Annotated in this window: 55 protein-coding genes (1 of these 55 running past the window's edge); 25 read left to right on the top strand and 30 right to left on the bottom strand. The window is 69.4% G+C overall.

The genetic code is table 11. The features are described 5' to 3' along the window. From ACWDOP_RS06795 to ACWDOP_RS06755, 9 genes are all read left to right on the top strand, one after another. Positions 1-553: the end of a Rieske 2Fe-2S domain-containing protein gene (locus ACWDOP_RS06795; protein ID WP_456344272.1), read on the top strand. It extends 665 nt beyond the left edge of the window; 553 of the gene's 1,218 nt are visible here — the last part of the coding sequence; its start codon lies beyond the left edge, outside the window; its stop codon occupies positions 551-553. Positions 554-1,158: 605 nt separating this feature from the next. Further along, positions 1,159-2,058: an alpha/beta fold hydrolase gene (locus tag ACWDOP_RS06790; RefSeq protein WP_456344271.1), complete on the top strand. Its 900-nt coding sequence runs from the start codon at positions 1,159-1,161 to the stop codon at positions 2,056-2,058. A 252-nt stretch (positions 2,059-2,310) separates the two neighbouring features. After that, the gene (locus ACWDOP_RS06785; protein ID WP_456344270.1) at positions 2,311-4,635 is read left to right on the top strand and encodes a sensor histidine kinase; all 2,325 of its coding nucleotides are present in this window, start codon (positions 2,311-2,313) and stop codon (positions 4,633-4,635) included. Further along, positions 4,613-5,017 carry a roadblock/LC7 domain-containing protein gene (locus ACWDOP_RS06780; protein ID WP_454208441.1) on the top strand — a complete coding sequence of 135 codons (405 nt, stop codon included), beginning with the start codon at positions 4,613-4,615 and terminating at the stop codon, positions 5,015-5,017. Before ACWDOP_RS06785 ends, ACWDOP_RS06780 begins: the two co-directional genes overlap by 23 nt. Positions 5,018-5,022: 5 nt before the next feature. Then, a complete protein-coding gene (locus ACWDOP_RS06775; protein WP_456344269.1) occupies positions 5,023-5,616 on the top strand; it encodes a GTP-binding protein in 594 nt (197 codons plus the stop codon). A 100-nt stretch (positions 5,617-5,716) separates the two neighbouring features. Then, complete coding sequence (locus ACWDOP_RS06770; RefSeq protein WP_456344268.1) at positions 5,717-8,185, top strand: nitrate- and nitrite sensing domain-containing protein; 2,469 nt, start codon at positions 5,717-5,719, stop codon at positions 8,183-8,185. Continuing rightward, on the top strand, positions 8,163-8,588 hold the full coding sequence (locus ACWDOP_RS06765; protein WP_354988472.1) for a roadblock/LC7 domain-containing protein: 426 nt from the start codon (positions 8,163-8,165) through the stop codon (positions 8,586-8,588). Before ACWDOP_RS06770 ends, ACWDOP_RS06765 begins: the two co-directional genes overlap by 23 nt. After that, positions 8,588-8,962 (top strand): DUF742 domain-containing protein, encoded by a 375-nt coding sequence (locus ACWDOP_RS06760; RefSeq protein ID WP_454208445.1) that lies wholly within the window; start codon positions 8,588-8,590, stop codon positions 8,960-8,962. Before ACWDOP_RS06765 ends, ACWDOP_RS06760 begins: the two co-directional genes overlap by 1 nt. Continuing rightward, positions 8,943-9,548: a GTP-binding protein gene (locus ACWDOP_RS06755; RefSeq protein WP_454208446.1), complete on the top strand. Its 606-nt coding sequence runs from the start codon at positions 8,943-8,945 to the stop codon at positions 9,546-9,548. The genes ACWDOP_RS06760 and ACWDOP_RS06755 overlap by 20 nt, the downstream gene beginning before the upstream one ends. A 112-nt stretch (positions 9,549-9,660) precedes the next feature. On the opposite strand, the gene mtnC is transcribed toward ACWDOP_RS06755, so the two are convergent. From mtnC to mtnA, 3 genes are read right to left on the bottom strand one after another with little or no spacing between them, the layout of a single operon-like run. Further along, positions 9,661-10,359: an acireductone synthase gene (gene mtnC, locus ACWDOP_RS06750; protein ID WP_456344267.1), complete on the bottom strand. Its 699-nt coding sequence runs from the start codon at positions 10,357-10,359 to the stop codon at positions 9,661-9,663. Further along, the gene (locus ACWDOP_RS06745; protein WP_454208448.1) at positions 10,356-10,928 is read right to left on the bottom strand and encodes a 1,2-dihydroxy-3-keto-5-methylthiopentene dioxygenase; all 573 of its coding nucleotides are present in this window, start codon (positions 10,926-10,928) and stop codon (positions 10,356-10,358) included. Before ACWDOP_RS06745 ends, mtnC begins: the two co-directional genes overlap by 4 nt. Before the next feature lie 18 nt (positions 10,929-10,946). After that, positions 10,947-12,755, bottom strand: coding sequence for an S-methyl-5-thioribose-1-phosphate isomerase (gene mtnA, locus ACWDOP_RS06740; protein WP_456344266.1), 1,809 nt, complete (start codon positions 12,753-12,755; stop codon positions 10,947-10,949). A gap of 234 nt (positions 12,756-12,989) precedes the next feature. Between mtnA and ACWDOP_RS06735 the strand changes: the two genes are divergently transcribed. Further along, positions 12,990-13,271 (top strand): hypothetical protein, encoded by a 282-nt coding sequence (locus tag ACWDOP_RS06735; protein WP_454208450.1) that lies wholly within the window; start codon positions 12,990-12,992, stop codon positions 13,269-13,271. Next, on the top strand, positions 13,268-13,681 hold the full coding sequence (locus ACWDOP_RS06730) for a hypothetical protein (RefSeq protein ID WP_354988466.1): 414 nt from the start codon (positions 13,268-13,270) through the stop codon (positions 13,679-13,681). Before ACWDOP_RS06735 ends, ACWDOP_RS06730 begins: the two co-directional genes overlap by 4 nt. 54 nt (positions 13,682-13,735) lie before the next feature. Here ACWDOP_RS06730 and ACWDOP_RS06725 read toward each other — a convergent pair whose 3' ends face one another. After that, a complete protein-coding gene (locus tag ACWDOP_RS06725) occupies positions 13,736-15,412 on the bottom strand; it encodes a cation:proton antiporter (RefSeq protein ID WP_456344265.1) in 1,677 nt (558 codons plus the stop codon). A gap of 701 nt (positions 15,413-16,113) precedes the next feature. Between ACWDOP_RS06725 and ACWDOP_RS06720 the strand changes: the two genes are divergently transcribed. After that, the gene (locus ACWDOP_RS06720; RefSeq protein ID WP_456344264.1) at positions 16,114-17,625 is read left to right on the top strand and encodes an MFS transporter; all 1,512 of its coding nucleotides are present in this window, start codon (positions 16,114-16,116) and stop codon (positions 17,623-17,625) included. 38 nt (positions 17,626-17,663) lie between these two features. Here ACWDOP_RS06720 and ACWDOP_RS06715 read toward each other — a convergent pair whose 3' ends face one another. Continuing rightward, the gene (locus ACWDOP_RS06715; protein ID WP_456344263.1) at positions 17,664-18,251 is read right to left on the bottom strand and encodes a helix-turn-helix domain-containing protein; all 588 of its coding nucleotides are present in this window, start codon (positions 18,249-18,251) and stop codon (positions 17,664-17,666) included. Positions 18,252-18,329: 78 nt separating this feature from the next. Between ACWDOP_RS06715 and ACWDOP_RS06710 the strand changes: the two genes are divergently transcribed. Next, positions 18,330-19,310 carry an NAD(P)/FAD-dependent oxidoreductase gene (locus tag ACWDOP_RS06710; RefSeq protein WP_456344262.1) on the top strand — a complete coding sequence of 327 codons (981 nt, stop codon included), beginning with the start codon at positions 18,330-18,332 and terminating at the stop codon, positions 19,308-19,310. A gap of 142 nt (positions 19,311-19,452) precedes the next feature. On the opposite strand, the gene ACWDOP_RS06705 is transcribed toward ACWDOP_RS06710, so the two are convergent. Continuing rightward, positions 19,453-20,694: a KasA/KasB family beta-ketoacyl-ACP synthase gene (locus ACWDOP_RS06705; protein ID WP_456344261.1), complete on the bottom strand. Its 1,242-nt coding sequence runs from the start codon at positions 20,692-20,694 to the stop codon at positions 19,453-19,455. A 39-nt stretch (positions 20,695-20,733) separates the two neighbouring features. Between ACWDOP_RS06705 and ACWDOP_RS06700 the strand changes: the two genes are divergently transcribed. After that, a complete protein-coding gene (locus ACWDOP_RS06700) occupies positions 20,734-21,300 on the top strand; it encodes a TetR family transcriptional regulator (protein WP_454208461.1) in 567 nt (188 codons plus the stop codon). A 28-nt stretch (positions 21,301-21,328) separates the two neighbouring features. Here the strand turns inward: ACWDOP_RS06700 and ACWDOP_RS06695 are convergent, their stop codons facing one another. Continuing rightward, positions 21,329-21,859: an NUDIX hydrolase gene (locus ACWDOP_RS06695; protein ID WP_456344260.1), complete on the bottom strand. Its 531-nt coding sequence runs from the start codon at positions 21,857-21,859 to the stop codon at positions 21,329-21,331. A gap of 75 nt (positions 21,860-21,934) precedes the next feature. Between ACWDOP_RS06695 and ACWDOP_RS06690 the strand changes: the two genes are divergently transcribed. Further along, positions 21,935-22,387, top strand: coding sequence for an SRPBCC family protein (locus tag ACWDOP_RS06690; RefSeq protein ID WP_454208463.1), 453 nt, complete (start codon positions 21,935-21,937; stop codon positions 22,385-22,387). A 117-nt stretch (positions 22,388-22,504) separates the two neighbouring features. On the opposite strand, the gene ACWDOP_RS06685 is transcribed toward ACWDOP_RS06690, so the two are convergent. Together ACWDOP_RS06685 and ACWDOP_RS06680 are read right to left on the bottom strand one after the other, a co-directional pair. After that, positions 22,505-22,729 carry a hypothetical protein gene (locus ACWDOP_RS06685; RefSeq protein WP_454208464.1) on the bottom strand — a complete coding sequence of 75 codons (225 nt, stop codon included), beginning with the start codon at positions 22,727-22,729 and terminating at the stop codon, positions 22,505-22,507. A 35-nt stretch (positions 22,730-22,764) separates the two neighbouring features. Further along, positions 22,765-23,529, bottom strand: a complete 765-nt coding sequence (locus ACWDOP_RS06680; RefSeq protein ID WP_456344259.1) for an HNH endonuclease family protein — start codon at positions 23,527-23,529, stop codon at positions 22,765-22,767. Positions 23,530-23,857: 328 nt separating this feature from the next. On the opposite strand from ACWDOP_RS06680, the gene ACWDOP_RS06675 reads away from it, so the two are divergent. Next, positions 23,858-24,079 (top strand): hypothetical protein, encoded by a 222-nt coding sequence (locus tag ACWDOP_RS06675; protein ID WP_456344258.1) that lies wholly within the window; start codon positions 23,858-23,860, stop codon positions 24,077-24,079. A 72-nt stretch (positions 24,080-24,151) separates the two neighbouring features. Here the strand turns inward: ACWDOP_RS06675 and ACWDOP_RS06670 are convergent, their stop codons facing one another. From ACWDOP_RS06670 to ACWDOP_RS06650, 5 genes are all read right to left on the bottom strand, one after another. Continuing rightward, the gene (locus ACWDOP_RS06670) at positions 24,152-25,273 is read right to left on the bottom strand and encodes an NAD(P)H-dependent flavin oxidoreductase (RefSeq protein WP_454208197.1); all 1,122 of its coding nucleotides are present in this window, start codon (positions 25,271-25,273) and stop codon (positions 24,152-24,154) included. Between the two features lie 158 nt (positions 25,274-25,431). After that, positions 25,432-25,839 carry an NUDIX hydrolase gene (locus ACWDOP_RS06665; RefSeq protein ID WP_454208198.1) on the bottom strand — a complete coding sequence of 136 codons (408 nt, stop codon included), beginning with the start codon at positions 25,837-25,839 and terminating at the stop codon, positions 25,432-25,434. Positions 25,840-25,898: 59 nt separating this feature from the next. Continuing rightward, positions 25,899-27,113 carry an FAD-dependent oxidoreductase gene (locus tag ACWDOP_RS06660; protein WP_456344257.1) on the bottom strand — a complete coding sequence of 405 codons (1,215 nt, stop codon included), beginning with the start codon at positions 27,111-27,113 and terminating at the stop codon, positions 25,899-25,901. 61 nt (positions 27,114-27,174) lie between these two features. Then, positions 27,175-28,314, bottom strand: coding sequence for a serine hydrolase domain-containing protein (locus ACWDOP_RS06655; protein ID WP_456344256.1), 1,140 nt, complete (start codon positions 28,312-28,314; stop codon positions 27,175-27,177). Between the two features lie 154 nt (positions 28,315-28,468). Continuing rightward, positions 28,469-29,899, bottom strand: a complete 1,431-nt coding sequence (locus ACWDOP_RS06650; RefSeq protein WP_456344255.1) for an MFS transporter — start codon at positions 29,897-29,899, stop codon at positions 28,469-28,471. Between the two features lie 103 nt (positions 29,900-30,002). On the opposite strand from ACWDOP_RS06650, the gene ACWDOP_RS06645 reads away from it, so the two are divergent. Continuing rightward, positions 30,003-30,482: a winged helix-turn-helix transcriptional regulator gene (locus ACWDOP_RS06645; protein WP_456344254.1), complete on the top strand. Its 480-nt coding sequence runs from the start codon at positions 30,003-30,005 to the stop codon at positions 30,480-30,482. An 18-nt stretch (positions 30,483-30,500) separates the two neighbouring features. Here the strand turns inward: ACWDOP_RS06645 and ACWDOP_RS06640 are convergent, their stop codons facing one another. From ACWDOP_RS06640 to ACWDOP_RS06620, 5 genes are all read right to left on the bottom strand, one after another. Next, entirely contained in the window at positions 30,501-31,043 is a 543-nt protein-coding gene (locus ACWDOP_RS06640; protein ID WP_456344253.1) for a DUF5946 family protein, read from the bottom strand. Between the two features lie 58 nt (positions 31,044-31,101). Beyond that, positions 31,102-31,989, bottom strand: coding sequence for an NAD(P)-dependent oxidoreductase (locus ACWDOP_RS06635; RefSeq protein ID WP_456344252.1), 888 nt, complete (start codon positions 31,987-31,989; stop codon positions 31,102-31,104). A gap of 119 nt (positions 31,990-32,108) precedes the next feature. Further along, positions 32,109-33,524, bottom strand: coding sequence for an FAD-dependent oxidoreductase (locus tag ACWDOP_RS06630; protein WP_456344251.1), 1,416 nt, complete (start codon positions 33,522-33,524; stop codon positions 32,109-32,111). A gap of 61 nt (positions 33,525-33,585) precedes the next feature. Then, on the bottom strand, positions 33,586-34,698 hold the full coding sequence (locus tag ACWDOP_RS06625) for a winged helix DNA-binding domain-containing protein (protein WP_456344250.1): 1,113 nt from the start codon (positions 34,696-34,698) through the stop codon (positions 33,586-33,588). 162 nt (positions 34,699-34,860) lie between these two features. Then, the gene (locus tag ACWDOP_RS06620; protein ID WP_456344249.1) at positions 34,861-36,027 is read right to left on the bottom strand and encodes a thiolase family protein; all 1,167 of its coding nucleotides are present in this window, start codon (positions 36,025-36,027) and stop codon (positions 34,861-34,863) included. Positions 36,028-36,165: 138 nt separating this feature from the next. Here ACWDOP_RS06620 and ACWDOP_RS06615 point away from each other — a divergent pair, with 138 nt between their 5' ends. Together ACWDOP_RS06615 and ACWDOP_RS06610 are read left to right on the top strand one after the other, a co-directional pair. Next, a complete protein-coding gene (locus ACWDOP_RS06615) occupies positions 36,166-36,885 on the top strand; it encodes a YoaK family protein (protein ID WP_456344248.1) in 720 nt (239 codons plus the stop codon). A gap of 73 nt (positions 36,886-36,958) precedes the next feature. Continuing rightward, positions 36,959-37,561, top strand: coding sequence for an HdeD family acid-resistance protein (locus tag ACWDOP_RS06610; RefSeq protein WP_354989058.1), 603 nt, complete (start codon positions 36,959-36,961; stop codon positions 37,559-37,561). Between the two features lie 57 nt (positions 37,562-37,618). Here ACWDOP_RS06610 and ACWDOP_RS06605 read toward each other — a convergent pair whose 3' ends face one another. Genes ACWDOP_RS06605 through ACWDOP_RS06585 form a run of 5 tightly spaced genes read right to left on the bottom strand, consistent with a single transcriptional unit; the run spans position 37,619 to position 42,612 of the window. Further along, a complete protein-coding gene (locus ACWDOP_RS06605) occupies positions 37,619-38,497 on the bottom strand; it encodes a phosphoribulokinase (protein ID WP_454208209.1) in 879 nt (292 codons plus the stop codon). Between the two features lie 40 nt (positions 38,498-38,537). After that, a complete protein-coding gene (locus ACWDOP_RS06600; protein ID WP_454208210.1) occupies positions 38,538-39,608 on the bottom strand; it encodes a class 1 fructose-bisphosphatase in 1,071 nt (356 codons plus the stop codon). Positions 39,609-39,624: 16 nt separating this feature from the next. Beyond that, a complete protein-coding gene (locus ACWDOP_RS06595) occupies positions 39,625-40,668 on the bottom strand; it encodes an AAA family ATPase (RefSeq protein WP_454208211.1) in 1,044 nt (347 codons plus the stop codon). A 44-nt stretch (positions 40,669-40,712) separates the two neighbouring features. Further along, the gene (locus tag ACWDOP_RS06590) at positions 40,713-41,135 is read right to left on the bottom strand and encodes a ribulose bisphosphate carboxylase small subunit (RefSeq protein ID WP_456344247.1); all 423 of its coding nucleotides are present in this window, start codon (positions 41,133-41,135) and stop codon (positions 40,713-40,715) included. Positions 41,136-41,157: 22 nt separating this feature from the next. Further along, positions 41,158-42,612, bottom strand: a complete 1,455-nt coding sequence (locus ACWDOP_RS06585) for a form I ribulose bisphosphate carboxylase large subunit (protein WP_456344246.1) — start codon at positions 42,610-42,612, stop codon at positions 41,158-41,160. 125 nt (positions 42,613-42,737) lie between these two features. On the opposite strand from ACWDOP_RS06585, the gene ACWDOP_RS06580 reads away from it, so the two are divergent. Beyond that, positions 42,738-43,613, top strand: a complete 876-nt coding sequence (locus ACWDOP_RS06580) for a LysR family transcriptional regulator (protein WP_456344245.1) — start codon at positions 42,738-42,740, stop codon at positions 43,611-43,613. Positions 43,614-43,675: 62 nt separating this feature from the next. Further along, a complete protein-coding gene (locus ACWDOP_RS06575) occupies positions 43,676-44,539 on the top strand; it encodes an acyl-CoA thioesterase domain-containing protein (RefSeq protein ID WP_456344244.1) in 864 nt (287 codons plus the stop codon). Between the two features lie 4 nt (positions 44,540-44,543). On the opposite strand, the gene ACWDOP_RS06570 is transcribed toward ACWDOP_RS06575, so the two are convergent. After that, positions 44,544-44,966, bottom strand: a complete 423-nt coding sequence (locus ACWDOP_RS06570) for a VOC family protein (protein WP_456344243.1) — start codon at positions 44,964-44,966, stop codon at positions 44,544-44,546. 94 nt (positions 44,967-45,060) lie between these two features. Here ACWDOP_RS06570 and ACWDOP_RS06565 point away from each other — a divergent pair, with 94 nt between their 5' ends. Beyond that, positions 45,061-46,059: a helix-turn-helix transcriptional regulator gene (locus ACWDOP_RS06565; protein WP_456344242.1), complete on the top strand. Its 999-nt coding sequence runs from the start codon at positions 45,061-45,063 to the stop codon at positions 46,057-46,059. Positions 46,060-46,201: 142 nt separating this feature from the next. On the opposite strand, the gene ACWDOP_RS06560 is transcribed toward ACWDOP_RS06565, so the two are convergent. Further along, entirely contained in the window at positions 46,202-46,498 is a 297-nt protein-coding gene (locus ACWDOP_RS06560; protein ID WP_456344241.1) for a hypothetical protein, read from the bottom strand. Between the two features lie 217 nt (positions 46,499-46,715). Between ACWDOP_RS06560 and thrS the strand changes: the two genes are divergently transcribed. Beyond that, a complete protein-coding gene (thrS, locus tag ACWDOP_RS06555) occupies positions 46,716-47,927 on the top strand; it encodes a threonine--tRNA ligase (RefSeq protein WP_456344240.1) in 1,212 nt (403 codons plus the stop codon). A gap of 68 nt (positions 47,928-47,995) precedes the next feature. On the opposite strand, the gene ACWDOP_RS06550 is transcribed toward thrS, so the two are convergent. The 4 genes from ACWDOP_RS06550 to ACWDOP_RS06535 form a co-directional block, all read right to left on the bottom strand. Then, the gene (locus ACWDOP_RS06550) at positions 47,996-48,598 is read right to left on the bottom strand and encodes a hypothetical protein (RefSeq protein WP_456344239.1); all 603 of its coding nucleotides are present in this window, start codon (positions 48,596-48,598) and stop codon (positions 47,996-47,998) included. A 145-nt stretch (positions 48,599-48,743) separates the two neighbouring features. Then, complete coding sequence (locus ACWDOP_RS06545; RefSeq protein ID WP_456344238.1) at positions 48,744-50,258, bottom strand: alpha/beta hydrolase; 1,515 nt, start codon at positions 50,256-50,258, stop codon at positions 48,744-48,746. Positions 50,259-50,467: 209 nt separating this feature from the next. Continuing rightward, complete coding sequence (locus ACWDOP_RS06540; RefSeq protein WP_456344237.1) at positions 50,468-51,739, bottom strand: serine hydrolase domain-containing protein; 1,272 nt, start codon at positions 51,737-51,739, stop codon at positions 50,468-50,470. 195 nt (positions 51,740-51,934) lie between these two features. Continuing rightward, entirely contained in the window at positions 51,935-53,107 is a 1,173-nt protein-coding gene (locus ACWDOP_RS06535; protein ID WP_456344236.1) for a Cmx/CmrA family chloramphenicol efflux MFS transporter, read from the bottom strand. Between the two features lie 410 nt (positions 53,108-53,517). On the opposite strand from ACWDOP_RS06535, the gene ACWDOP_RS06530 reads away from it, so the two are divergent. Both ACWDOP_RS06530 and ACWDOP_RS06525 read left to right on the top strand, forming a co-directional pair. Further along, on the top strand, positions 53,518-55,218 hold the full coding sequence (locus tag ACWDOP_RS06530) for an MFS transporter (protein WP_456344291.1): 1,701 nt from the start codon (positions 53,518-53,520) through the stop codon (positions 55,216-55,218). Continuing rightward, positions 55,184-55,720 (top strand): MarR family winged helix-turn-helix transcriptional regulator, encoded by a 537-nt coding sequence (locus tag ACWDOP_RS06525; protein WP_456344235.1) that lies wholly within the window; start codon positions 55,184-55,186, stop codon positions 55,718-55,720. The genes ACWDOP_RS06530 and ACWDOP_RS06525 overlap by 35 nt, the downstream gene beginning before the upstream one ends. Positions 55,721-55,733 lie beyond the last annotated feature (13 nt).

The raw sequence follows: 55,733 nt of genomic DNA, 5'->3' as shown, positions 1-55,733 counted from the left end.
CGGCTCCGCGGCCGACTACGGTGACTCGCTGCTGATCTCGGAGGCGTCCTACTTCGGTCCCTCGTACATGATCAACCCCCTGAAGAACATGCTCGGCGGCTTCGAGATCGAGAGCGTGCTGATCAACTGCCACTACCCGGTCTCCAACGATTCGTTCGTGCTGCAGTGGGGCATGTCCCTGCACAAGCCCCAGGGGTTGCCCGACGACGCGGCCGAGATGCTGGTCGCGACCATGGAGGAGAGCATCAGCGCCGGATTCCTGCAGGACGTGGAGATCTGGAAGCACAAGTCCAAGATCGACAATCCGCTGCTGTGCGAGGACGACGGTCCGGTCTATCACCTGCGCCGCTGGTACGAGCAGTTCTATGTCGACGTGGCCGACATAGATCCGAAGGCCGTGCAGCGCTTGGAGTTCGAGGTCGACACCAGCAAGGCGAACCAGGCGTGGGAGGTCGAGGTGCAGGACAACCTGGCCCGCCGCGCGGCCGCGGTGGAGTCCGAGACCGACGCGGCGTCCGCCCCCGATGTCGAATCGGCAACCGCCGGGCACTGATTCGAGCCGGAAACACATCCAATTTGTCGCATTTGTACCGGCTTGAAAAGTGATGTGTAACTCTCCGGCCGCCGCCGACGAACAATCCCCCAGCAGTACCCCCGAATGACAACCGTCGAATTCGGCGTTCGGAAGGGATTGTTCCGATGACTCGTACCGCTCGACCGCGCTCCACCCCGTTCGGCGTCGCCGACCGCGACCTGTCCGCTCCGGCCTACATGATGAGGGTAGCCGGGCCGGACACGTCGACGCCGTCTCGGGTGCCGCGGATCCCGCCCGTCGTGGTGACCGGCCACGACCCCCGGGATCCGCGGGTGCGCGGCGCGGTCGGCCGGTGCGACATCGGGTTTCACGGCGGTCACGGGCGCGGCAGGGGGCGTTCCCGGCGACGGGACGCCCGCGCCCCGATGACCGTCCGGGCACGAGAGAACAGGTGACGGTGAAGCCGGCGCGCGAGCGAGGGGTCCGCGCGCCGGCTTTCGCCGTGGCACGACCGCGCCGATTCGGTATTTCCCCCACTGGAACATATATCGCACGCCGGGGCTTGCCGCAAGCCCCGGGCAACGGTCCATACTCGCAGGTCGAACCTAGGAGATGGGGTAATCGTGGCCGAAGAACTAGCCGTGAGTGTGGGGCCTTCCGCGATCGATATGGCCTTCGAGCGATTCGGCGACCCGGGCGATCCGCCGGTGCTGCTGATCATGGGCGGCGGGGCGCAGATGATCAATTGGCCCGAGGGCTTCTGCGGCGAATTGGTCTCGCGCGGACTGCATGTCATTCGATTCGACAATCGCGATGCCGGACGCTCCACTCACTTCCACGACGCGCCGCCCACCGACATCCGGGCGGCCATGGCCGGTGACCTGTCCGGCGCGGTCTACAGCCTGTCCGAGATGGCCGCCGACGCGGCCGGTCTCCTGGACGCGCTCGGCCTCGGCAGCGCGCACGTGGTCGGCGCGTCCATGGGCGGCATGATCGCCCAGACGATGGCGATCGAGGCGCGCGAGCGGGTGCGCTCGCTGACCGCCATCATGTCCACCACCGGCAATCCCGAGGTCGGGCGGACGAGTCCGGGCGCGTTCGGCCCCGGCGGGCCGCAGCCGGCCGATCGCGAGGGCTACATCGAATGGCAGGTGCGCGCCGCCCGCGCGTCGGCCTCGCCCGGTTTCGTCTTCGACGCCGCGGCTGTGGCCGAGCGGGCGGGCCGGACCTTCGATCGCGGTGTCGACTTCGAGGGCATGATGCGGCAGATGGTTGCCGTGCTGGCTTCCGGCGACCGCACCGCCCGGCTGGCCGAACTCGACATTCCGACCCTCGTGCTGCACGGCGCGGACGATCGAATCTTCGATGTGAGCGGTGGCCGGGCCATTGCCGACGCGATTCCGGGCGCGAAATTGGTGATCTTCGACGGGATGGCGCACAATCTGCCCCGCGAATTGTGGCCCGTATTCGCCGATCACATCGCCGAACTCGTCCGGCATGCGGACTTCGTTCCGATGGAGTGAGGCAAACCGCTCCCCCGCGCCGCGCCGCCCGGCTATTGTCTGGGCAACGGAAAATAAACGTGCATCACAGGTGGTGGCCCAGCTTTGGGTAGACCGTGGTTGAAAAAGATTCTGTCGCAACGGATTCGAGCACAGCTCCGCACTCGGCCCCCGCGCGGGGATATACCGGACGTTCGGTCCGACAGTCAAATCCCGTCCCGCCCAAAAGGACTCGTCCGGGCGGTACGGGTATTCGATGGCTACATTCGGGCAATGCGCAGCTGGCGGCTCGGTGTCCGCACCCGGATTTTGGCGATCGCCCTGGTTCCGAGTCTGGCGCTGGTGGTTATCGGGCTGGGCGCCGCGGGTGCGCTGGTGGATCGCTCCACCGACGCCCGCGAGTGGGCGCGCGAAATGCGCGAGGGCATCGCGCCCACCCGCGAACTCATCGAAGCGCTGCAGGAAGAACGCCGAATCACGCTCTGGCACATCGCGGGCGCCGCCACCGACGTGCGCGCCCTGACCACCGCTCGCCTGCGGCTGGACAGCGCCCTGCGCCAACTGGCGCCCGCGCAGTCGAAGCTGGCCGAACTCGGCCCCGACGCCATGGGCGCGAGCGTGGACGCCTTCACCGCGCTGGCCCCCGGACTCGTCACCCTGCGCGCGGGCGTCGACGCCGGCATCATCCCCGCCGAGGAGGCCTACGCCTTCTACAACCGCATGCCCGACCTCGTGCAGGCCGGGGTGCGCGTCGCCCAGGACTCGGCGCCCGATCCGGCCACCGCGCTCGAACTCGCCGAATCCCGCGAGGTACTGCGGAGTTTGGAGGCCATGAGCCGGGCCACCGCCCTCGGCGCGGCCCTCATCGACGCCGGCGCCGGCCTGACCCCGGATCTGGGCGCCGAATACGTCCGGCTCGTCGGCTACTACCGCACCCGTGTCGAGGGCCTGCGCGCCGACTCGGACGCCGACCAGGCCGCCGCCGCGGGCGCGCTGCTGGACAGCGACGCCTGGCGGTTGCTCGGAACGATGGAAACCGCCCTCGCGCAACGCGCCCTGCCCCGCACCGCTGTCGCCCCGCGGGCCGCCCTCCCGCTGAGCGCGGACGCCTGGCAGGCCGACGCCGAACGGGTCACCCTCGCCCTGGCCGAACTGTGGCAGTCGCAGAACACCGAGGCCCAGCGCCTGGCCGGCGACGCCGCCGCGGCCACCACCCGCAACTCCCTGTGGGCCGGTGCGGGCATACTCACCGTCGCCCTCGCCGCCATCCTGGTCGCGCTCGCGCTGGCCAATCGAATCATCGGGCGGCTGCGGCGACTTCGCGACCAGACCCTGTCGCTGGCCGACGATCACCTCGCCGACACCATGCGCAGGCTCGCCGCCGGGGAGACGCTCGACATCGAGGCACAGACCCCGGCGCTGAACTTCGGCGGCGACGAGATCGGTCAGGTCGCGGATGCCTTCCAGCACGCCCACGCCGCCGCCGTCACCGCCGCGATCACCGAATCACGCACCCGCGAAGGCGTGAAGGCCGTGTTCCTCAACATCGCGCATCGCAGCCAGGTGGTGGTGCACCGCCAGCTCGAGATCCTGGACGAGGCCGAATCCGAGCAGCAGGACCCCACCCTGCTGGACATCTTCTTCCGGCTCGATCACCTCGCCACCCGCGAACGCCGCAACGCCGAGAACCTGGTCATCCTCGCGGGCGGGCAGCCCGGGCGGCAGTGGCGAAACCCGGTACCGCTCATGGAGATCGTGCGCAGCGCGGCGGGCGAGACCGTCGAGTACAAGCGGGTGCGCACCGGCCGCCTGCCGGAGGTCTTCCTGAGCGGTGTCGCGGTGGGCGACCTCATTCACCTGCTCGCCGAACTGATCGACAACGCGACCTCGTTCTCCCCGCCGCAGTCCCAGGTCCGGATCACCGGCACCACCGTCGGGCGCGGGGTGACCCTCGAGATCGCCGACCAGGGCATGGGCATCGCCGATCCGGAGCTGGCGCAGGTGAACGCGCGGCTGGCCAGCCCGGCCCGCACCGCCGATTTCGGGCTCACCCTGCCGTCCGAGGACGCCCGGCTCGGGTTGTTCGTGGTCTCGCAACTCGCGGCCAGGCACGGTATCTCGGTGCGGCTCTCGGAATCGGACTACGGCGGCGTGCGCGCGATCGTGCTCGTGCCGGACTCCCTGATCGCCGGGCCGACCCCCGGCCCCGACTACAGCTCCGGGCAGCTACCGGTGCCGCGCCGGACCGAAAACGCCGTGGCCGAGTGGAATCCGGACGCCTCGGAGCACCCCACCCTGACCACCCTGCCCGCGATCGCCACGACCCCGCCGCCGGACCCCTCCGGCGGCCGCCCCGAGCTACCCAGGCGCCGCCGCCAGGAGCACCTCGCCCCCGAGCTGGCGCACGACCCCGCACCGGCGTTCGATCCGTGGTCCGCCCTCGCCGACCCCGCGCCCGAACGCACCCCCGAACAAGCCCGGGACCTGTTCTCCGCCATCGAGAACGGCACCCGGCAGGGTCGGCGCGCCGACCCCGGTCAACTCCCACCACTTCGACATGTTCAGGAAGGCGACGGTGACTACTTCCCCCGCCGGTGACCTCGGCTGGCTGCTCGACGATCTCGTCGACAAGCTCGCCGGGGTGCGCCACGCCGTGGTCCACTCGACCGACGGTCTGCTGCTGGGTCGTTCGGCGCTGATGACCAGGGAGGACGCCGAGCACTTCGCGGCGATGTCCTGCACCCTGTACGGACTCTCGCGCAGCGCCGGGCATCGTTTCGACGGCGGCGACGTCCGCCAGGCTGTCATCGAACTCGAACACGCCGTGCTGTTCGTGACCGCCGCGGGCAGCAACGCCTGCCTGGCCCTGCAGACCGGGGCCCAGGCCAATCTCGGCATGGTCGCCTACGAGATGAACCTGACCGTGCAGCGGGTCGGGGCCTTCCTCTCGACCACCGCGCGCCGTGGCGAAAACGGCTGAGGCCCATGGTCGACATGGGGTCCGTGCGGGCCGGTGAACCGACCGCGCAGCCGCTCGCGCAATCGGTGAAGATCCTCGTCGCGGGCGGTTTCGGGGTGGGCAAGACCACCATGGTCGCCGCCATCAGCGAGATTCCGCCGCTGCGCACCGAGGAGATCATCACCGAACGCTCCGCGGGCGTGGACGATCTGACCGGTGTGGAGGCCAAATCCACCACCACCGTCGCGCTGGACTTCGGGCGCATCACCATCGACGCGGGGCTGGTGCTGTACCTGTTCGGCACACCCGGGCAGGACCGCTTCTGGTTCCTGTGGGACGAACTCGCGCGCGGCGCCCTCGGCGCGGTGATCCTGGCCGACACCCGCCGCCTCGAAAACTCCTTCGCCGCCATCGATTTCTTCGAGCGGCGCGGGGTGGGGTTCGCGATCGGGGTGAACTGCTTCGACGACGCCCCGCGCTACGGGATCGACGAGGTGCGCGACGCGCTGGATCTGGACCCTGGTGTACCCATCGTCATGTGCGATGCGCGCGATCGGGATTCGTGCAAGCAGGTGCTCACCACGCTCACCGAATATCTCATCACGCAGGTTGCCCGCTGAGCCAGTTATGCTGAATCACACATAACATAGACAGTCAATCATGTTCCCGTTCAACGGGACCGGTGCGCAGTGGATCACACCCGTCCGTTACGTTGTGCCGATGTTCAGAGCGAGGCTCGGGGTCCGGACCCGTGTTCTCGCCATCGCACTGGTTCCCAGCCTCGCGCTGCTCGGAATCGGTGTGGGTGGCGCGGGATATTTGGTGGTAGAGGGAAAGAACGCGCGAGAATGGGCGGACGCACTCACCGCGGCCACTCCCCTCACCAAGGAACTCGTCACCTCGGTGCAGTTGGAACGCCAGCTCACCCTGGCCCAATTGGCCGGAAACGAAACGAATCCGCTCGATCTCACCGCCGCCCGCATGCGCCTGGACGACGCGCTCATCGGCATGGGCGCCACCACCAAGGACATGGAGGAGCTCGGACCCGACGCCGTCAAGGGTGACGTCGGCGGCTTCCGCACGCTGACCCGCACCCTGGCCGCGATCCGCACTCAGATCGACGGCAACGCCCTCCCGCTCGCCGACGCCTACCAGTTCTACGGCCACCTGCTCGACCTGATCTCCGTCGGCACCAAGGCGGTACAGAACTCCGCGCCCACCCCCGAGGTCGCCACCGAGACCGGCGAGACGCTGGAAATCGTCTCCGTCTCCGAAATGCTCTCGCGCTCGGCCTCGCTGGCCGAGGTGCTGCTCAACGAGGGCACGCTGGCGCCCGAGCTGGCGATCGAGTTCTCCCGCGTGGTCGGCGCCTATCGCGTCAATGTCGGCCTGCTCGCGGGCGACGACGGCAGCCAGGGCAACGCCGCGATTCAGGCCGTGGTCGGCAGCCCCGAGTGGCAGCGGCTGATCATGATGGAGAACGTGCTGCTGGCGCGCGCGCTCGATCCGCTGACCTCCGCGCCCGCGCGGCCCGGCAGCACCAATTCCATGGCGCCGCTGACGTTCACGCCCGAGGAGTGGCGCACCGCCGTCACCCAGGTCAACAAGACGCTGATCGAGCTGTGGGACGCCGAGAGCAAGCAGGCCCTGGGCATGGCCGCCGACGCCGCCGACCGCAGCGCGCGCAACTCCGCCCTCGCCGGCGGCGCCATGCTCGCGGTCTCGCTCTCGGCCTTCCTGGTCGCGCTGCTGCTGGCCAACCGAATCATCGGACGGCTCAAGCGGCTCCGCAACGAGACCTTCGCGCTCGCCGACGAGGGCCTGCCCGAGATCATGCGGCAGCTGCGTGAGGGCAAGGCCGTCGAGGTCTCGGCCGAGACCACCGAACTGGACTTCGGCCACGACGAAATCGGCCAGGTGGCCAAGGCGTTCAGCCACGCGCACAGCGCCGCCGTCGCCGCCGCCATCACCGAGGCCCGCACTCGCGAGGGCGTGAAGGCGGTCTTCCTCAACATCGCCCACCGCAGCCAGGTGGTGGTGCACCGCCAGCTCGAGATCCTTGACGAGGCCGAATCCAAGCAGGAGGATCCCGGCCTGCTCGAGATCTACTTCCGCCTCGATCACCTCGCCACCCGCGAACGCCGCAACGCCGAGAACCTCATCATTCTCGCGGGCGGTCAGCCCGGCCGGCAGTGGCGCAACCCCGTCGCGCTGGTCGAGGTGGTGCGCAGTGGCGTGGGCGAGGCGCTGGACTACACCCGCGTCAAGATCGCCCGCCTGCCCGATGTCGCAGTCGCCGGCGGCGCCGTCGCCGACATCGTCCACCTGCTCGCCGAACTCGTCGACAACGCCGCGCACTTCTCGCCGCCGCAGTCCCAGGTCGAGGTTCGCGGCAACGTGGTCGGCAAGGGCATCGCCATCGAGATCGTCGACCAGGGCATGGGCATGCCCGAGGCCGAGATGACCCGCGTCAACGACATGCTGCGCAACCCACCGGATTTCGGCGTCAACACGCTGTCCGAGGATTCGCGCCTGGGCATGTTCGTGGTCGCCCAGCTCGCGGTCCGCAACGGCATCTCGGTGCGACTGACCGAATCCGACTACGGCGGCGTGCGCGCCATCGTGCTGGTGCCCTCCTCGCTCACCGTCTCGGCCCGCACCGGCGAGATCCCGGTGGTGCCCAGGCAATTCGACACCTCCCAGCAGCTGGAGCCGGTTCGCGTGGAGAGCGCGCGCCTGGTCGAGGCGCCCCGCGAACTCGAGCCCGGCCCGGCCCCGGAATTCGCCCCCGAACAGCGGGTTCCCGAGCAGCAGCTCTCGTTCGAGACCCCGCCCCGGCCCTTCGAACCGTTCGCCGAACCCAATGCGGCGCGGCCGCAGCCGGATTCGGATTCGGCCTACCGGCCTCGCGAACGTGATCGCTCCCAGTACACTGGCTCGGACGTCCGGCCCGCGCTACCGCGTAGGCGCCGGCAGGCAAGTCTCGCACCGGAATTGGCGCAGGAGACCCCGTCCACCGAGACGGAATCTCAGCCCACCCGCACGGCCGAGCAGGCCCGAGACCTTTTCTCCGCCATCGAAAACGGAACCAGGCAGGGCCGCCGGGCCGATCCCGGTGTGGTCGAGCCGACGTTCAATCCATTCCAGGACCGACAGGAAGGCGACGGTGACCACCTCAAACGCTGGTGATCTCAACTGGCTACTCGATGATCTGGTGGATCGGCTCGCAGGCGTGCGGCACGCGGTGGTGCACTCCACCGACGGCCTGCTGCTCGGGCGCTCCTCCGCCATGAGCCGTGAGGACGCCGAACACTTCGGCGCCATGTCCTCGACCCTGTACGGCCTCGCCCGCAGCGCGGGCAGCCGATTCGACGGCGGCGGCGTGCGCCAGGCCGTCATCGAACTCGATCGCGCCGTGCTGTTCGTGACCGCGGCGGGCAGCCACGCCTGCCTCGCCCTGCAGGCCACCGAACAGGCGAACCTGGGCATGGTCGCCTACGAGATGAACCTGACCGTCCAGCGCGTCGGCAACTACCTGTCCACCACACCGCGCCACCACCTGGCCGGACAGGTCAACCCCAGGCTGTCATGATGGCCAGGCCGGGGGATCACTGGTTCGACGAAGCTGCAGGTCCGTTGGTACGCCCCTACGCCAGGACCGGCGGTCGAACCATGGGCGCGGGGCACGATCTCGACATGCTGACGGTGGTCGTGGTACCCAATACCGCACCGCCGCTGCGCCGAGTCGAGCCGGAGTACAACGACATCGTTCGGTTGTGCCGGCTTCCGCTCTCGGTGGCCGAGGTATCGGCCGCCATCAGATTGCCACTGGCTGTGACCAAGATCCTCGTCGGCGACCTCATCACCGACGGCATCCTCAAATTCCGCGCGCCGGTCTCCGCGGAGGCGGCTCCCGGCGACCTCAACATTCTGCGAGCTGTTCTCGATGGCATCCGAAAGCTTTGACAATTCCCGGCCCCTGGCCGCCTCGGTGAAGATCCTCATCGCGGGTGGCTTCGGCGTCGGCAAGACGACCATGGTCGGCGCGATCAGCGAGATCGCGCCGCTGCGTACCGAAGAACTGATCACCGAACTCTCCGCGGGCGTGGACGATCTGCGCGGCGTGGAGGGCAAGACCACCACCACGGTGGCCCTGGACTTCGGTCGCATCACGATCGACCCGAGTCTGGTGCTGTACCTGTTCGGCACCCCCGGACAGGACCGCTTCTGGTTCCTGTGGGACGAACTCGCCCGCGGCGCCCTGGGCGCGGTGGTGCTGGCCGACACCCGGCGGCTCGAGGGCTCCTTCGCGGCGATCGACTTCTTCGAACGGCGCGGCGTGTCCTTCACCGTCGCGGTGAACTGCTTCGAGGGGGCCCCGCTCTACACCCCCGTCGAGGTCCGCGACGCCCTCGACCTCGACGAGCGGATTCCGGTGCTGCTGTGCGACGCCCGCGATCGCGCCTCCTGCAAGAACGTGCTCATGACCCTGGTCGAGTACCTGATCAACAAGGCCGCCGCGGCGCCGGGCGGCCAATTGATCACCCCCTGACCGGATCTCACCGGTCACCGCACGAACGCGTCGCGCCCGCCCCGGCTTCGGGGGCGGGCGCGATTCGCGTTGCGGGCCGACTCGGGCCGCCGGAGGCGCACCCGACGCCGGCTCAGTTCGGTTTCACCTCGGCGAAGTCGCTGATCCAGCGGTGCGGGGGACGCGGCGGGTTGGGCTCCCCCGGCCGGGCCACACCGATCGCGGACCAGCCCGCCGCCACGGCGGCGTCGAGCTCGTCGGGATGATCGGACAGGAACAGAATGCGCTGCGCCGGAACACCGATCGCGCCCGCGATCTTCTCGTACGAGGCCGCCTCGCGCTTGGGCCCGGCGGTGCTCAGATCGAAATGACCGCTGATGAGCGGGGACAGGTCGCCGCCGCGCGCGAACTCGAACCAATCTCGCTGATTGCGCACCGAACCCGACGAGTACACGTAGAGCGTGAAACCGGCGGCCCGCCACTCCCGCAGGGCCGGGGGCACATCGGGGAAGAACTCCCCGAACAGCGCGCCCGAACGGAAGCCCTCGGCGCAGATGATGCCCTGCGCGGTCTTGAGCGACTCGGCCTTCACATCGGTGTTGAGCCAGTCGATGAGAATGGCCGCCACCCGCGCGGGGTCGGCATCGGGTTCCCCGGCCTGCGCGCGAGCGCCCGCGATCACGGGATCGGCCGCGCCGCCGGCGTTCTCGGCCAGCCAGCCCGGGAGCCGGGTGCGGGTGTAGCCGTACAGCTCCTCGCGCACCGAACTGGTCGGGCTCGTGGTGCCCTCGATATCGACGACGATGGCCTCGATGGATCGACTCTCGCTCACGCGGTGAGCAATTCGTCGAGGGTCGGGAAGCCGCCGGAGATCTTGTCACCGGTGAAGTCGCCGATCCAGCCGTCCTCTTCCTCGAAGAAGCGCACGGCCACGAACTCGGGCTCGGTGCCCATGTCGAACCAGTGCAGCGTGCCGGCGGGCACCGACACCAGATCGCCCGCGGTGCAGACCGTCGCCAGCACCTCATCGCCCAGGTGCAGGTAGAAGCACCCCTGCCCGGCGGCGAAGAAACGCACCTCGTCCTCGGCGTGCCGGTGTTCGTCCAGGAACTTGCCGCGCGCGCCCGCGGCCTTAGCGGGCCACTCCGGATCGGCGGCGTCGGGGTGGATGCGGGCCACGTCGATGAACTTGTAGCGGCCGTCGGCGTTGAGTTCGGCGATGCGCCCGGCGTATTCGGCCTCGATCTCCGCGGTCGGGGTGGCGCCGGTGATCTCGAGCAGCGGCCAGCGCTCGAAAACGATGCCGCGCTTTCCGAGTTCGGCCGCGATCACCGCGTCGTCGTCGGTGCGGAGCTTGACGTCGGCGGCATCCTTGTCGGACATGATCTGTAGCAGTGTCATTGCGGTTCCTCCTCGGAACTAATTCTCGCGCACCGAGATCTCACGGCGTCCGGTCAACGTGGTCAATTCACACATGGCTTCCAGGCACTCGGCGCGATCACGCGCCTGCGCCAGGCTCGAGCCCCAGGCCGTGATGCCGTGCCCGGCGATGAACAGCACCGGCGGCGCGTCCGGGTGCTCGATCAGGTACTTCTCGATGTCCGCGCCGATCAGGGGCACGTCCGCGTGATTCGGGAACACCGGGATGTCGATCAGGTCCGGGCGGTCGCCGCCCAAACCCTTGATCAGCTCGTACCCGGCGAAGCGCACCGGCTGCGGAATGGCGGCCGATGCGATCACCGACAGCGCGGTCGCGTGCGGCGGGTGCACGTGCACCACGGCCAGCGCCTCGGTGGTGCGGTACACCGCGGTGTGAATGCTGGTCTCGGCCGACGGCTTTCGCGCTCCCGCGTGCACCGGCCGCGAATCGGCGATGCCGACGGTGACCGTATCGTCCTCGGTCAGTTCGCCTTTGGACAGCCCGCTGGCGGTGACCACCGCGTGCTCGGCCTGGCGCACGGAGATGTTGCCCGCGGTGCCCGGCATCCAGCCGTTGGCGTACAGGCCGCGCGCGATGGCGGCGATGCCGTGGCTGCTGGCCCACGGGCCGGATTCGCCGGCCGGAACGGCCAGTACCTCGCCGATGTCATCGCTGTTGTCGGGGTGGTCGTAGTCCGCGACCCAGCGGGCTTCGAGTTTCGCGCTCAGGCTCTCCTCGGGCGCGCCGATGCCGCGCAGCTGCTCGGCCAGTTCGGCGACGACCTGCGCGGCGGTGAAGACGCCCTCGGGCTCGCGTTCGGCGCCCAGCACGCCGTTCTCGGTGACCACGGCGGTGACCAGGTCGGGCGGGGTGACGTCGAAGGCGGGGTTGAAGGTGGCGGTGCCCTCGGGAGCCGTTGTCACGCCGCCGAATCCGGTGACCTCGGCGGCGGCGCGCTGCTCGACCACGATCTCGGCGCCCGTCGCGGTGTCGAGATCGCGGGTGGATTCGGGGGCGACCACGATGAACGGGATCCCGTGCCGCTGCGCCGCGATGGCCAGCATGTAGGTGCCGATCTTGTTCGCGACCGAACCGTCGGCGGTGATGCGATCCGCGCCGACCAGCACCGCGTCCACGCCCTCGGTGGCCATGGCCCAGGCCGCGGCCGAATCGATGGTGAGCCGGTGCGGGATACCGGCTTCGGCCATTTCCCACGCGGTCAGGCGCGCGCCCTGCAGCAGCGGTCTGGTCTCGTCCACGATGACCTCGGCGAGCGCGCCGCGCTCGTGCAGGACACGCAGCGCGCCGATGGCGGTGCCCACCGCGGTGGTAGCCAGCCGGCCGGTGTTGCAGTGCGTGAGCACGCGCAGCGGACGGTCACCGCACAGCCGCTGCACCAGGTCCGCGGCATGCGTGGCCGCCGCGAGGTTCACCCGCCCGTCCTCGGCCAGCATCTCGAGGGCCTCGTCGAGCACGGCCTGCGTCCCCTCGGACAGCTGGGCCAGCGCGCGCTTCACACCCCAGGCGAGGTTGACCGCGGTCGGCCGGGCAGCGGCGATCCGCGCGGCCTCGGCCTCGATCCGCGCGATGTCCGCGACCCCGTCGACGGTGGCGGCCCGCGCCGCGATCACCACACCGAACGCCCCCGACACCCCGATGGCGGGCGCCCCGCGAATCGCCAGCGAGGTGATCGCGTCGATGAGGTCGTCGACCGTCGTGATCCGCAGCTCCCGCAGTTCGTGCGGCAGCGCCCGCTGGTCGATGGTGACCAGGGCACCGTCGACCCACGCGATCGAACTCTCATCCATCTATGTCTGTCCTCTGGGCTGGGGGAACGTCGGACGCGCCCGGCTCACCGGACGCGTGCCGGGAACCATGATGGGCGCACGCCAACCGTATCGAACCTGGATCGCCGCGTGACCGGCAGGTTTCGGATCACCGGAATCCGAATAGGGCGACGCGGACACGGTTCCGGGCCTGGTCGATGAGATTCACACGCTGCCATGTCGCAGACCGCGCACATACCCAAGTACTCTTTCGGTATGGCGAGAGAGCGTCGCACCCGAAAGATCACCGTGACGATGCCCGAAGAGGTCGCCGCCACGCTGGACGAGTGGCGCAGTAAGGGCCGGATCGAATCGGTGTCGGCCTTCGTCGCGGAATCGGTGAAAGTTCGTGTCGATCGGGCCCAGTCGCTGGCCCGCATCGAGCAGGTCTTCGGCGGGCGACCACCCCTGGATCTGATCAACAAGGCGCGGGCCGTGCAGGGCCTGCCCCCGTTATCTGAGGAGGATGCCACCGGCGACCATGCCGGCGCGGCATGACCTCCGCGGGATCGACACTGGGCGGCGTCGTCTTCGACACGGCCGCCCTGACGGCGTGGGCGCATCGCGTCGCCTACGTGCAGTCGGTGGTGTGGGCCACCGCCGACGCGGGCCACACGATCATCATTCCGGCCACGGCGCTGGCGGCCGCGCGGGCGCTCATCGCGCCGGGGCGGCTCGACATCCTCACCGTGCTGCTGGATCTGCCGAACACGGTCATCCAGCCCCTGGATCGGGGCGCGAGTGATCACCTCGGCGCGGCACTGGCCGATCGGCCGGATGCCGACGCGCTCATACCGGCCGGACACGCGACCATCGAAGCGGTGAGCCGGGATTGGCCCTGCCTGACCGATCGCCCGGACACGCTCCGCAAACTCGACCCGCGGATCCAGACCGACACCCTGCCCTGAGCCGGGACACGGGCGTCGCCGATCGCCATGGCGGCCACGCGACTTCGCTCGGGCTCAGCGCGCGAACTCGCCGTGCATCTGCGTGGCGATGTGCGTCGCGTCCAGATCCGCCAGCGCCTCGGACAGGATGTCCGCGTCGAACGTGCCGTTGTCACGGGCGTCGAGCAGGGCCGTGCGCTGGGCGGCCAGCACCGCCAGCCGCTGCTTCTTGGCCGCGTCGAACGCCTCCCGGCTCGGCGGCCGATCGCCGAATTTCGGTACGGGCGGGACGGATTCGGCACTGGTCCGCAGCAGCTTCATGATCTCGGCCGTCTGCGCCGCGGTCTGCTCGGCGGCCTCGGCCTCATCGGCCCGGGTGCCGAGGCGGTCCAGCAGCGGGCCGATGGTGCCGCCCTGCAGCAGCAGCGAGATGATCGCCACCGCGAAGGCGATCAGCACCAGCGTCGATCGGTACGGGGTGTCCTCGGGCAGCGTCTGGGCCGCGGCCACGGTGACCGCGCCGCGCATGCCCGCCCACACCACGGCGACGCCTTCGCGCCAGCCGAGCTGTTCGCGCAGCAGGTAGTCGATGTCGGCGAGCCCGCGGGTGACGCGCAGCGAGAAACGCTCGAGATCGTGCGGCGAGCCCCGCCGCCGGCGGAAGGCGTGCATCTTGCCGAACGCCGCGTCCTTGCCCTCGGGGGTCTCCAGGCGCTCCTGCCAGTCCTGCAGGATCGGCTGCAGCTTCTCGTTGCGATGGGACCAGCGCTGCAGCAGGCCCAGCAGCGGCGCGACATACGCGGCCCGGATCACGATGGTGAGGGCCAGCGCGCCGAGCGCGATGAGCAGGGTCGCCCCGACACCCGCGTGGTCGTCCTGCACGTGGGTGACGATCTCCTTGATCTGCACGCCCATGGTCAGGAACACCGCGCCCTCGAGCACCAGTTCGACCGCCCGCCAGTTCTGGGTGTCCGAGAGCCTGGTCTCGGGTGAAAGCACCCGGGGCGCACTGATTCCGGTGATCAGGCCCGCGACCACGGCGGCCACCAGACCCGAGCCGCCGAGCAGTTCGGCGGGCACCGACGCCACGAACGGCACGGTGAACGACAGCACCGTGTTGACGGTCGGATCGGTCACCCGCCGCCGGATCGCCAGATCGATACGCCCGACCGCGACGCCGACGACGACCGCGACCACCACCGAATAGACGAACGTGCCGAGCGCGCCCCAGAACGCGAACCCGGCGGCGGTCGCGACGATCGCGGTGCGCAGCAGCACCAGCGCGGTCGCGTCGTTGAGCAGACTCTCCCCGTCCAGGATCGTCACGACCCGGGTGGACACCGGGGTCTTCTTGATGATCGAGGTGGCGACCGCGTCGGTCGGGCTGATGATCGCGCCCAGCGCCACGCCCCAGGCGAATCCCAGGTCCGGGATCACCAGCATGAAGAACACCCCGAGCAACAGCGCACTCGCCACGACCAGCAGCACCGACAACCCGCCGATCGCCCCGAAGTCCCGCCGGAAGTTCATGGCCGGCATGGACACCGCCGACGAGTACAGCAGCGGCGGCAGCACCCCCTGCAGAATCCACTCCGGGTCGACGTGGGTGTCCGCGAACACCGGCAGGAAACTCGCCGCGATCCCCACCGCGACGAGCACGAGCGGCGCGGCCACTCCCAGCTTCGGCCCCAGCACCGCCGACCCGGCGATGGCCAGCACCGCCAGCACGGCCAAGAACAGAAACTCGATCATGTGGCGCTCCCGGGTGTTCGTGCGACGGGCTCGGCGAGAGATCTTCGGCAACGGTGCGACGGCAGCGGTTCCACCCTACAAACCGGCCCCCGCTCATCCCCCGCCGCGGCGCGCCGAAGGCCTTTGCCACGCCGCTGCCCGGATACTCGACTGCCGACTGCCGACTGCCGACTGCCGACTGCCGACTGCCGACTGCCGACCGGTCGAGCCGGTCACGACCGTCCGCAGTACGCGCCGATAGTGCTGCGGCGCAGGTCGAGTCGTCGCGGGCTGCAGGGAACGACGCGCGACGACTCTCGCGTCCGGCGATCACCTCTGACCTGCAGATTCTCCGCGCCCGGTGTCGATGATGATGTGCGGGGCGGCTGCCGACGGCGTTGCAGTGAGGTAGAGCCATCGCGTCGGTGCCGGTACGGCGAGGCTCGATCTGCGGGCGGATCCATGCGGAAATCGATGGGTCGCGCAACGCGGCGCGCTGGTGTGCCGGTGCGCCAACGATCGAGAGCGTCGTCGATCACGTTGCGGGCCAGTTGAATTCGGGGCGTATTCCGACTCGACGGCGGTCGCTGGCGCATGCCCGGGTGGCGCCGGTCCGTGCGGGTGGCGCCTGTTGCGGAAACGGCCTGTCGACCGTAGCGTCAACAATACGCACGATCGTTCGTGTTGTTTCAGCCAGTCTTCCTTTCATCGAAAGTCGCGCCATGACCGACGTTTCCGCACGGCCGTCCGCCGTACCGCCACCCGAATCCGTTCCACCCGAGTCCGGCATGGTCTCGCCCGGCTCGGAGCACGTTCAGCCTTCGTCTCCCGGACTGTCGCCGGGCACCCCGAATCCCGCACCCGCACACCCGGACTCGGCCGCACGCCGTGCGTCCCGGCGCGCGCTGCTGGTCGCGTGCGGGGCGGCGTTCGTCGCCTTCCTGGATCTATCGGTGGTCAACATCGCGTTCCCGGCCATGGCGCGCGACTTCCCCGCCACCACCCCCACGACGCTGACCTGGGTGGTCAGCGGCTACGCCGTCGCGTTCGCGGCGCTGCTGACCCCCGCCGGTCAGCTGGCCGACGCGCTCGGGCGCGGGCGCGTATTCCTCTACGCGCTGGCCGGTTTCGCCGTCACGTCCCTGCTGTGCGCACTCGCACCGAATGCCGAATGGCTCATCGCGGGGCGCTTCCTGCAGGGCGCGACCGCCGCGTTCCTCATCCCGGCGGGACTCGCGCTGGTATTGGGCGTCACCGCGCCCGAACGGATCGGCGTCGCCATGGCGGCGTGGACGGCCGCCGGCGGATTCGCCGCGACCGTGGGTCCCGCGGTCGGCGGTGCGCTGGTCGAATGGTTCGGGTGGCGTTCGGTATTCGTCATCAACGTGCCGATCGTGGCCGTGCTGATCGCCGCCGGATTCGGCCTCGCCGCCGGGGACCGGCGCGAACGCGACGGCCTGCCCGACCTGATCGGGACCGCCGCCACCGCCGCCGGGATCGGGGCGCTGGTGGCCGCGGTGACCGAGGGTCAGGGGTGGGGCTGGGATTCGTGGCGCACCTTGGCCTGCGGGATCGGCGGGGCGGTACTGCTCGGCCTCGCGCTGTGGCGTTCGCGGCGGCATCCGCGCCCGGCCATCGCCGTGGGACTGTGGCGCAGCCACCGCTACGCCCTGGTGAACGCGACCGCGTTCGTCTTCGGCGCCACCATGTTCGCCTGGCTGCTGGCCGGGCCGCTCTGGCTCGACTCGGTCTGGCACTACTCGGTTCTGGAATCCGCCGGCGCCATGACCATCGGCGCGATCGCGTCGATGATCACCGCCGTGGCGGCCGGGCGTGCCCCCGAGGCGTGGCAGCGCTGGGCGGGCGTGCTCGGCGCGCTCATGTTCGCCGCCGCCACCTTCTTCATGAGCACCGATGCCTGGAACGGCACCCCCGCGCTGTGGAGCGCGTGGCTTCCCGCCGGTCTCCTCGGCGGCGGCGGTATCGGCCTGGTGATCACCGTGCTCGGCACCGCGGCGGCCCGATCCCTGCCGCCCGAGCGCTTCGCCGCGGGCGTCGGCATGAACCTGACCGCCCGCCAATCCGGCGGCGCACTCGGTGTCGCGCTGCTGGCCGCGGTCTTCGCCGCCCACCCCGGCGACGCCCTGGCCGCCTTCCATACCCTGTTCGCCCTCGGCGCGGTCATCGCCCTGGTCGCCGCCGTCCTCGCCGCACTGCCCGTCGCCGAGCGCTGACCCGGTGAATCCGGTTCCGCCCGAAGCGAATCCGGGACTCAGTCCGCGGACTTCGGGCGGGCCCGGAGGTGTGCGCGTTCACCCTGTTTGCCGAACAGGCTCAAGAACTCCACCGATTCCTCGCCCGCTGGGCCGAACCAGTGCGGGACGCGGGTGTCGAACTCGGCGGCCTCGCCCGGGGACATGATCAAATCCTGATCACCGAGCACCAGGCGCAGGCGGCCGTTGAGGATGTACAACCACTCGTACCCCTCGTGGATCTGCGGGTTGGGTTCGCGACGGCGGCCGTCGCCGGGGATGATGATCTTGAAGGCTTGGATACCGCCCGCACGCCGGGTCAGCGGCAGCATCGTCATCCCGTGGTTGGTGATCGGCCGCATGTGCACCCGCGGATCACCGGTGGGCGGGGCGTCGACCAACTCGTCGAGGGTGACCCCGTGTGCGCGGGCCAGCGGCAGCAACTGCTCCAGAGTCGGCCTGCGCGCACCGGATTCGAGCCGGGACAGCGTGCTCACCGAGATGCCGGTGGCGGCCGACAGCTCGGCGAGGGTCGTCTCGCGCTGGCGGCGCAGCTCCCGGAGCCGGGGGCCGACCGCGTCGAGCGCGCGATCCAGATCCTGATCCATCCCGCAATTTTGCCACATTGGCAAAATTGTTTGCCAGTTCGGCGAGTGGTGTCACATCCTCGATGACAGGAGGTGGTCATGGTGACCCAGGAGTTGAACGACAGCTATGACGTGGTGGTTATCGGCGGCGGCGCGGCGGGCCTGAACGGCGCGCTCATGCTCGGGCGGGCTCGCCGCTCGGTGGTGGTGATCGACGCGGGCGCACCGCGCAACGCCCCCGCCGACGGGGTGCACGGGCTGCTGGCCCGCGAGGGCATCTCGCCCGCGGAGTTGGTCGAGCGCGGCCGGGCCGAGGTGCGCCAGTACGGCGGTCACGTGGTCGACGGCGAGGTCACCGGCGCGGTCAAGGACGGCGACGATTTCAGGGTGTCCCTCGCGGACGGTCGCAGCGTGCGCGCCCGCCGGCTGCTGGTGACGACCGGGCTCGTCGACGATCTGCCCGATATCGCCGGGGTTCGCGAACAGTGGGGCCGCGGCGTCGTGCACTGCCCCTACTGTCACGGCTGGGAGGTGCGCGACCGCACGATCGGCATCGTGGCGGCCACCCCGATGGGGGTGCACCAGGCGCTGCTGTGGGGACAGTGGACCGACGACGTGGTGCTGTTCACCCACGACCAGCCCGAGCCGACCGCGGAGCAGGCCGAACAGCTCGCCGCCCGGGGCGTGCGGGTCGTTCCCGGCACGGTCGTCGCGGTCGAATCCGACGGCGACCGGGTGACCGGCGTCCGGTTGGCCGACGGCACGGTGATCGAGCGCGAGGTGGTGGCCCTGGGCGCGCGGATGATCGCCCGCGCGGACTTCCTCGCGGCCCTGGGCCTGACAGCCGTTCCGCACGCCATGGCCCCGGGCATGGGCGAGCACGTGCCCGCCGATCCGATGAGCCGCACCGAGGTGCCGGGCGTCTGGGTCGCGGGCAATGTGACCGACCTGTCCGCGCAGGTCGGCGGCGCGGCGTCGGCGGGCGCCTTCGCGGGCGCGCAGATCAACATGGATCTGGTGACCGAGGAGACCCGGCTCGCCGTGGAAGCGCGACGGGCGAGCACGGTCCCCGTGGGCTGAGGGACTACCGACCTGAACCCGGTTGCCCGCCGGTCCGGCGTAGTGGCCTGATCGCCCGCACGCGCTCGCGGGGCTCCGGGTGCGGTCGAACGCCCGGTGCGAATGCCCGAGCGGGAGTTCGGGATTCGCAGGTTCGCGGCGCTCAGGCGCGGCCCAGCGCCAGCGTCACGTTGTGCCCGCCGAACCCGAAGGAATTGCTCAGCGCGCAGTCGAACCTATGCGCCCGAGCGGCCCCGGCGACGATATCCAGATTCGTCCCGGGGTCGCCCTCCTCGAAATTGAGTGTGGGCGGGATGATTCCGCGCTCGAGGGTGCACAGGGTGAGAATCGCCTCCAGTGCGCCGACCGCCCCGATGGAATGCCCGAGCGCCGATTTGGGCGCGTAGATCGCGGCGTGCGGTGCGACCTTCGCGATCGCGGTGGCCTCGGACGCGTCGCCCACGGGCGTGGCGGTGGCGTGCGCGTTGATGTGACCGATGTCGGCGGCACTCACCCCAGCGGTGGCGATCGCCTTGCGCATGGCGCGGGCCGCACCGTCGCCGTCGGGTGCGGTGCCGGTGATGTGATACCCGTCGGAGGTGATGCCCGCCCCGAGCACCCGCCCGAGGACGCGCGCCCCGCGCGCCCGGGCATGCGCCTCGGATTCGAGGACCAGCAGCGCCCCGCCCTCGCCGAACACGAACCCGTCCCGGCTCCGGTCGAAAGGCCGTGAGGCACGGGCGGGTTCGTCGTTGCGGGTGCTGGTGGCCCGCATCATGGCGAAACTGGCGATCGGCACGGCCTCGATGCGGCCCTCCACCCCGCCGGCCACCACCGCGTCGGCTTCGCCGGTGGCGATGAGCCGCCACCCGTGCGCGATAGCCTCCGCGCCGGACGCGCACGCCGACACCGGCGCGTACACACCGCCTTTCGCGCCGATCTCCAGTCCGACGGTGGCCGCCGAACCGTTCGGCATGACCATGGGCACGGTCATCGGCGGCACCCTGCGATAGCCCCCGGCGCGCATGACGTCCACGGCGTGCACGAGCGCCTCCCCGCCGCCGAGGCCGGTGCCCACCGCGACCGCCAGTCGTTCCGGATCCACCGCGGGCGCGCCGGCTTCCCGCCAGACCTGCCGGGCCAGCACCAGCGCCAACTGCTGGACGAACGACATCCGCCGCTGCTCGATGCGGGTCAGCCGCGCCCCGGGCAGTTCGGCCAGCCGCCCGCCGATCTGTACGGGCAGCTGGTATTCGGTCACGAAATCGTCTGTCAGGGGCGCTATTCCGCTCTCCCCCGCTACGAGTCGATCCCACGTGCCCGCCAGATCGGCGGCCAGCGGGGTGGCGGCCGCCATGGCGGTGACGACCACGGACCGCGTTTCTGTACCAACTGCTACACCCATGCCGACATGGATACCTGTACCGTCCGCTACAGTCAACCCGTGCCGCGCCCCCACGATCACGCCCGCCGCGCCGAACTCCTGTCCGGCGTCATCGACTACATCGCCGAACGCGGCCTGGCCGAACTGTCCCTGCGCCCGCTCGCCGACTACCTGGGCACCAGCTCGCGGATGCTCATCCACTACTTCGGCACCAAGGAGCAGATGCTGGTCGCGGCGCTGGAAACCCAGCGACCCGACATTCCGGCCATGTTCGGCGAGGTCACCGATCCGCAGGTCCTGCGGACACGCCTCGCGCAGTCGTTCGCCGTGAACACCACCGGCCGCGGCGCGGTGTCACTGCGCGTGCTGCTGCAGGTCCTGGCCGCGGCCGCCGTCCCGCACAGCCCCTTTCGGCCCTACGCAGACGACGCGGTGACCGCGGTGATCAAATCCCTCGCCGAGGCGCTGCATCGCATCGCCCCGGCGCACGAGGACCCCGAGGCGGCGGCCACCCTGCTGGTGTCCGGCATGCGCGGGCTCATCCAGGACTGGACGATCACCGCGGATACACCGCGCATCACCCGCGCGGTGAATCTGCTGGTGGCCCAGGCGCTTCCCGCCGCCTGAGCGCGCAAATCGCGTCCTCGCGCCGCGCCTATCGCGCCAGATGCAGCTCCGCCGCGAGGGTGACCAATTCGGACATGTGGTCGCCGTCGGTCCCCGCCAGGCGCGCCGCCCGCTCGAGCGGGAAGGACCGCACCTCCAGAATCTGTTCCCCGTCATCCGGATTGGTCGGCTCACCGGTGAGGACCACGTCCGCCGTGCACCACAGCCACGCCTTGCGCGGGTGCGGCTGCCACGGCCGGTACGGCTCCGGATGGTCGGTGACCCCGTGGTGCGCGCCGATCCAGCGCAGCGGCCCCGCGAGTTCGGCCCCGGCTTCCTCGCGTAGTTCGCGCACCACGCAGTCGTGCACGGATTCACCGGCTTCGCGCGTGCCGCCGGGCACCATCCAGAAATCGCGGGCGTCGCGGCACAGCACGATCTCCGTGCCGGTGAAGCACACGACGTGAATATTGGTCACCAGCTCGTCGGCGGGCAGCTCGGTCGAGAATTGCACGTCCAGACCGCCCCATTCCCAGCGGGCGGGCGTGTGCAGCAACGGATAACGATCGGCGAGCGTCATGATTCGACGGTAGCGGGCCGCGCGATGCGAGGGGATGTCACACCGGATAGAACGCGTTTCAGTATTGTGGCCGCCATGGCCTTCGTCATCGATAACAGCGTGGACATCGACGCACCCGCCGAACTGGTCTGGCAGGTCCTGACCGATGTGGACAACTACGGCGAGTGGAACCCCTTCGTCCCCGAATGCACGACCACCCTCGAGCCGGGCACGCCCATCGATATGAAGGTGCGGCTCGTCGGCCCGCCGCGCAACCAGCGCGAATACATCTTCTCCAATACCCCGGGCAAAGAATTCAGTTACAAGATGAAGCCCGCGCCCCTGGGCCTGCTGCGCAGTCATCGGCAGCACATTCTCACCCCGCTCGGTGACGGCCGCACCCGCTACGAATCCCATTTCGAGCTGCAGGGTCCCCTGAGCCCGGTGGTCGGCGGCCTGCTCGGCGGCGCCCTGCGCAAGGGCTTCGGCGGAATGACGGCGGGCGTCAAGCTCCGCGCGGAATCGCTGCGCTCGGCCGTGCGCGACTAGTTCTCCGGGCATTCACGGCCGTGGGGTGCGAACCGGATAATCGGTTCGCACCCCACGGCTGTTGTCGTGCGGCCGTTCGATATTCGGCGAACGGCGGCGCCGGATATCGGTTACCGGTCAGGTTTCGAACGGAATCGTGTTGCCTGCGGCGTCGCGTGCGCCCTGACCTGCCTCGATGGCGGCGACGAGGTCGGCTACCGAGGACCATTTCACCGGCGGATTGTCCTCCAGATTGCCAATGGTGTACCAGGTTTCGGTATCGCGGTAGCGGACCAGCGCCGTTCCGGTGTCGTCGACTGCGACATCAAGCTCTCCCGACACCGTCCCTTCCTCGCGGGTCATGATGGCGGCTTCGGCGAGAATCTCGATGACGTCGATTATCTGAACCCTCCTTGTGTGACGCAGTCGTCGACTGCGGTACGCAGCGCTTTGAGCTCGTCGTTATCTACAGCCAACGCGTATTTTATCTTTATCTTCACGTAGTGATCGATATATCCACACCGGAAAGCTCCCGGCGGCAGATAATTGGCGACGTCCTGATCACCCTTCGACCTGTTCGCGGACGGATCCGAGGCGATGAGATTGACGGCGTCGTTGGCGATGTTCCGGCGCGTCTCCTCGTCCATCTTGGACGCGCCCGAGCGCCAGGCCTCGGCCAGCGGCACGATGTGCTCGGCATCCACGCCGGCCGGATCGGTGATGAACTTGTACGGCTTGAGCTGTCCGGTCTTGGCGTCCATCACGCCGTAGGAGTCCTGCCAGCCGCCGCCCTTGCCGACTTTCAGATCACATGTCTTGGGATCGAGGGTGACCTCGCCGGTGGCGTCGCGCAGCATCATCACCTCGCGGGTCGTGCACTTGGCGTACTGCGCGAACTCCGCCCCGAACCCGTGCTCGACGGCCTTGGTGTCCCAGTGCGGGAACTTCTCCCGGGTGTAGCCGGTCATCGGGAGCTCCTGCGCGACAACCAGTTTGTCGACCGAGGCCTTGACCTCCGAGGCGGACGCCACCGGCCCGGTCGACGGGTTACCCTGCCCGTCCGATGTCTTGCTCTGCCCGCAGGCCGAGACGGCCACGGCCAGTACCACCGCCAGGCACGCCGGAATCACCCCGGACCGTCCGCGCCGTGTACCCGGCAACATCGCAATCGACGCTATTTTCAACGCAACACTCCACTACTGTCGACAACATCCTTGTCGCTCATGCCGATCAGATCATGGGCGCCCCAACATTGCTCTGCTATGGGGGTATTCATCCGGTCCCGGCCGTGGGTGGGGCGTGTTCGCCTGTGCGCGAGGGCTGCTGCGGAGACATCCCGAACACCGTCGCAATCGAGGTGCCGAAAGAGCAAGCCGGACGGTCGGTTCAGAGACCGGACTCACAGCCGCCCCCACGGGAATCGGGGCTGCCGGAGCGGGCGACACCCCTCAATACTGGGCCGGGTCGGGATCGAGATCAACGGAGTGACGCATGTATTCGAAGAAATTGCTCGGCACCCTCGTCGTGTCGGCGGCTCTGCTCGGCGCGTCGGGCGCGGCGGCCGGCGCCGCGCCGGCCGACCCGGCGCCCGCGAGCCTCGTCGCGGACAGCGGTTCCGCGAGCTCGTCCGGAACCCTCGGGCGCGACGCGGCGTGGACGCTGGTGTGCGTGCTGACCGGCAAGTTCGTGGGTTCGGTCTACCCGCCCTGCTGAGGATCGCGGAAACGGCAACGCCCCGACCGCTTTCCGCGGTCGGGGCGTTGCCGTTGGTACGTCGGGCGCCGGTCAGGCGTTGTTGAGCTTGTTGAGCCGCTCGCACGAGTCCAGGTACTCCTGGATCAGGCGCTGCACGACGTCGGTGGAACGCTCGATCTTGTTCATCTGGCCGACGACCTGGCCGACCGGGTTGAAGTTCACGTCCTTGGCGGCCTCGGGGTAGCGGTGGCCGCGCTTGACGCCGTCGAGGGCGACCATCATCTGCAGCGGCATGCCGAGCGGGCTCGGGGTGTCGGCCTGGTCCCACGCCTCGGTCCAGTCGTTCTTGAGCATGCGGCACGGCTTGCCGGTCCAGGACCGCGAGCGCACGGTGTCCGAGCTGGTGGCGTCGATGTAGGTCTGCATCTGCGCGGGCGGCACGTTGGCCTCCTCGACGGTCAGCCACAGCGAGCCGGTCCACGCGCCCTGTGCGCCCATGGCCAGCGCGGCGGCGACCTGACGGCCGTTGCCGATGCCGCCGGCGGCCAGCGCGGGCATGTCGCCGATCGCGTCCACGACCTGCGGCCACAGCACCATCGAGGCGATCTCGCCGCAGTGCCCGCCGCCCTCGGTGCCCTGCATGACCACGAAGTCCAGGCCGGCGTTCTTGTGGTTGAGCGCGTGCTTGACCGAACCGCACAGCGCGCCGATCAGGCGGCCCGAATCCTGGATCTGCTTGATCACGTCGTCGGGCGGGGTGCCCAGGGCGTTGGCGACCAGCTTGGCCTTGGGGTGCTTGAGGATGACCTCGATCTGCGGGGCGACCGTGGTGGCGGTCCAGCCCAGCAGCTGGTTGTGGCGCTCGCCCTCGGGCAGGTGCGGCACGCCGTGATCGTTGAGGATCTTCTCGGCGAAGTCGCGGTGGCCCTGCGGAACCAGCTTGGCCAGTTGGGCTTCGAGCTCCTCGGGGCTCATGCCCTCCACGCCCTTGCCCTCGTACTTGGAGGGGATGACCAGGTCGACGCCGTAGACGCCCTGTACATGCTCGTCGAGCCAGGCGAGTTCGACCTCGAGCTGCTCGGCGGTGAAGCCGACCGCTCCGAGCACGCCGAGTCCGCCGGCATTGCTGACCGCGGCGGCCACATCGCGGCAGTGGGTGAACGCGAAAATGGGGACATCGATGCCCAGGCGATCACAGATCTCGGTACGCATGTGGTGGGGGCTCCTCTAACTTCCCGGCACTGGAATGTTCTGCCCATCACACTAGAACATGTTCTACATTCAGACCAGTCTTCCGATGATTACCTGTCGGTACGGGTAGGCAACATGTTCTAGTAACCCGGTTCTGTTTTCACCGCTGCGCTCGGCTTTCACCGGTTCAGCAGGCCCGCGGCCACGAGGTCGTCGAACAGCAACTGGTCGACCGGGGGCACCCGGGGACGGTCGGAGTAGTCGAACCAGTCGATCTCCTCGATCTCGCTGCTGACCGCGATCGTGCCGGTGTAGTCGGCGGTGTAGCAGGCCATCCGGACCAGCGCGCCCGGGATCGGCGCCTCGTAGGTGCCCGCGTGCGCGACGGTTCCGGGCAGCAGGTCGACGGTCAGCTCCTCCCGTATCTCCCGGAGCAGGGTCTGCAGGTCCGTCTCGGCCCCTTCCCTTTTCCCGCCCGGGATGTAGAACTCGTCCTTCCCGGCGGGCCGCCCGCACAGAATCCGCCCGTCCCGGATCAGCACCCACGCCACGGTGTCGATCAGCCGCTGCTCTCGTTCGGTCCGCATCCCCGCACCCTATCGGCGGGCGGGAGTGAGCGGCCGGGTACGGACCCGGGAAGGCCGAGTTACGGCCTCGCGAAAGCGGGCGCACGCTCCGGGCGCAGTCCGATGCCGCCGATATAGGCCGAGATTCCGGCCAGTACCGGGAACCGGTCGATCACGCGCAGCGGCGCGGGCGCGCCGGTGAGGGTGCCGTCCAGGGCCGGCTCGAGCAGGATCTCGTGCTCGTTCAGCTGGGACTTCTGGGTCATCGCGGTCGGAAAGTGGCGGCGGCGTTGCACTTTCGCCAGGTCCGCCGAGGTGAGGCGGCCCGACCGCAGCGGCTCCGCCAGGATGCGGGCGGCGGCGACCGCGTCCTGGATGGCGAGATTGACCCCGACCCCGCCGACCGGCGACATGGTGTGCGCGGCGTCGCCGAGGCAGAGCAGGCCGGGAACGTGCCAGGTCAGCAGTCGGCCCATGGTCACCTCGAGGAGTTTCACGTCGTCCCAGGAACGAATGGCGGCCAGGGTCCGCGGGGTCCAGTCGAACAGATCGGCCAGCTCGTCGCGGAGCCATTGGATGTCGCGGGCGCGCAGGCGGGCGTCGGTGCCCTTGGGGATGAGGTAGGAGGTCTGGTAGTAGTCGCCGCGGTCGAGGGTCACCGCCGCGCGGCCGGCGTCGAAGCGCGCGAAAACCTGTGCCGCCCGGGTGGAGTCGGCGGCGGGCACGCGCAGCCACCAGACGTCCATGGCGACGTCGAACATGTCCTGCGCGAGCCCGGCGGCGTCCCGGGCGGCGGAATCGCGGCCGTCGCAGGCCAGTACCAGGGCCGTGTCGAGGGTTTCGGTGCTGCCGTCGGGGTTTCGCAGGTGCGCGCCGGTGACGCGGCCGGATTCGATGCGCAAGCCGGTGAATTCGGTGGCCATGCGCAGGGTGAAGGTGGGTTCGGCGGCGGCCGCCTCGGCGAGCAGGTCCAGGAAATCCCACTGCGGCACCATGGCGATGTACCGGTGACGTCCGGGCAGGCGGCGGAAATCCGCGACCACGAGGGTGTCGCCCGCGATGCGCATGCGCATCTGCTCGAGTTTGCGATGCGGGAGCCGCGCGAAGCGCTCCCCCAGCCCGAGCTCGTCCAGGAGTCGCAGGGTCGAAGGGTGCACCGTGTCGCCGCGGAAGTCGCGCAGGAAGTCCGCGTGCTTCTCCACGACGGTGACCCGCACCCCGGCCCGGGCGAGCAGCAGGCCCGCCATCATCCCCGCCGGACCGCCGCCGACCACGCAGACCTGTTCGTATGTCATTGCCCCGCCCCCTGTTTCGCGCAGTTGTCGAACTCGCGTTTCTACTACAACAAGTAGTACCTTACGGGCAGAGGGCGTGGCTGACCAGAGTCTTCACATCCGGTTCCCGTTCCGGGGATTCGGTCAGGGTGATGGTCACCGCCCGGCCGTCGCGGGAGGCGCCGGCGACGGTGACGTACCCGGCGATGCCGCCGGTGTGGCCGAAATACTGCGCGCCGCAGTCGAGTTCGGTGCCGCCTATGCCGAGGCCGTACCACGCCGAGCCGCCCGGTTCCTGGGGTTCGCCCGCGAGCATCTGCTCCAGCTGCGCGGGCGCCACCACCTTGCCCGCCAGCAGGTCGAGGTAGAAGCGATTGAGATCGGCCCCGGTCGAGACCAGTGCCCCGGCCGCCCACGGCACCGACGGCTCGGACCGCGTCACGTCGGTGCGTACCCCGTCGATGGTCGCGTAGCCGTGCGGGTGCGGGCCGCGGATATCCAGCTCACCCGGGTTGGGCAGGTAGGTGCCGGTCAGCTGGTTCGGCACGGTGATACGGCCGGTGAGTTCATCGGTGTAGGCGCGGCCGGTGACCTTCTCGATCAGCATGGCGGCCACCGTGTAATTGGTGTTCGTGTACTCGAACCGCGCGCCCGGGGCGAACCGCGCGGGATTGCGGAGCGCGATCCGGATCTCCTCCGCCGGGGTGAACACGCGCCCCTGCACGCCGGCGCGGTATTCGTCGATCTCCGGCGCGTCCGCGAATTCCGGTAGGCCGCTGCGATGCTGGAGTATCTGCCGCACGGTGATGGCACGCGCGTCGATGCCGTCGCCGGTCAGCAGTCCGGGCAGGTAGGTGTCGATCGGCTCGTCCAGCCGCACGCGGCCCTCTGCGACCAGCTGCAGGACGATCGCGGCCACGAAGGTTTTCGAGATGCTGCCGACCCGGACCTCCTGGTGCGGAGACAGCGGAATCGGCGCGCCGGTGGCGCGATCGGCGACCCCGGCGGTGAGGGTCAGCGTCTGACCGTTCTCGGTGAGGGTGGCGATGGCGCCGGTGAGCCCGGTACGCACCAGGGCGTCGATGTCGGCGCGGATCTGCTCGACACGGCCCGCCGCGACCACCGACGGGGTGGTGGTCAGGGCGGTGGGCGAACCGTCGGTGGCCACGGTCGAGCAGCCCGCCACCAATGCCAGCACCGGTATCGCCCAGAGAGATCGCATGCTTCGACGGTAGGAAACCGGCGGCCTCTGCGGAATCCGGACAACCCCTGATCCCTGCCCTGAGAGCGGCGGTGGATTTACCCCACCCCGGGCGGATGCGCGGGTGCGCCGCCACCCCCGCGGGGATGACGGCGCACCGCTGCTCGATGGTGCACTAGCTCTGCGCGGCGACCGTCGGAACCGGTTGTGCGACACCGTCGGTGGGTCGCGGGAGCCGGGCCGCGAGGCCGATCAGCCCCGCCGCCACCGCCGCGCCCGCGACGACGTACCAGCCGCGCTGGAAGGCCTGCAGTGTCTCGTCCGCGCCGTCCGGCGCGCCCAGCACCGCGACGAAAACCGCGACGCCGATGGCCAATCCGATCTGGCGGGCCATGCTCAGGACGGCGGATCCGGTGGCGAAACGCTGCGGCGGGAGCCCGGCGGTGCCCGCCGCGAAGCTGGTCGGCAGCGTGAGGCCGACCCCGACACCGGTCAGCACCATGCCGCCGAGCAGGCCGCCCGCGAAGTTCGGCTCCAGCGTGACCGCCGCTGTCCACCACAGGATTCCGGCCGCGAACGTCACGCCGCCGGCGGCGATGACCGGGCCCGGACCCCAGCGTGCGATGAGCTGCCCGGCCAGTATCGCGACCGCCGGAACCGCCAGCGGGCCGGGCGCGATGGCGAGACCGGACTGCAGCGCCGACCAGCCCCACACGTTCTGGGCCCACAGCACCGCCGAGAGCAGCATGCCCGCGAAGGCGATGTTGAACAGCAGCGAATTGCCGATCATGAGACCGAAATTCGGCAGCCGCAGCAGCGCCGGATCGAGCACCGGGCTGTGATGCCGGCGCGAGGACACCGCGAAGGCGACGGCCAGCACCGCCGCGACCACGAACCCGCCGATCGTCGCCGCCGATGCCCAGCCCCAGTCCTCGCCCTTGACCAGCGCGAGAATCAGCGTCGCCGTCGATCCGACCAGTGCCAGCGCGCCGAATCCGTCGGGCAGGCGGCCGCCGGTGCCGGCCGGATCGGGCAGCAGCCGCCATCCGACGACGAGTGCGGCGATGCCGATCGGCACGTTCACCAGGAACACCCAGCGCCACTGCACTTCGACGAGCAGTCCGCCCAGTACCGGTCCGAGCGCGGCGCCCAGGCCGCCGAACGCCACCCACAGCCGGACCGCGACGGCCCGGCGTTCCGGCGGCGTCGCGGCCAGCACGAGCCCGAGCGAGGTGGGGGTCAGCAGGGCGCCGCCCACCGCCTGGAGCACCCGGAAGCCCACCAGCGCACCGGTGTTCCAGGCCACCGCGCACAGCGCCGAGCCGAGGACGAAGACGCCGAGCCCGAGCAGGAAGACGTTCCTGTTCCCGTTCCGGTCCCCCAGCCTGCCCGCGGGCACCAGCAGCGCGGCGAAGACGATCGCGTAGGCATTAAGCACCCAGGACAACCCGGAGATCTCCGCCCCGGCGAAGTCCACCGCGATCTCCGGCAGCGCCACGTTGACGATGAACAGGTCCAGGCTCGACAGCAGCACGCCGATGGCCACGATGCCGAGCACGATCCGGCCCTGCTTCGCCCGATCCTGTTGTTCCACAGCGTTGTTCACGATCTCTCCCTATCGCGCCGACGGCCCGGCGGGCCAGTGAGTTGCATCATGCAACGAACCATAGGCGAGTGAGTTCTTTCAAGCAACCGACTATGCTGTGCTCATGCGCCGAACGAGCTTCGAGGACATGAACTGCTCCATCGCCCAGTGCCTGGAGGTCGTGGGCGACTGGTGGACCCTGCTCATAGTCCGAGACGCCCTGTTCGGCGTGACCCGGTTCGACGACTTCCGCTCCCGCCTGGGCATCGCCCGCAATGTCCTGACCCAGCGCCTCGAACACCTCGTGGACCAGGGCGTCCTGACCCGCGAGTCCTACCAGGAGAACCCGCCCCGCCACGACTACAAACTGACGGAAAAGGGCCGCACCCTCTGGACGGTCGTCAACGCGATGCGCGAATGGGGCGACACCTGGTCGGCCCCCGACGGTCCCCCCGTCGAGGCGATCCACAAGACCTGTGGCCACAAGATGACGGTCACCCCCACCTGCTCCCACTGCGCGGCCCCCCTGACCGCCCGAGACATCCGCCCAACCCTCGGCCCCGGCGCCCGCAACCCGGACCTGCTCCCGAAACCCACCCGCTAGCCCGGCCTCCGCCCGGGATCAGGCGCGGAAGCCGAAGCAGATGCGCTGAGGCACGGTGATGAATCCGCCGAGGTGCTCTCGGGCGATCGCGGCAACGTCGGCATGGTGCGGTTCCCAAGCGGCCCAGAGGCTATCGGCCCACGCGTACAGTGCCTCGGCATGGCCGATGACGGAGTCGACCATCAGCCCTCGTTCGGCGACGTCGATGACCGTCATCGTGGGGGCCGTGCGGGGACGGGTCAGCGGCGGCCAGACGGGTCGGCCGAGTGCGTGCTGTGCCGAGAGCACTTCCGAGGCGGTACGACCGTGCTCGATCGCCAGGTAGAGCCCGGTCAGTGCGTGCAGGAGGCGGGGGTTGTCGCCTTCCCGGCCGTGCTGGGCGGTGTAGGTGTCGGTCGCCAGCTGGTGGAAGCGGTCCAGCGGGGGACGCTGCAGGCCGAATCCGCAGACTTCGGCGAAGACCGCTGCGCACGCGGGCGACGCGTCCACGCCGCGCGCAACGTCGCCGCGTTCCGCCGGCATCGCCAAACCGCAACCGGGACAGCAACTCCAGCCGATCATCTCGTCATCACTACCCAATCGGCAAAGCGGCGCGCAAGGGAATTCGGGCGTCGGGAGGTCAGTCGGGTATGGGGACGGCGAGGAGCTCTATCAGGGCGGTCACGCTGTCGGCGGCACGGCCTTCGGCCATCGCGCGGCGGAGGAGGGCGTGGACCGGGGCGTGGTGGGACGTGTCGACGCCGGAGTCGCGGGCCAGTTGTTCGTCGTCGGGGATCGCGTCGTGGAAGAGGGCTATCGACGAGCCCAGGCGGGTGTAGTCGCGGGTGTCGATCTCCTCGGCGAGGGTCGGGAGGAGGGAGGCGATCATCTCGAGCCAGGCGGTCGAGAAGGGGACGAGGGTGTGGGCGGGGAGGTCGTGGGCGCGCAGGATCGCGGCGCCTTCCAGGAAGCCGAGGAGGGTCGGGAGAAGGGTTGCGCCTACGGCGGATTCGTAGAGGGCGGCCAGGTCGGGGGTGGGGCCGAGGTGGACCAGGTCGCCGCCGAGTACGCGCAGGAGGTCGGTGTGGGTGTCGAACAGGGTGCGGTCGCCGCCGAAGCACAGGAGGGTGCCGGGGTGTCCGACGGCGGCGGGGACGTTCTTGATCGCGCCGGCCAGGACGTGTGCACCGTGATCGGTGGCCCAGTCGGCGAACTCGGTTGCGGCGGCGGGGGTTCCGCTGTTGAGGGTGATCAGGGTCCGGCCGGGCAGCTCGGCCGTGGCGGGGGCGAGGCTGTCGCGGGTCGCCCGGAACGAGGTCAGGCAGGTGACGACCACGGGGCCGGAGGCGAGGGCGGCGCCGACCGACGCGTGCCGGGTGGCGCCGGCGGCGGCCAGTGCGTCCGCCCGCCCCGGAGTCCGGTTCCACACGGTGGTCGGGTGCCCCGCCGCCAGGAAAGCCCGGGCGATCGCCCCGCCCATCGACCCCGTTCCGAGCACGGTCACCGGCATATCCGCACGATCGAGCATTACCACTCCACTCTCGAAGTCACGCAACGCAGTTCGTTGCCGTGTACCTCGAACCACCCTCGGCCCAGCGCGGCGAAGCGACAAGTACGCACTATTCCGGGCGGTGGCGAACCTGCGGGTTAGTGACCAGGCCCCGGCTGTGGACCGGCGGCCGTGAGTTCCTCCCACAGTGCGCGACTCGGCCCCTGCGCCGGCGGCACGAAATTCGGGTGATCATCGAGCCACACGGCGAGGCGGTAGGCGACGTCGAGGCTCGAGGTGAGCGCGTCAGGCGGATCGATCAGGTGCCGCACCCGCAGCCGGGCGCGCATGACGTGCGGGTCGTCGACCGCGCACCAGGGCAGTGCGGCCAGGGGCGAGAATTCGGAGGAAGCGCCCGGGGGCGTGTCCGGCGCCAGCCTGCCTTCGGTGGCCCGGTCGCTGCGGACCTGGTGATCGAACCAGGGGCCGAGCTCGTCGGTGACCCACCGATGGTGTTCGCCGACGAGCTCGGCCGCGGCCGTCCGGCCCACGTGGCCCGCCACCCAGGCCGCCGAGCGCAGGGCGAAGGGAATGCCCAGGCCCAGTGTGGGATTCGTGTGCAGGGCGCTGTCGCCGACACCGAGCAGTCCGGCGACTACGGGCCCGTTCTCGTCGACGAGAGCGGTGCGGCTGTTGTCCAGGCCGGACATGGCCAGCACGGGGCTGATCGGATCGTGCGCCAGGGCGAGCCAGTCCGCGCTGCCGGGAAAGGTGCGGGTGACGGACTCGTAGACCGCCGGGGTCCGCAGGGCCGAGCGCGTCGGGTCGGCGGTGGAGACCACCAGGTGCGTCGCGAAGACCCCGTTGTCGCCGGGAAACACGCCGCCGAGGGCGAACGGGGTCGCGCCGCCGCCGATCGTGGACGGCGGGCGGCGCGGTACGCCGGGGCGCAGCCGGTACCAGCGGCAGAAGTAGGCGATGCGAGTGCGGTGCCGCTCGACGACCGCGGCCCGGGCGCCCGCGGCGACCAGCCAGGCGGGCACCGGCGACCGCCGACCGCCCGCGTCGATGACGAGATCGGCCGCGAGCACCCCGGACCCCCGGCGCACACCGGTGACACGCGGCACCGGCCCCGAACCGTCGAGTGTGAGCCCGAGCGCCGGATCACCATGGGACACGGTGATTTCCGGCTGGTTCCGCACCGCGTGCATCAAAGCCTGCTCGACCACGATGCGCCGTGCGCGCACCGTCACCAGATCCGCGTCGCCCGGCTGCGGCGGTGACGGCGCGAGATGCTCGAAGTCGCGCCATTCCTCCGCACCCGACGCGAGCATGGCGGCGTAGACATCGGGTGCTTCGGCCAGCAGCACCGCGCGCACGGGTGCGTGCAGGTTGTGCGGCTGGACCGCCTGCGGCACACCGGGCCGGTGCCACGCCAGGAAGTCCTCGTCCAGATCGTCGCCGGCGCCACGAGTTTCCTTCTCCAGCATCGTCACCGCGTACCCGCGCCGACCCAGGAACAGCGCGGTCGCCAATCCCGCGATCCCGCCCCCGATGACAACGATCCCACCCACGGTGTCCCCCTCCACTGCCCACCGCCTCCGACGCTACCCGAGCGCGGCAGGCGCCCCCGGGTCAGCCGGCCCGCACCCTCAGCGCCGGGACACCCGTGGCACGCGCGACCCGCGCCGCCTCGGACTTCAGCTCGCGCAGCGGCGGTTTCGCGTCGTCGAACATGGTCACGATCAGCTCGTCGTTCTCGGTGGCCCAGGTGCCGGTGATCCGGCCGTCGACGAGGACGAGCGGGGAAATCCAGCCCGCGGCCCGGCTGACCTTCGCGCGGTGCGCGGCCGGCAGCAGCACGGTGTCGTTGGTGCCCGGGCCCAGCACGTACTGGTCGAACGAGCCGAGCAGCCGCGCCGACGTCGCGGGCTCGATCGAGATCAACTCCTCGACGTGCTCGGTCCGCAGGTACCCGCGGCGGCCTTCCACCTCCACCTCGGTGATGTCGTCGCCGAGATCGGCGAACCAGCGGCGCAGCACCGGTTTACGGATGCTGCCCCGGCTCAGCCAGGCGTCGAAGGTCTCGGGGGTGGCGGGTCCGTAGGCGCCCAGGTAGGCCCGAATCACCTCGGGTGCGGCCGCGTCGGCATCGGGAATGCCCTTCCAACCGGGAATCAGGTGGGCGGGATGGGTGAACGTGACGGTGGTCCCGTCGACGGGACCGTGGCACAGCGCGCCCTGCCAGGCGAGGGGTTTGAGCACCGCGCCCCAGCCCGAGCGCAATTGGTCGGACAGGTGGTGGAACCGGCGTTCGGCGACGATGGCCGAGACCAGTTCCTCCCGGGTCAGGACCGCGCCGTCGAGGATCGCGCCGACCGCGTCCACCAGCGCCGCCATGTCGTCCGGCGTCGCGCCGAAGGTCTTGACCCACGAACCCTTCTCCCAGGTCCGCGCGGATCCCATCAGCGACAGCGCACCGGCCGCGAATTCCGGTGTCAGCGCGTGCAGCGTCCCCCGCATGGCCCACGTCTTGACCAGCTCCCCCGATCGCAGGCTCGCGGCCACCGCACCCGGCTGCCCGTCCCCGGAACGCAGCGCCACGGCCAGTTCCGCGGCCGACGCCACCTGCGCCTGCACCCCGCCGAGCCTTTCGGCCACCGCGACCGCACCGCTCGCCCCGCCCGCGCCGACGAACTGCCGCCGCATCCGCCACTCGAACACCTGATCCCAGGTCACCGCGACCACGACCGACCACCTTCCACACGACTCACGACACGAACCACGCTACGACCAACCACCGACGATTCGCCGAATTCCCGCGCCGCGTCCCGCATCGAAGCCCGCCGAAACGCCGAAAGGGCCGGAACTCGCTGCGGTACAGCGACTTCCGGACCGAATCACCGGCGCTCAGAGCCGTTCGATGATCGTGGCGTTCGCCAGCCCGCCCGCCTCGCACATGGTCATGAGCCCGTAGCGCCCACCGGTCTGCTCGAGATGGTTGAGCATGGTGGCCAGGATCCGGGTGCCCGAGGCGCCGAGGGGATGGCCCAGCGCGATCGCCCCGCCGCGCGGGTTCAGCTTGGCGAGGTCCGCGCCGAGCTCGTGCGCCCAGACCAGCGGCACCGGCGCGAACGCCTCGTTCACCTCGTACACGTCGATGTCGTCGATCGTCAGACCCGCGCGGGCCAGCACCTTGCGGGTGGCGGGGATGACGGCGGTCAGCATGAGCAGCGGATCATCGCCCACCACGGAGAACGAGTGGAAGCGCGCTCGCGGGCGCAGGCCGAGGTCGGTTGCCTTCTGTTCGCTCATGATCAGTGCGGCGGAAGCGCCGTCGGAGAGCGGGGACGAGTTGCCCGGGGTGATGGACCATTCGATCTCGGGGAACCGGGCCTTGAACTCCGCGTCCGCGAACGCGGGCTTCAGTCCGGCCAGTCCCTCGGCGGAGGTGGTCGGGCGAATCGTCTCGTCGGCGGAAATGGTTCCGGCGGAGACGATCTCGTGGTCGAATCCGCCCGCGGCCGCGGTGGTCGCCGCGAGTTGGTGTGAGCGCGCGGCGAACTCGTCGAGCGCGGCCCGGTCGAACTTCCAGCGCGCGGCGATCACCTCGGCCGCGATGCCCTGCTGGATCAGCCCGTTCGGGAACCGATGCGCCAGCGGCCCGCGATTGGCGTCCGCCCCCTGGGCATTGGAGAACATGGGCACCCGGGACATCGATTCCACGCCGCAGGCCACGGCCACGTCGTACGCCCCGGCCAGCACGCCCTGCGCGGCGAAGTGCGCGGCCTGCTGGCTCGAGCCACACTGCCGGTCGACTGTGGTAGCCGGCACAGATTCCGGGAATCCGGCCGCCAGCGCCGCCGTTCGCGAAATATTGAACGCCTGCTCACCGCTCTGGGTGACGCAACCACCGATCACATCGTCGATGACCGACGGATCGATCCCGGTGCGCGCGACCAGGGACTCCAGCACGCCGGAAAGCAGGGTCGCCGGGTGCACTTCCGATAGTCCACCACCGGCTTTCCCCTTTCCGGACGGGGTGCGGACCACGTCGACGATGACGGCGGAAGTCATGGCTACTCCTTGCGCTCTACTGCTCAACCAGATGTGAATGTTGGTTAACATAAGCACTGTACCCCACGGGCGGCGCGCGGTCAGCGGCCGTGTTTCGCACGCCGGAAGTTCTCAGGAAAAGGTTGCTAGCCTTTTGCCATGACTTCGAGCCGCGGCGAAGCTCTCGCACCGTTCTGGGACCTGGAGATGCGTTTGTCCGCCGTGCTGTCCGCGCTGGCGGGATTCATCGGCGCGGCCGCGTACATGCACTCGGCCGGCTACTTCGTCACGTTCATGACCGGCAACACCGAACGCGCCATCCTCGGCGCCTTCGCCGGTGACGCCACCCTGGCCGTCGGCGCCGCACTGCTCATCGCCTGCTTCGTCACCGGCGTCTTCGTGGCCTCGATGTTCCGCCGCTACGTCTGGGAGAACCATCCGCACGGCGCGACCGTGCTGGCGACCATCGCGCTGCTGGTGGCCGCGGTCAGCGAGCACTTCATCGGCGAGCGCAGCATCGGCCTGACTCCGATCCTGATCGTGGCCTTCGCGATGGGCGCGCTGAACACCTCGTTCGTGAAGAACGGCGAGGTCTCGATTCCGGTGAGCTACGTGACCGGCACGCTGGTCAAGCTCGCCCAGGGCGTGGAACGGCACCTGGCCGGGGACGGCGGCCCGCGCGAGTGGCTCGGTTACGCCCTGCAGTACGGCTCGTTCGCGCTCGGCGCGCTGATCGGCGGCCTGATCAGCGTGCCGGTGCAAGGTGAATACATGCTCGATACCGCCGTTATCGGTTCGGCATTGGTGGCCGCCTATACCTGGCGAGCCGATATTCGCTGGGTCAAGCGCGAACTCAGGCGGCACGCGGAAGTGGATTGAGCCGTATCACAACCCTGCACCACACCGTGCTAATTCACCGCAAACAGTACGAACTGGGCATATTGTCCCGATTATGACAACCAGCAAAGAGGAAGTTATTGAAGGGCCGGTCCACGCGCTGGCCCGGGGCGCCTGGCAGTCGATCCTGGTCACCGGCATCCTCTCGGTGGCGCTGGGAATCCTGATCCTTGCCTGGCCGGGCAAGACCCTGCTCATCGCGGGCGTCCTGTTCGGCATCTACCTGATCCTGTCCGGCGTCTTCCAGCTGATCGCGGCCTTCGGTCTGCACCTCAGCGCCGGCATGAGAATCCTGTCCTTCATCAGCGCGATCCTGTCGCTGATCCTGGGCTTCCTGTGCTTCCACGACTGGACCGAACGCGGCGAGGCCACCGCGGTTCTGCTGCTGGCCATCTGGATCGGCATCAGCTGGATCTTCCGCGGCGTCAGCTCGCTGATCACCGGCATCTCCGGTGACGGCATGCCGGGCCGCGGCTGGACGATCTTCTTCGGCATCGTGCTGGTCATCGGTGGCGGCTGGCTGATCGCGGCGCCGTTCACCTCCCTGCTCACCCTGACCCTGGTGGTGGGCTGGTGGCTGATCTTCATCGGCATCATGGAGATCATCAGCTCGTTCCAGGTCCGCAAGGCGGCCAAGGATGTTCCGGCCGCGGTCTGATCGCACCGCACCACGAATCCGGCGGTCGTCCCCACGGGGCGGCCGCCGGATTCGTTGTCAGCGCATTCGCTTGGGCCGCTTGTCCATCAGCCGCAGGATCAACGGCGTGAAGATCAACTGCATGGCCAGGTCCATCTTCCCGCCCGGCACCACGATGCTGTTGGGCCGGGACATGAACGAATCGTGCAGCATCGACAGCAGATACGGGAAGTCGATCACCTTCGGATCGGCGAACCGGATCACCACGAAACTCTCGTCCGCGGTCGGAATCGTCCGCGCGGTGAAGGGATTCGAGGTATCCACCGTCGGCACCCGCTGAAAGTTCACGTACGTCCGCGAGAACTGCGGGCAGATGTGCTTCACGTAATCGGGCATGCGCCGCAGAATCGTGTCGATGATGGCCTCGCTCGAGTACCCGCGTTCGTTCTTGTCGCGGTGCACCTTCTGGATCCACTCGAGGTTCACGATGGGCACCACCCCGACCAGCAGGTCGGTGTAGTTCCCCACGTCGATGCCGTCGGTGACCGCCGCGCCGTGCAAGCCCTCGTAGAACAGCAGGTCACTGCCCGGCGAGAGCTCCTCCCACGGGGTGAATGTGCCCGCCGGCTGCCCGAACGGCTTGGCCTCGCGGTCGTTGTGCAGATACCGCCGCACGTTCCCGACCCCGGTTTCCCCGTAATCGCGGAACAGCATCTCGAGCTCGCCCAGCAGATTCGCCTCCGGCCCGAAATGCGAGAACGTCGGATTGCGGCTCGCCTCGGCCTCGGCCATCGCCAGCTGCATCTCGTTGCGGTTGAAGCGGTGGAACGAATCCCCTTCCACGATGGCCGCGTTGATTCCCTCGCGCCGGAATATCTCCTGGAAGGTCCGTGTGACGCTGGTCGTTCCCGCACCGGACGACCCGGTGATCGCGACCACGGGATGTTTGACCGACATGGCACCTCCTCGATTGCCGGACAACTGATTTCGCGACGCCTCAGCGCCCGGCCGGGCGGAACAGCGACCGCGACCCGAACAGTGAGGCATCGAAACTCGGCCCCTCGTCGGGTTCGGCGTGATACCGCACGATGCGCTCGACCTCGTTGCGCGAGCCGAAGATGAACGGCACCCGCTCGTGCAGTTCCCCCGGCTTCACATCGAGCACGCGCTCGTGCCCGGTGGTCGCGGCGCCGCCCGCCTGTTCGACGATGAACGCGATGGGATTGGCCCCGTACAGCAGCGACACCCGCCCCGGACGCTCCGGATGGCGGGTGTCACGCGGGTACAGATACATGCCCCCGCGGGTCAGGATGTGGAAGGTATCGGCGACCAGGGAGGCCACCCAGCGCATGTTGAAATCGCGCCCGCGCGGCCCGTCCTGCCCCTGTAGACATTCGTGCACGTAGCGCCGCACCGGCCGCTGCCAGAACCGCTCGTTGGCCGCGTTGATCGCGAAACCCGAAGTGTCCTCGGGTATTCGCATGCGCGGATGGGTGAGCACGAACGCCCCGACCTCCCGGTCGAGGGTGAACCCGTCCACCCCGCTCCCCGTGGTGAGCACCAGCATGGTGGCCGGCCCGTAGAGGGTGAATCCCGCGCAGACCTGCTGCACCCCCGGTTGCAGGAAGTCCTCCCCCGTCGCCGCCCGGCCGTCCTCCGGTGCGCGCAGCACGCTGAAAATCGTTCCGACGGGCAGGTTCACGTCGATGTTGCTCGACCCGTCCAACGGGTCGAAGGCCAGCAGGTACTTGCCCCGCCGATACTCGGTCGGCACCGCGTGGAACCCGCTCATCTGCTCCGAGACCAGCGCCGACAACGGCCCGGTCCACTGACTCTCCCCCACCATGATGTCGTGCGCGATCGCGTCCAGCTTGCGATGCACCGCCCCCGGCGGGTTGTCCCTGGCGCCCGCCGACCCCACGATGGCGCCCCGCGTCACCTGGTTGGCGATCATCTTGGTCGCGGTGGCCAGCACGTTCACCAGCGCCGAGAACTCCCCGGAGGATCCGGGATGGCGATGCTCGGACTCGATGGTGTACCGGGTGAGAGTCTTCAATCCTTCGGGCATACGCCTGCTCATTTCGTCACTGGGGGGCGCCCTCCGATACGGAGGTCTCGGTGAACACGCTGCTGCCGTAGACGTCGTTGTCGGTCAGCGTGATCAGATCAGTGCGGCTCAACGGCCGGTGCAGCTCCACCAGGCGTTTGGCCTGGCGCAGGCGGCAACGGTCGATCGCGTTGCGGACGCTGCGGGCGTTGGCGAAGCGAGGACGGGTCATGCGCAGTTCGAGATAGCGCGAGAACGCCTCCACCGCCGCGTCATCGAGGCTGAAGTTCTCCTGCGTCACCATGAGCTGGGCGATGCGCAGCAGTTCGTCGTGGGTGTAGTCGGGGAACTCGATGTGGTGGGCCACCCGGGAGGACAGGCCGGGATTGGCGGAGAAGAAGACCTCCATGCGATCCGGGTAGCCGGCGAAGATCACCACGAGGCTGGTGCGCTCGCTCTCCATCTCCTGCAACAGGATTTCGATGACCTCCTGCCCGTAATCGCGCTCGTTCTCCGGCCGGAACAGGTAGTACGCCTCGTCGATGAACAGCACGCCCCCGGCGGCCTTGGCGAGGGCCTCCTTGGTCTTGGGCGCGGTGTGCCCGATGAACTGGCCGACCAGGTCGTCCCGGGTCACGGTGTGCACCTTGGGCTTACGGATGTACCCCAGCGCGTGCAGCATCTGCGCCATGCGCAGCGCGACCGTGGTCTTGCCCGTGCCGGGACCGCCGGTGAAGCTCATGTGCATTGTCGGGCGGGTGGCCTGCAGGCCGAAGCGCTGGCGGGCGCGGTCGATCAGCAGCAGCGCCGCGATCTCCCGCACCCGGCGCTTGACGTTGGCCAGCCCGATCAGCTCGGCGTCCAGCCTGGTCAGGGTGTCCTCGACGTCCTTGCCCGCCATGTCGGCCGACAGGTCGAGCAGGGCGTCGTCGGCGAGAGGGTGGTCGGCCGCCGTGTCCTCGGGTCGGGGGCCATCGGCGGCCGCGCCGCGCACCGGCGCGGGGCTCGTGGCCCCGGGCCGATGCATCGCGAACCCGTTCGCCGAGGGTCCGGCCGCAGGTTGCCGGGCGCTCGGTGCCACGGGATACTCCTTGCTCACTGGATACCTCTCGCTCGGAAAACGGTTCAGCCGCTGTAGCGTTCGCCGGGCCGGTCGTCCAGCGCGTACGCGTGGAAGCCGTACCGCTGCCGGCGGTCGCTGGCGTCGGTGCGCTCCAGGCGGAAGCCGGGCTCGTTGGCCGGTCGCTGCACCAGGAAGCTCAGTGCGGTGGTCTGCCTGCCGTACGTGGCGTCATAGGCGGTGACGCGAATGTAGTGCCGCGGGAACGTGGCCCGGCAGGCGTTGATCTCGGCGAGTACGCCGTCGGGCTCGTCGAGATCGAACAGCGGCAGCCCCCACATCTCCCAGTACACATTGCGCGGGTGCGGATCGTCGGTGTATTCGATGGAGACCGGCCAATTGTTGAGCAGGGCGTAGCGCACCTGCGCGGCGATCTCGGTGTCGGTGAAGTCGGGCAGGTGTGAGAACGTGCCGTGACGCAGTTGCATTGCGGTTCCTCGTCTTTCGGCGTCAGCGTGAGCTGGTGGGGACGGCGTCGGGCGCGTCGGTGGAGGTGTACTCGAAGGTGACGTCACCCCAGACCTGCAGGGCGGCCTCGAGCGGCTTGCAGGTCTCGGCGGCCCGCCGCAGCGCGTCGGGACCCTCCTTCAGCAGGTCGCGCCCTTCGTTGCGGAGCTTCACGACCGCTTCCAGCGCAACGCGATTGGCTTCGGCGCCCGCGGCGATGCCCATCGGGTGCCCGATGGTGCCGCCGCCGAACTGCAGCACGACGTCGTCGCCGAACAGGTCCAGCAGCTGGTGCATCTGCCCGGCGTGGATGCCGCCCGAGGCCACCGGCATGACGCCCGGCAGGCTCGCCCAGTCCTGGTCGAAGAAGATGCCGTTGCGCGGATTGGCGGGAACGTGGTTGTCGCGCAACGTGTCGTAGAAGCCCTTGACCGTGTACGGGTCGCCCTCGAGCTTGCCGATGACGGTGCCCGCGTGCACGTGATCGACCCCGATCAGCCGGCACCACTTGGCCAGCACCCGGAAGCTCACCCCGTGCGTCTTCTGCCGGGTGAAGGTGGAGTGCCCGGCGCGATGCAGATGCAGCAGCATCCCGTTGCGCCGCGCCCACTTGGACATGGACTGCATGGCGGTGTAGCCGACCGTCAGATCCATCATGATGATCATGCTGCCGATGGACTTGGCAAACTCCGCGCGTTCGTACATGTCTTCCATGTCGGCGGCGGTGACATTCATGTAATGGCCTTTGAGCTCGCCCGTTTCGGCGGTCGCGCGATTGACGCCCTCCATGGCGAACAGGAAGCGATCACGCCAGCGCATGAACGGCTGCGAGTTGATGTTCTCGTCGTCCTTGGTGAAATCGAGCCCGCCCTTACAGGCTTCGTATACCACGCGGCCGTAGTTGCGCGCGGAAAGACCCAATTTCGGTTTCACCGTCGCGCCGAGCAGCGGCCGGCCGTATTTGTTCAGATACTCGCGCTCCATAACGATTCCGTGCGGAGCGCCCTGAAAGGTCTTGACATACGCCACCGGAATGCGCATATCTTCGAGCCGCAGGGCCTGCAGCGGTTTGAATCCGAAGACATTGCCGATAACCGACGAGGTGAGATTGGTGATCGACCCCTCTTCGAAGAGATCCAGATCGTAGGCGACGTAGCCGAAGTACTCCCCCGGCCGGCCCGGTACGTCCTCCACCCGGTAGCACTTGGCCTGGTAGCGGTCGTGCGCGGTGAGCCGGTCGGTCCACACCACGGTCCATGTGGCCGTGGAGGATTCGCCCGCGACGGCCGCGCACGCCTCGATCGGATCGACCCCGGGCTGCGGGGTGACCCGGAAGACCGCGAGGATGTCGGTATCCTTGGGCTGATAATCCGGTGCGTAATAACCCATGGACGCATAGGTGTTCACACCCGGATCCCAGCGGCCGCGCTCACCGTTCTGATCGTCAGTTCCGGCCATCGTTTCCTCCTGCGAACGGTGCTGGGACGCTTCCGTTTCCAAGGATGACGGCCGATTTCCGGACGGACAATGCGATTGTTCCTCGTCTCGCTCAACCATTTGGTGAAGTTTGCTACCGTCTGACGATGGGTACGGTGAGTGCGGTCCGCATGGAAACCTTTCTCGCCGTCGCCCGGCACAGCAGCATCCGGCGGGCCGCCGCGCAGCTGCACATCACCGAGGCGGCCGCCTCGGCGGCGGTGGCGCACATCGAGAAACAGCTGGACGCGAAACTGATCGCGAAATCGGGTCGCGGTATCGCGTTGACCGAGGCCGGGCGGGTGTACGCGGATTATTGCCGCAGCATTCTGGGTTTGATGAAGGAGGCGCACGCCGCGGTGCGCGAGGCCGAGACCGGCCGGCTCCGAATAGGGGTCGTCGCGACCGCGGGCGAGTACGTGCTGCTGCGCCTGCTGGCCTCGTTCCGGAATCGGTATCCCGATATCGAACTCGGCCTCTCGATCCAGCCGCGCGATGTATTGTTTCTCGAATTGAACCACCACGAAACCGATCTCGTGGTCGCCGGGCGCCCGCCGCGCGACGGCACCCTCGTCACCCGTGCCCGCCGCCCGTGTCAGCTGGTGGTGGTGGGCGCGCCCGGCCGCTGGCCCGATGTCACCGAGGCGACCTGGCTACTGCGCGGCGCCGGTTCCGGCACCCGCGACACCACCCTCGCGCTGTTCGACCGGCTGCAGATCCGCCCGCCCACCCTCACCCTGGGCACGCACGGCGCCGCCCTCGCGGCGGCGCGGGAGGGCTTGGGTATCACGCTGATTCACACCGACGCCATCGAATCGGACCTGAGTGAGGGCCGTCTGGAAGTGCTCGACATCGAGGGCACGCCGCTGACCCGGCCCTGGCACGCGGTGACCACCCGGACCCCGACCCCGGCCGCGCGCCTTTTCCTGGCGCACATCACCGATCCCGATCGGGTCGGGGACAAGGCTTTCCGTGGTGCGTGAACGGAGCCCGCACCTCCGGTATCGGCGAGCCCGATGTTCGGTGAATTGTGAAACATGCTCTAATGCAAGAGATCTTGATGGCGAGAAGGGTTCGGGACGCGGTGGTCGCATTTTTCACTCTGGTCGATGATCACTACGTGGCGACCGAGATGTCCGTCAGTCCGTGGTCGCCGAACCAGCTAGGCGGTACCGCGGTGTGCGGACTGCTCGCTCGTGAACTCGAATGGCATTGTCCGGGCGATGATTTCATTCCCGCCCGCTTCACCGTCGATCTGTTCCGCCCGGTTCTGAACGAACCCATCCGCCTGTACAGCGAGGTGGTGCGCGACGGCCGCCGGGTCCGGGTCATCGACGCCGCGATCATCCAGCAGGATCAGGTCCGGGCCCGCGCCACGGTCATGTACGTGGCGGCGGGCGATCAGCCGCCCGGACAGGTGTGGCAGGCGACGCGTCACCTGCCACAGCCGGACGAGCCGCTGACCGCCCCCGAAGGCTCCCCGCCGCTGTTCAAGTCCGGCGATCTGGCCTGGACCGGCGACTTCGCCTCCGGTCAGAACAGCGAGCGGAAGTCGGCCTGGCACAACCTGCCCGCCCTCGTCGAGGGCGAGCCCATCTCCCCGTTCCAGCGCGCCGCGTTCGTAGGCGATGCGACCAATCTGGTGTGCAACTGGGGCACCGAGGGCGTCGGCTACATCAACAGCGATCTGACCGTCACCCTCGCCCGCCTGCCCGAGGGCCCCGAACTCGGCATCCTTGCCCAGGATCAGGTGGCGGCGGACGGCATCGCGATCGCGACCGCCACCATCTACGACCGCACCGGCCCCCTGGGCACCTGCGTGGTGACCGGCATCTCCAATGCCCGCCGTCAGGTGGACCTGGCCGCTTTCGCCGAGGCCCAGGATTTCCCGAGCCCCAGCTTCCCCTGACCGGCTATCGGTTGTACTCGACCGCAACGTCCAGCACCCAGGTGACGCCGAAGCGGTCGCGCAGCATCCCGTAGGCGGGGGCCCAGCCCGAGGGGGCCAGCGGGGCGAGGACGGTGGCGCGCTCGGACAGGCCCTTCCAGTATTTGGTGATCTCCTCGGCGGTCTCGCCTCGGACCGAGACGAACACCGGGTTCACGCCCGCGTCGTACGGGGTAGTCGCGGGGACGTCGTAGGCCATGACGTGGAAACCGTTGCCGGAGAGCACCTGTCCCCACATGATCTGGTCGGCCTCGGCTTCGGCCGTCACCGCGCCGGCGTCCCGGTAGGTGACGGCGGTGAGGTCGCCGCCGAACACCGAGCGGTAGAACTCGAGGGCTGCCCGGGCGTCGCCGCGGAAGTTCAGGTGCGTGGTGGTCTGGATGGTCATGATCGACTCCTCGGTCTCGTAGCGGTTGGTTCTCCACCACTCTCGCGGGAGTAGAGGCCAGGGTGTGTCCGCTACTCGAGGCAGTATGAAAAACATGCCGAAGACTTCCGGACGCCTGCTGGCCCTGCTGTCGCTGTTGCAGGCCCGGCGCGACTGGCCGGGCGCGCTGCTGGCCGAGCGGCTCGAGATCAGTCCGCGCACCGTGCGTCGCGACATCGACCGGCTGCGCGAACTCGGCTACCCCATCGCGACGGTGAAGGGCCCGGACGGCGGTTATCGCCTGGAAGCGGGTGCGGAGCTGCCGCCGCTGCTGTTCGACGACGAGCAGGCGGTCGCGGTGGCCGTGGCGCTGCGGACGGCGACCCTGGGCGGCGCGGACATCTCCGAAGCGGCTCTGCGCGCGCTCCAGACCGTCCGGCAGGTGATGCCCGCCCGCCTGCGCGCCCGCATGGACGCCCTGCGCTTCGCGACCGTCGAACGCCCGGGCGCCGACCCGGCCGCCCAGGTCGGCGCCGACGTCCTGCTCGCCCTCAGCGCGGCCGTGCGCGCCACCGAGGTGTTGCGTTTCGACTACGCATCCGAATCGGCTGCGGCACAACCGGATACCCCGCCCCGCCGCGTGGAACCCCACCACCTTCTGGTCCGCGACGGCCGCTGGTACCTGCTGGCCTGGGACCTGGACCGCGCCGACTGGCGCACCTTCCGAGCCGACCGCATAACCCCGCGCATCCCCACCGGCCCCCGCTTCACCCCACGCGATCTCCCCGGCACCGCCGACCCGGCCGCCTTCGTGAACGCGAGGTTCCGCGGCTCCCCCGACCCGACCCCCGCCTGGCCCTGCACCGGCGAGGCGATCCTCGACCTCCCCCTGTCCGCCATCACCCCGTTCCTCCACGACGGCACCGCCGAGCCCGTGACCCCCACCCGTACCCGCGTGACCCTGGGCTCCTGGTCCTGGCCCGCCCTGGCCGCGTCCCTCGGCAGGTTCGACACAGCCATCGAGGTCGTCGGCCCACCGCCCCTACGCGCCGCCTTCGCTACCCTCGCCCATCGCTATGCCGAAGCAGCACAGAAGGATTCGCGCACCCACTGACAATCCGCGATCCTCCCACCAGGGAGCTGGCCGGTCCGCGTATGAACTTCGAGTTCTACTCCGGCGATCTGTGAAGGTGTTCATGACCCGGCAACCGCGACCCGGAATCAGTTGGCCGACTTCGGCTACCTCGGCGGCTCGGCTACCGCACGGTCGGGTGCGCTGGCGGCGGATCGGTCGTGACGAACCGCATCGGGCCGTGTCCCCGTGCCTCGAGGTGTTCTGGATCGTCGGGCGAGGGATCGGGCGCTGCCTGTTCCGCCTGTACTTCGGTCCGCACCTGAGCCCGCAACGCCCCCGGATCCCACATCTCCTGCCATGGCCCGACCATCCCGCCCCCGAGGCCGCGTCGGCGCGCCCGGGTCACCAGCAGCGCGAACGTTCCGGCGACGACCACGATCGGCGATATCGCCAGCCCGAACGCCACGACGCTGTCCATTCCCCGAATGCTACTGACGGGCGCTCGGTTCCACACGCGGGAAAACCGGTTGTAGGGCGGGCGACGGCGAGGTACGGTCCCTCGCATGCAGCGCGTACTCGTCACCACGACGCCGGAGAACTTCCCGGCGCGCTGATGCATCTCTGATCGAGCCCCGGGCGGATGCCCGGGGCTTTTCTCATGTGGTCGTCCGCCCGCCAACGGAAGGACGACCTTCGTGCACGACCATCGGAAGCTGGGCCGGGAGCTCGGGCTGTTCGACACCGACCCGCTCATCGGGGCGGGACTGCCGTACTGGCTGCCGGACGGCGCGATCGTGCGGCAGAGCCTCGAGGACTACATCCGGATCGCCGAACGGCGAGCCGGATACCAGCACGTGTACTCACCCGTGCTGGGCAAACGTGAACTGTACGAGATATCCGGGCACCTCGAGCACTACGCCGACGACATGTACCCGCCGATGGCGGTCGGCGGCGAGCAGGTGGTGCTGCGCCCCAGCCTGTGCCCGCATCACGCGCTGATGTACCGCTCCCGGTCGCACAGCTATCGCGAATTGCCTTTGCGGATGGCCGAACTCGGCGCGATGTACCGCTCGGAGCTGTCGGGGGTGCTCGGCGGGCTGACCCGGGTGCGCTGCATCCATCTCAATGACGCGCACATCTTCTGCACCCTCGACCAGGTCGCCGACGAGGCGACCGCCGCGCTGGAGTTGATTGCCGCCGCCTACCGCGACATGGATATCGTCGACGCGCGCTACCGCCTCTCCCTGCCGGGTCCGGGCGGCAAATACGTTGCGGCGCCGCAGATGTGGCGGCGTGCGAGCGAGATCCTGCGACAGGTGCTCGACCGTGCCGGGGTGCCCTACGACGCGGTCGAGGGCGAGGCCGCGTTCTACGGCCCGAAGATCGACATCCAGGTCTCCGATCACGCCGGGCGGGAGTCGACCCTGTCCACCGTGCAGGTCGACTTCCATCAGCCCGAGCAATTCGACCTGCACTACATCGGTGCGGACGGCGACCGCCACCGGCCGGTCATGGTGCACCGCAGCATCATCGGCAGTGTGGAACGCGCGGTGGCGCACCTGATCGAACAGCACGGCGGCGCGTTCCCCGCGTGGCTCGCCCCGGTTCAGGTCGCGGTGCTGCCGGTGTCCGCGGCCCAGGAATCCGCCGCCGCGGCGCTCCGCGACGACTGCCTGCACGCCGACCTGCGGGTGCGGGTGGTGAGCGACGGCAGCTTAGCGGCCCGGGTGCGCGAAACCCGGCTCGCGCCCTATCAATTCATCCTCGGCGCGCAGGAGGCCGCCGCCGGCGAGGTGTCGATCCGGCTGCGGGACGGTCGGCGCCTGCGCGCACTGAGCGCCGATGACGCTATCGCCCGTGTCGCCGCGCAGGTCCGGGCACGCGACACTCGCCTGTGGTCCGACTGACAGCCCGTCAGCGAAAGGTACGTCGTCCCCCTCCGGGCAACCGGCACTTGATCTTCGGGCCCGGCGTCTCAGCCGAAGGTGATGAGGGTGTTGTTCGCGACCGAGACCCGCGCGCTCTCGAAGAGCGTCAGCCACACCTCGCGCTCGCGCGCGAAGGGATCGTCCTCCCCGGTCCGAGCCACGCGATCGGCCACGTCGTCGGTGAGCTCGCCGTCCCGGAGCTCGATGCCGAGATACGGCGCGAGGAAGGTCAGCTCGCGCAGCAGCGCCACCGACGAGCCGAGGATGCCGCCGGGCAGCTTGATGTCGGCGGCGTCCGGGGCCAGCACATGGTCGAAATCGATGGGCACGTAGCAGCCCTCGGCATCGGAATGGCAGATCAGATGGCAGTCGAACATGTACAGCAGATCTTCGACGAGCTCGTCCCGGGCGGGATCGTCACCGTCCGCGACGGGGGTGAGCGGCTCGCCGGGATTGCTGTGCGCGTGCGCGTAGGCGCGGCGCAGGTAGTGCAGGAAGCTGTACGGGAAGCTGTTCATGTGCGAACGCCGGACCGCCGGGCCTTCGGTGCCGGGCTCCTCGTGCGGGGGCAGGCCGTTCTCGGCCAGCACCCGGTTGATCGCGACGAGATCCTCGCGCAGGTCGTCGGCGTACTCGGGATCCGACGTCAACGTGTATGCGTAGGAATGAACTGAGATAGCTAGGCCCATGGGGCGAGAGCGTACGGCGGCCCGGTGACAGTCGCACCCATGACGTTCGCCCACCCCGCGCCGGACGCCGGCGGAACTCGCCGTCACCGTCGCGGGTGGCCCGCCACTAATTCGGGAAATAGCTCGGATCCGCCGCGCAGGAGATGTCCTCGGCGGGCAGGGTCCCCTCGGCCAAATAGGTATTGACCGCGTCGGTGACGCACGGGCTCAAGCCCGCTCGGAACGCGCCGTGAATCCTGGTGTCCGCCAGCGTCACCAGCCGCGATCCGGTCAAACGACGGTGCAGCGCAACGCCTTCCTCGTACACGGTGCGGGTGTCATGCGTCGAGGCCAGGATCAGCGCGGGGTGCGCGTTGCCGATCTCGGTGGGCGGCTCGACCGGATCCGGCCAGTACGCGCACGCGGTGATGTTGTTCGCGAACGCCCCGAAGATCGGCTGCGTGGCGCGGGTGCGCTCGATGTTGGCCAGGTACCAGGCGGGGTCGCGCGGCGCGGCGCGGTCGCCGCACAGCACCGCGGCCAGGCTTGCGGCCTCGAGCGGCACGGCGGCGGTGACCTTCGCCTTGAGGTCGTCGAGATCGATGGGCAGCCCGTTCGCGCCGTCGGAGATCATGCGAACCACCGTGGCCAGCCGCGCGTTCCACTGCGGGTTGGCCAGCAGCGCGAACACCATGAGCGGAACCGTGTGCTCGTCCACCAGGAAGCTGGTGTTGAACACCGGATGCGCCCCGGCGCGGCGAATCGTGTCCGCGACGAAGGCCCGCACCTCGGGGGCGGTCGCGCCGAAACGGTATTCGTCGTTGTGCTTTGCGGCCCACGCTGCCCAGTCGTCGAGCGCGTACTCGTTGGCCGGCCCCATGTGCTGGTAGTGCCCGGTCCAGATCATGTCCGGGTCGACGGCGCTGTCCAGGACGACCCGGTCCACCCGGTCCGGGAACATCTGCGTGAACACCGATCCGAGGTAGGTGCCGTAGGACGCGCCGAAGTAGCTGAACTTCTGCTCGCCCAACGCGCTGCGCACGATGTCCATGTCGCGAGCGGTGTTGCGGGTGGTGATGTTCCGGATCTTGTCCGGATCCGGGGTGACGCACGCAGTGGCCAGGGCGCCGGCCAGCGCGGTGTCACGCGCGTACCCGAACAGGTCGTAGCCCGCGGAGAACAGGATGCTCGGCACCGGCAGCGCACAGGAGACCTTGTCCGAGCGCCCGATCCCGCGCGGATCCATCCCGATCAGGTCGTACCGCGCCCGCACCTGCTCCGAGAAGTTCTGCTGGGTGCTCACCATGTACCGCAGGCCCGCCCCGCCCGGGCCACCCGGATTGGACATCAGGATCCCGCGCCGCTGCGCGGGATCGGTCGCGGCGATCCGCGAGACGGCCAGCGTCAGCGTGCGCCCGTCCGGGTCGGTGTAGTCCAGCGGCACAACCACATTCGCGCACTGCGCCCCGGCCGCGTCGAGTTGCGCGTCCTCGCACCCCCGCCAGCGCAGTTCCTGGCCGTAGTACCGTTCCAGCCCCGGTGCATCCTCGGGCCCCGTCGCCCCCGCGGCCGGCGCCGCCACGACCGCTCCCGCGGCCATCAGCGACACACTCAGCACGACTCGAATCCACCCGGCGGGCATCTGTTTCTCCTCACAGTCCTGTTCCGAGTGCGAACCCTACTGTGACCGAGCCCGCCGGACGCCCTGATCTGCCACGAAGCGCCGGGCGACACCCGTCCCGGCTGCGGATTCGTACACGACTGCCCCGATAAGTCGGGGCAGCGAGAGCCCGCGCGGATGAGGATCGCGAGCAGCGTTCCCGAGGTCGAAGCCCTGTGCGCGAGTGGGCTCTAGCGAGTGGTCGGCGCGGTCGTCGGCGGGGCGCTCGGATCCGACGTGGGACGCGCCGGATCGTGACCGCCGACCGCGTCCGCGCCGTAGAACGTCGGCAGCATGCCCTTGACCAGAACCAGCGCCGCCCCTTCCCCGGCGGGGACCGCGGCCAGATTCGTGGCGACGACGATGGTGCGATCGGCTTTCGGGTCATGGCCCATGAATGTCATGTATCCCGGAATCTGCCCGTCGTGGCCGAGGAGATGTTCGCCGAAGCGCACGATGCCGAGGCCGTAGCCCGCGACGGCCGGGTTGGCGGGATCCAGCGGTTCGATGCTGTCGATCCGGGTCTGCTGCATGCGCGCGTCGAGCAGATCGCCGTCGGCGAGCGCTTTCACGTACGTGGCCATGTCGCCCACGGTGGCGATGGCCGCGCCCGCGGTCCACGCCCACGACGGGCTCGCGACGGTTTGGTTCGACGGCAGCAGCGTGCCCGCGACGGCGGCGGCCTGCTGGTCCGGCGGCAGCGCGTAGGTGTCGATGGTGGAGACATTGGTGCCGAAGGCGTACCCCTGGGGATGCGGATCCGGGATAGTGACGTCGTCCGCGGCGGGAAAACTGGTGTGCCGCAGATCGAGTGGTTCGTAGATGCGGGTGCGGAAGGATTCCGCGACGGGCTGCTTCGTCACCTGTTCGATGACCAGCCCGAGCAGGATGGTGTTGGTGTTCGAGTATTCGAAGCGCTCGCCCGGTTCGAAGTTCACCGGGTGCGAGAAGGCGATGTCGAGGAGTTCCTGCGGTGTCCAGACCCGGCGCGGATCGTTGTCCAGCGCGGCGTTGAACGCGGGGTCGAAGGTGTAGCTGTAGAGGCCGCTGCGCATGTCGGCCAGCTGTGCGAGGGTGATCCGGTCGCCGCCGGGCACGTCGGGCCGGTACTTCGCGATGGGATCGGTGAGTGCGAGCTTGCCCTCCTGCGCGAGTTGCAGCAGGACGGTGACGGTCATGGTCTTGGTGTTGCTGCCGATCCGGAAGTAGTCGTCGGCGGTGATCGGGTCGTCCTCGCCGATGGTTCCCGTGCCGAAGGTGGCCGCCCAGTCCCCGTCCGACGCCGATCTGATCAGCACCGACGCTCCGGGAATCGCGTTGTCCCGCATCAGTTTCTCGATGATCGGCCGCAGGGTGTCCGCGTAGGCGGGTTCCCCGCCCGAGTCGTCCCCCGTCCCGCACCCCGCCGCGAGCACCAGCCCCGCGGCCAGCAGCAATGCCTCGAAACTCCGCCGGTATCCCATAACGCTCCGTCCGGGTCCGCTGGGTACGTGTTGCGTAGCGTCCGCTCAGCCTAACTCCGAACCGACCGGTCTGACTGTGTTTGACAGGACTTCGAATCAGGGCGGCGGCCCAGCCCGCCGCCACTGTCCAGCCTGTTCGCCGGCGGGAGGCCGACGAACAGGCGCCCGCGTCCTGAGTGTCGCGGGTTCGACGGATCAGCGGATCGCCCGGGCTGTCACGACCCGGAGGAACGGCACCGCGATGACGAGAGCGACGGCGACCATCACGCCGCTCGCCCACACGGGCCCGAGGACTCCTGCCCCGGTGCCGAGGGTCGCCGCCGCGACGGCGGGCCCGGCCGCGGCGCCGATGTTGAGCGCGGCCGTCGCGTACGACCCGCCCATCGTGGGCGCGCCCTCCGCCGCGTAGAGCACCCGGGCGATCAGGGTGCTGCCCACCGCGAAGGACAGCGCGCCCTGCGTGAACACCAGGGTCAGCAGGGCCGCCGGGTGCGCGGCCAGGGCCCCCAGCGCGATCCAGCCGAGCAGCAGCAGCGGCCCGCCGACCACGATGGCGAGACCGGGCCGCCGGTCCGAGATCCGTCCCGCGCCGACGACGCCGGCGAAGGAGCCGAGACCGAACAGCGTGAGCGCCACGGGAATCCAGAACTCCGGCAATCCGGCCCGGTCCGTCACGATCGGCGCGAGGAAGGTGAACGTGGCGAAGGTCGCGGCGTTGATCAGTGCGCCCAGCAGCATGACAGGCAGCAGACCGGGTCGCTTCAGCTCACCGATCTCTTCCCGAAGTGAAGGGGCCGGTGTGGCACGCCGAACCCCGGTTCCGACGCGGGCCGGGATACCCCGGGCGATCCCGGCGGCCGCGGGCAGGCAGAGCAGTGCGATCGCCCAGAAGGTCGCCCGATAACCGAGTACGGTGCCGAGCAGCGCGCCGCCCGGCGCACCCGCGACGGTGGCGATCGTGGTGCCGGAGAGCAGGACCGCCAGCGCGCGCCCCTTGCGATCGGCTGCCACGAGTGCCGCCGCGGTACTCAGCGCGACGGCGAGGAACCCGGCATTGGCCAGCGCGGCGATCACGCGGGTCGCCAGCAGCACCGGGAAACTCGCGGTGAGCGCACCGATCACGTGTGCGGCCGCGAACAACGACACGAAGGACAACAGGGCCGTGCGCGGGTCGTACCGGCGTGCCAGGGCCGCGGTGAGCGGTGCGCCGACAACCATGCCGATCGCGAAGGCCGAGGTGAGCAGGCCGGCCGAACCGATCGATACGCCGAGGGTCGCCGCGATATCGGGCACCAGGCCCGCGAGCATGAATTCGGAAGTGCCCATGGCGAATACCGCCACGGCAAGGGTGTAGAGGGACAGGGGCATGAGGACTCCGAAGTGAGAGAACGACAGAAAGACGTCTCGTCACAGCGGTCAGCGCCCGGGAATGCGAACGATCGCGCTCGTGGCAGGGGTACCTGGGTGCGCGTCGGATGCTCAGTCGCGGAGGGGGCTGACGGCGTGACCGCGAGCCCCCATCTCATTCGCCTCGGGTGTCACCATGGCCCCCACCCTAACTCGCCGACGCGGCGTCGGGCGTACCGGTCGTGCTCGACCGTAATCGGCGGGGCCACCGGCGGGTGACGCGTGTTTCCCGACCGCGAATTGGTTAGTTAGCAACTAACAACTATATTGGACGAGTTGTTTGTTCTGCTATCTCTTCGGGAGGCGTTGTGGCCGCCACCACCACCGAGCTCGACACCGGTGACGTTCGGACGATCCGCCGCCGGCGGCGGATGGACCATGACCATCCGCGATACAAGTGGGTGGCGCTGGCCAACACCACGCTGGGCATGTTGATGGTCACCATCAACTCCTCGATCGTCATCATCTCGCTGCCCGCGATCTTCCGCGGGGTGGACCTGAACCCGCTCTCGCCGGGGAACGTGGGCTACCTGCTCTGGCTGCTCATGGGATTCCTGCTCGTGTCGGCGGTGCTCGTGGTGCTGTTCGGGCGGCTCGGGGACATTTACGGGCGGGTGCGGATCTACAACCTCGGGTTCGTCGTCTTCGCGGTGTCGGCGGTGGCGCTCTCGCTGGTGCCGTTCACCCACGACGCCGGCGCGCTGTGGCTGATCGGCTGGCGTGTGGTGCAGGGCGTCGGCGGGGCTATGCTGATGGCCAACTCCGCGGCGATCCTCACCGACGCGTTCCCGGTGGAGCGCCGGGGATTCGCGCTCGGCATCAATCAGGTTGCGGCGGTGGCCGGTTCGTTCCTCGGGCTGGTGATCGGCGGCCTGCTGTCGGAATGGCACTGGAAGGCCGTGTTCTGGGTCAGTGTGCCGTTCGCCATCGTCGGCGCGGTGTGGTCGTACCGCGCGCTGCACGACGTGGGTCAGCGCACGCCCGGAAAACTGGATCTGCCCGGCACCCTCACCTTCGCGCTCGGCCTGACCGCGCTGCTGACCGGCATCACCTACGGCATTCAGCCGTACGGGGATTCGAACACCGGCTGGGGCAACCCGTGGGTGATCGGCTCGGTGCTCGGCGGCTTCGCGCTGCTCGCGCTGTTCTGCGTGATCGAGAGCCGCGTCGCCGCGCCCATGTTCCAGCTCTCGCTGTTCCGTTCGCGCGCTTTCGGATTGGGCAACGTGGCCGGTCTGATGGCCTCCATCGGCCGCGGCGGCCTGCAGTTCATGCTCATCATGTGGCTGCAGGGCATCTGGCTGCCGCTGCACGGATTCGACTACGAGGTCACCCCGCTGTGGGCGGGCATCTATATGCTCCCGCTGACCCTGGGATTCCTTGCCGCGGGCCCGGTTTCGGGCTGGCTGTCGGACCGGTACGGCGCGCGCTCGTTCGCCACGCTGGGCATGTCGGTGATGGCGCTGACCTTCGTGCTGCTGGTGGTGATCCCGGTCGACTTCAACTACTGGGTCTTCGCGGGCATCATCCTGCTCAACGGCCTGGGTTCGGGCCTGTTCACCTCGCCGAACACCGCGGCGGTCATGAACTCGGTTCCCGCCGCCCAGCGCGGTGTGGCCTCGGGTATCCGCGCGACCCTGCTCAACGGCGGTATGGCGCTGTCGATGGGAATCTTCTTCTCCCTCATGGTCGTCGGCCTGTCCTCGCCGCTGCCCGGCGCGCTCGATTCGGGTCTGCAGGCCCAGGGCGTCTCGCCGGAGGTCGCCGCGGAAGCGGCTGGGCTGCCCCCGGTCGGCAGCCTGTTCGCGGCGTTCCTCGGGTACAACCCGATCGAGGAACTGCTCGGCCCGAGCGGCACCCTCGAGCATCCCGGCGTGCAGACCGAAGTCCTGACGGGCCAGGAGTTCTTCCCCAACCTGATCTCCGGCCCGTTCCACTCCGGACTGGTGGTCGTGTTCCTCGGCGCGGCACTTATGATGCTGATCGGCGCGGTGGCATCGTGGTTCGCCGGCAACGGGAACACCCCCGCGGAAGCCGATGAACTCCGCGCGGCCGACCGCGCGGGAATCTGACCACACGATCGAGGAGGCCACGCTGCCCGCGCATCCCGGTATCGCCGACACCGAACTCAGTGCCGCCGACACCGAACAACTCTCCGAGGCCGCCGATCTGTATCACACGATCGGACGCCTGCTGCGGCTGCTGCGGCATTCGGGGGACCTGGGTGCGCTGAGTCCCGGCGCGGCGTCGGCGCTGGCCTCCCTCGCCCGGTCCGGGCCCATGCGGCTGAGCGATCTGGCCTCGATCGAACGCGTCAGCGCGCCGACCATGTCGCGGGTGGTGACCAGCCTGGAGAAGTCCGGCTACCTCACCCGCGACGCCGACCCGGAAGACGGTCGCGCGCAACTGCTCTCGGCGACCCCGGCGGCCCACGACCTGGTGACGGGGCTGACCTCGGCGCGCATTCAGCGCTTCGCGGCGGCGATGGATCGCCTCGCGCCCGAGCAGCGGCGGACGTTGCTGTCGTCGCTGGGCACGCTCATCGAGGCTTTGGACGAGGACTCCCCCGCCTGATCGCGATGCCGGG

Source organism: Nocardia sp. NPDC003693 (assembly GCF_053981095.1).
Note: the sequence above shows the minus strand (reverse complement) of the source record. Positions and strands in the feature narration are given on the sequence as shown.

Bases quoted from the DNA above. Each gene is read 5' to 3' on its own strand.
- ACWDOP_RS06785 (WP_456344270.1), top strand. From the start codon at position 2,311: ATGCGCAGCTGGCGGCTCGGTGTCCGCACCCGGATTTTGGCGATCGCC.
- ACWDOP_RS06775 (WP_456344269.1), top strand. From the start codon at position 5,023: ATGGTCGACATGGGGTCCGTGCGGGCCGGTGAACCGACCGCGCAGCCG.
- ACWDOP_RS06770 (WP_456344268.1), top strand. From the start codon at position 5,717: ATGTTCAGAGCGAGGCTCGGGGTCCGGACCCGTGTTCTCGCCATCGCA.
- ACWDOP_RS06760 (WP_454208445.1), top strand. From the start codon at position 8,588: ATGGCCAGGCCGGGGGATCACTGGTTCGACGAAGCTGCAGGTCCGTTG.
- ACWDOP_RS06755 (WP_454208446.1), top strand. From the start codon at position 8,943: ATGGCATCCGAAAGCTTTGACAATTCCCGGCCCCTGGCCGCCTCGGTG.
- ACWDOP_RS06745 (WP_454208448.1), bottom strand. From the start codon at position 10,928: ATGACACTGCTACAGATCATGTCCGACAAGGATGCCGCCGACGTCAAG.
- mtnA (WP_456344266.1), bottom strand. From the start codon at position 12,755: ATGGATGAGAGTTCGATCGCGTGGGTCGACGGTGCCCTGGTCACCATC.
- ACWDOP_RS06735 (WP_454208450.1), top strand. From the start codon at position 12,990: ATGGCGAGAGAGCGTCGCACCCGAAAGATCACCGTGACGATGCCCGAA.
- ACWDOP_RS06730 (WP_354988466.1), top strand. From the start codon at position 13,268: ATGACCTCCGCGGGATCGACACTGGGCGGCGTCGTCTTCGACACGGCC.
- ACWDOP_RS06725 (WP_456344265.1), bottom strand. From the start codon at position 15,412: ATGATCGAGTTTCTGTTCTTGGCCGTGCTGGCGGTGCTGGCCATCGCC.
- ACWDOP_RS06720 (WP_456344264.1), top strand. From the start codon at position 16,114: ATGACCGACGTTTCCGCACGGCCGTCCGCCGTACCGCCACCCGAATCC.
- ACWDOP_RS06715 (WP_456344263.1), bottom strand. From the start codon at position 18,251: ATGGATCAGGATCTGGATCGCGCGCTCGACGCGGTCGGCCCCCGGCTC.
- ACWDOP_RS06710 (WP_456344262.1), top strand. From the start codon at position 18,330: ATGGTGACCCAGGAGTTGAACGACAGCTATGACGTGGTGGTTATCGGC.
- ACWDOP_RS06705 (WP_456344261.1), bottom strand. From the start codon at position 20,694: ATGGGTGTAGCAGTTGGTACAGAAACGCGGTCCGTGGTCGTCACCGCC.
- ACWDOP_RS06695 (WP_456344260.1), bottom strand. From the start codon at position 21,859: ATGACGCTCGCCGATCGTTATCCGTTGCTGCACACGCCCGCCCGCTGG.
- ACWDOP_RS06690 (WP_454208463.1), top strand. From the start codon at position 21,935: ATGGCCTTCGTCATCGATAACAGCGTGGACATCGACGCACCCGCCGAA.
- ACWDOP_RS06685 (WP_454208464.1), bottom strand. From the start codon at position 22,729: ATGACCCGCGAGGAAGGGACGGTGTCGGGAGAGCTTGATGTCGCAGTC.
- ACWDOP_RS06680 (WP_456344259.1), bottom strand. From the start codon at position 23,529: ATGTTGCCGGGTACACGGCGCGGACGGTCCGGGGTGATTCCGGCGTGC.
- ACWDOP_RS06675 (WP_456344258.1), top strand. From the start codon at position 23,858: ATGTATTCGAAGAAATTGCTCGGCACCCTCGTCGTGTCGGCGGCTCTG.
- ACWDOP_RS06670 (WP_454208197.1), bottom strand. From the start codon at position 25,273: ATGCGTACCGAGATCTGTGATCGCCTGGGCATCGATGTCCCCATTTTC.
- ACWDOP_RS06665 (WP_454208198.1), bottom strand. From the start codon at position 25,839: ATGCGGACCGAACGAGAGCAGCGGCTGATCGACACCGTGGCGTGGGTG.
- ACWDOP_RS06660 (WP_456344257.1), bottom strand. From the start codon at position 27,113: ATGACATACGAACAGGTCTGCGTGGTCGGCGGCGGTCCGGCGGGGATG.
- ACWDOP_RS06655 (WP_456344256.1), bottom strand. From the start codon at position 28,314: ATGCGATCTCTCTGGGCGATACCGGTGCTGGCATTGGTGGCGGGCTGC.
- ACWDOP_RS06645 (WP_456344254.1), top strand. From the start codon at position 30,003: ATGCGCCGAACGAGCTTCGAGGACATGAACTGCTCCATCGCCCAGTGC.
- ACWDOP_RS06640 (WP_456344253.1), bottom strand. From the start codon at position 31,043: ATGATCGGCTGGAGTTGCTGTCCCGGTTGCGGTTTGGCGATGCCGGCG.
- ACWDOP_RS06635 (WP_456344252.1), bottom strand. From the start codon at position 31,989: ATGCTCGATCGTGCGGATATGCCGGTGACCGTGCTCGGAACGGGGTCG.
- ACWDOP_RS06620 (WP_456344249.1), bottom strand. From the start codon at position 36,027: ATGACTTCCGCCGTCATCGTCGACGTGGTCCGCACCCCGTCCGGAAAG.
- ACWDOP_RS06615 (WP_456344248.1), top strand. From the start codon at position 36,166: ATGACTTCGAGCCGCGGCGAAGCTCTCGCACCGTTCTGGGACCTGGAG.
- ACWDOP_RS06610 (WP_354989058.1), top strand. From the start codon at position 36,959: ATGACAACCAGCAAAGAGGAAGTTATTGAAGGGCCGGTCCACGCGCTG.
- ACWDOP_RS06605 (WP_454208209.1), bottom strand. From the start codon at position 38,497: ATGTCGGTCAAACATCCCGTGGTCGCGATCACCGGGTCGTCCGGTGCG.
- ACWDOP_RS06600 (WP_454208210.1), bottom strand. From the start codon at position 39,608: ATGCCCGAAGGATTGAAGACTCTCACCCGGTACACCATCGAGTCCGAG.
- ACWDOP_RS06590 (WP_456344247.1), bottom strand. From the start codon at position 41,135: ATGCAACTGCGTCACGGCACGTTCTCACACCTGCCCGACTTCACCGAC.
- ACWDOP_RS06585 (WP_456344246.1), bottom strand. From the start codon at position 42,612: ATGGCCGGAACTGACGATCAGAACGGTGAGCGCGGCCGCTGGGATCCG.
- ACWDOP_RS06580 (WP_456344245.1), top strand. From the start codon at position 42,738: ATGGGTACGGTGAGTGCGGTCCGCATGGAAACCTTTCTCGCCGTCGCC.
- ACWDOP_RS06575 (WP_456344244.1), top strand. From the start codon at position 43,676: ATGCAAGAGATCTTGATGGCGAGAAGGGTTCGGGACGCGGTGGTCGCA.
- ACWDOP_RS06570 (WP_456344243.1), bottom strand. From the start codon at position 44,966: ATGACCATCCAGACCACCACGCACCTGAACTTCCGCGGCGACGCCCGG.
- ACWDOP_RS06565 (WP_456344242.1), top strand. From the start codon at position 45,061: ATGCCGAAGACTTCCGGACGCCTGCTGGCCCTGCTGTCGCTGTTGCAG.
- ACWDOP_RS06560 (WP_456344241.1), bottom strand. From the start codon at position 46,498: ATGGACAGCGTCGTGGCGTTCGGGCTGGCGATATCGCCGATCGTGGTC.
- ACWDOP_RS06545 (WP_456344238.1), bottom strand. From the start codon at position 50,258: ATGCCCGCCGGGTGGATTCGAGTCGTGCTGAGTGTGTCGCTGATGGCC.
- ACWDOP_RS06540 (WP_456344237.1), bottom strand. From the start codon at position 51,739: ATGGGATACCGGCGGAGTTTCGAGGCATTGCTGCTGGCCGCGGGGCTG.
- ACWDOP_RS06535 (WP_456344236.1), bottom strand. From the start codon at position 53,107: ATGCCCCTGTCCCTCTACACCCTTGCCGTGGCGGTATTCGCCATGGGC.
- ACWDOP_RS06530 (WP_456344291.1), top strand. From the start codon at position 53,518: ATGGACCATGACCATCCGCGATACAAGTGGGTGGCGCTGGCCAACACC.
- ACWDOP_RS06525 (WP_456344235.1), top strand. From the start codon at position 55,184: ATGAACTCCGCGCGGCCGACCGCGCGGGAATCTGACCACACGATCGAG.